The sequence below is a fragment of the Streptomyces sp. NPDC002564 genome (assembly GCF_042889645.1).
GTDB lineage: Bacteria > Actinomycetota > Actinomycetes > Streptomycetales > Streptomycetaceae > Streptomyces.
In genome coordinates, this window is the sequence record NZ_JBIARE010000004.1 from 349,102 (window position 1) to 403,926 (window position 54,825).

The following is a 54,825-nucleotide window of genomic DNA, read 5'->3' on the forward strand; positions in this document are numbered from 1 at the left end:
ACCGGCGTCGCGATCACCATCAGCGCCTTCATCCTCGGCGTGGTCACGCACACCCTGGCCCGCCAGCTCGGCGGCGACGGCGCCTGGCAGCCGACGGTCGGCCTGTCCATGCTGATCATGTCGATGACGGACGCGCCCCGCGTGATCGTCGCGATGTTCCTGGGCGGCGGCAACTCCTTCGTCCAGCTCCTCGGCTGGGCTACCTGGATCGCGGCGGGCACGCTGCTCACCCTGATGGTGAGCAAGTCCCACGACCTGCCGTGGCCGAAGGCACTGGGCGCGTCGGCGATCCAGCTCCTGGCGATCCTGTCGATCATCAAGCTGGGCACGTTCTGAGGACGTACCGAGGCCACGCAAAAACGCACTGAGCGTACTGCACGCGCACGAGAGGGCCCCGCCGGCCTGGTGAAGGATCAACCAGCCGACGGGGCCCTCTCGTCCGTGTACGTCCCGAACCCCACTCCCGAGTCCGGCGGACCCGTCAGGCGTCGAGCACCTGCCCCGCACGCCGCACGACGGGCGGCTCGACGCTCCACGGGAAGTTGATCCACTCGTCCGTGCGCTTCCACACGTACTCGCACTTGACCAGGGAGTGCGACTTCTCATAGATCACGGCGGACCGGACCTCGGCCACGTGGTCGAGGCAGAAGTCGTGCACGAGCTTCAGCGTCTTGCCGGTGTCGGCGACGTCGTCGGCGATCAGCACCTTCTTGTCGGTGAAGTCGATGACGTTCGGGACGGGCGCGAGCATGACGGGCATTTCCAGGGTGGTGCCCACCCCGGTGTAGAACTCCACGTTCACGAGGTGGATGTTCTTGCAGTCCAGGGCGTACGCGAGCCCGCCGGCGACGAAGACACCGCCGCGGGCGATGGAGATGATCACGTCGGGCAGGTAGCCGTCGTCGGCGATGGTCTGCGCGAGCTCGCGCACAGCGCCGCCGAACTTCTCGTACGTAAGGTTCTCGCGCACGTCACTCATGCTGGATGTCACACCTGGGTCCGATGGAAGTTGAGGAAGGAACGGGAGGCGGTGGGCCCGCGCTGCCCCTGGTAACGCGACCCGTACCGCTCCGACCCGTAGGGGGCCTCGGCGGGCGAGGTGAGCCGGAACATGCACAGCTGCCCGATCTTCATGCCCGGCCAGAGCTTGATCGGCAGCGTCGCGAGGTTCGAGAGCTCCAGGGTGACGTGCCCCGAGAAGCCGGGGTCGATGAACCCGGCGGTGGAGTGCGTGACCAGCCCGAGGCGGCCCAGGCTCGACTTGCCCTCCAGCCGGCTCGCGAGGTCGTCGGGCAGGCTGACGACCTCGTACGTCGACGCGAGCACGAACTCACCCGGGTGCAGGATGAACGGCTCGTCGCCCTCGGGCTCCACGAGCCGCGTCAGGTCGGCCTGCTCCACGGAGGGGTCGATGTGGGGGTAGCGGTGGTTCTCGAACACCCGGAAGTAGCGGTCCAGCCGCACGTCGATGCTCGAGGGCTGCACCATGGATTCGTCGTACGGGTCGATCCGCACCCGTCCGGAGTCGATCTCGGCCCGGATGTCCTTGTCTGAGAGAAGCACGCACCGAGGATACGCAGAGCGCGCGGGCCGTCCCCAATCGGACGGGACCCGCGCGCCTGGATGTCCGCGTTCCTTCCGCTACCGCTCTGCTACCGCTTCTGCAGCGTCACCGGCACGGCATGCCGGAGCCGGGCACACCGCGGACAGCGGATGAGCCGTCCGGGACCGAGCCGGTCCGCCTGCTGCATCGGGAACGAAGCGGTGCTGAACACGTGCCCTTCGGCACATCGGACGACGGTGCGCTCCATCAAGTCCTGAGTCCCTTCCCCAAGTCGTAGGTGGTGAGCTCCTACGCGCCCGTACACGCGCGCACTCACTCGTCTGCGCCCGCCTCCGAGCCGACGACGAAAGCCCACATTACGGTACGAAAGGGACGCCTCTCCAGGCGGCGCGACCACATTCCACGGTACGCCCCAACTCCCTCACCCCGCACGGCGCATCCGCCCCCCGGACAGCACTCGGGCCCCGCGGCGAGAGCGCCGGGGGCCCGGGATGAGGTACAGTGTGCGACGTTACGACACCGCTTCATGCGGGTCTTTCGCGGGTGTAGTTTAGTGGTAGAACATCAGCTTCCCAAGCTGAGAGTGCGAGTTCGATTCTCGTCACCCGCTCCACAGTTCTCAGCAGTTGAGGCCCAGGTCAGCGACCTGGGCCTTCTTGTTTGTCGCCGCCTGACGGCTCAGCTCGCCCGCCGCGTGCCGCATCCGTGCCAGAACCGCCCTCGCCCTCCCTCGCCTTCGCGGAGGCGGCCCGTAGCGCGCGAAGTGCCCGCTTCACGCGGTCGGCCTGCTCACAGCTCCGCTCGGCGAGGCAGTCGGGGCATCCGTCCAGGTGCGCGAGCAGCGCCTGGTAGGTGGACCACTCCGCGGCCGGGACCATCACCGCGGCTCCTCCGTCCGGCGTGCGACGGCCACAGCCACCAGCGCGGCCACCGACGTGAGGGAACAGAGGTCTCCCGGTTGCTGCGGGAGCGCCACCCAGTAGGGGCCGGGCGGCGAGGTGCGGCGCACCGCCGGGACACCCAGGTAGGTGCCCTCCCCGAGGAACGGGGCCTCACGGCCGTAGGGCCATCTCGTGCGGTCGGCGCCGCGGACCAGCACGTAGTACTGGCAGCTGAAGGCGTTGCAGAACACCGGACCGCCCAGCATCGCCGCGAGCGAGCGGCCCACGGCCTCCAGTTCATCGGTGCCCAGAACCGCGTGCACAAGGGAACCGGGGATTCTCACCGCACAGAAACGGGGCCCGCACAGGAGCAGTGCTACGCCGCCTTCCGCCCACTCGCGCCGAGCTTGTGCGGCGCCCGGCTGAGCGCGCGCGAACCAGTCGGAGATCGCTCCGTCCGCCGGGTGGAAGTCCACGGGGTTCCCCTGCCGTCATCACCGTTCAGGTCTACGACCAGGGTGGCCACAAGCGACGGCGCCAACTGTCACTCCTCGGTGACACCCGCCGCCGGGCTTCTACTGACCGAGCCAGGCGGAGAGGTGACCCAAGGCGTCAGGGGTACGACGCTGCTGGCGCACCAGGCCCTCGACGGTCGCGCGTGCCCCGGGGTGGTAGCGCGTCTGCTGCGGAGCCAGCTCACGGGCCTTCGTGAGCGACATGAGCGCCGCGTCGTGGCGGCCGGTCTCCATCTCCGAACGCCCTCGGTCGATCCACACGTGGGCCCGGCGCGACGCGGGCCACGAGGCGGGCAGCCGAATCTCCCCGGCCCGCACCACGGCCTCCCCGTACCGCCCCATTTCGGTGAGCGCGGAGAGCTCGTGCGCGGCACAGTTCGCCGGCCCGAACGACAGCCAGTGCACCTGCCCCATCTCCCCGACACGGTCGGCGATCTCCTTCGCCTCAGCGAGGTGGGTCCCCACCACGCCTTCCTTACGAGCCCGTGCCGCGATGACGGTCGCTCCCAGGTGCAACTGGCCGACCACGGCGAGAGTCTCCGGAGACTCGTCCGCCTGAAGGAGCAGACGGTGCCCGGCGCCGACCAGGCGCAGCCCGATCGTGTGCTCCCCCTCCCGGTGGTAGACCAGCCCGCGCATGTACTGGCGGACGGCCGAGAGGACGGGGTCGGAGGCCCGTTGCGCGGCCCACTCCATCCGGTCCAGGGCAATGGTGGACAGGTCGTAGAAGCCGAGCTTGATGGTGACGTCATGTGCCGTGCGGTAGGCGGACCCGAGTGCGGCCCACAGCTCGGTCGAAGGGGTGCGGTGCGCGGCCGTCGTCAGCTCGGCGACCAGCAGGGGCAGGGTGCGGGCGACCTTGTGCAGGTGCGTGGCGCGAACCTGCCGGCAGAGGGTGGCAGCCGCTTCGACGAGCTGAGCGGCCTCTCTGACGGATACGTCGGGGTCGGCGCCGAGGTCGTACAGGTCGAGCGACTCGCGAATGGGCCTGATCAGCCCGGCGAGGCGGTCCTGTCGGAGCTCGGTCATGTACGGCTGTCCTGTCAGCGCCGCGACGTCGACCCGCAGTGCTCGCGCACACGCCGCGGTGAAATCCGGGCTCGCCGCCTTGTGACCGCTCTCCACCTGGTGGAGAAGGCTGTACGAGTAGCCGGCCTTCATGGCCAAGCCTCGTTGCGTGTACCCGGCCAGCTTGCGCTGCTGCGCAATACGCGCACCGGGGTGATCGTCTCCGGGCATGCTGGGACTCCGCTCCTGGGGCGACATCTGGAACGGTACCCACGCCGAGCTCCGCCGACCGTGTTCCGCCGCCGATCCACCTGATTCAGGGGCAGTTGCACGGGGCTCACCCTGGGGGTGGGATGGGAGGCATGACCTCGAGTTCACGGAGCGCACGAACCCTGTACCTGTTCTCGTCGGCGGCCCCGCCCGCCCTGGACGTCGCGAACGTCGTCGAGAGGGCGCAGCTCGATGGCTGGGAGGTGTGTCTGGGTCTGACGCCGACCGCAGCGCGCTGGCTCGAGCCCGAACTCGACGCGCTGCAGGCCCTGACCGGGCATCCGGTCCGCAGCGAGTACAAGCTCCCCGGCCAGCCCGATTCCTGGCCTCCCGCGGACGCGCTCCTCTTCGCCCCGGTCACGTTCAACTCCCTCAACTCCTGGGCGCTGGGACTCACCTCGACCTTCGTGGTGGGCGTCGCCGCCGAGGCCATCGGCAAGCGCATCCCCACGGTGGCGGTGCCGTGCGTGAACGCCGCGTACGCGCAACACCGCCAACTCGACCGCAGCGTCGCGGAGCTGCGCGAGCAAGGGGTGACGGTCCTGTACGGAAACCCCGGCTTCACCCCCAACCAGCCCGGAACGGGGGCGCCGAAGGGGTACCCGTGGGATCTCGCGCTGACGACGGCGGCGCGGTTGACGGAGGACGCGAGCACCAACCGATAGTCGAAGGCCGTCACCTACGGAGTGCGGCGGACACACGCGGCCCGGTGGCGAGCGACCGCCCACTCGACTTAGCGTCGCGGCCCAACTCCAAGGGAAGCGAACTGCGTTACAACATCTTTGCCGCTTCAAGGCGACCCGCTCCGCTTCCCGCGCGTGGCCCGACCCCAGGCCCGGCCTGCACTCCTGTCTCCGCTCCGCTCCAACCGGCGGGCGCCCGGACCGCGCTCAAAGCATGCCGCCGCCTGATGCCACAGAAGGGGTACGTCGTGGCTGGAGCGGTCGCCGCCGGCCGAGGGTGTCACCTTCCACGGAGGCGATGATCACGACGGGCGTGAATGTGTACACCTTCAGTCTAATCACGAACCGTTCCTGCACTTTCGCCACCCAACTGGCCCTGCCAGGAGTACAGTTCCAGCCTCGACACGGCAGGGAGAAGCATGGCAGGCAGTGGAGTTCAGGGCGCCAACGTTGGCCAGTTCACTATTTCCCTAGAAGAAGCCGCTAGAGCAACAGGTCCAGCAGCCAATGAGTTCATCGAGCCAGCTGCTGGAACCCTGGCGAGGGCCACGTCGAACCGAAATCATCTGATCTTCGGTCGACGAGGATCAGGGAAAACCAGCCTGCTCCAGAAAGCAAAGAGCCAGATGATGGAAAATAGGCGACCGAACGCCTACATCGACATGGAGAAATTCAAAGGCCACGCTTACCCTGATGTGCTCATTAGCGTCTTAATCGAAACTTTTGAAAATATCGAAGGATGGCTCAGCGGTGGGGCCGTCGCCCCAGCGAATAAGAAGTCATTCTGGAAGAAACTTATCCCTCAGCGAGCACCTCTAAAACGTTCGACCGCGTCCCTCCTTTCAGCGGATATCAACAGTTACGTGAAAGAGCTAGATACGCTCCTTCACGCATACGATGACGCAGAAATTCAGCTCCTACAAAAGGACGAGCGTCAATCCGACCGAGCATCCAAGATAGACATTGGAGTACAAAAAGGCCCAATCAAGGCTGGCCTATCAGACTCGACATCGAGTCGATCCCTGTCACTCGATGAAGTCCATGAAACCATCCGACGATCAAAGATTGACTCTTTGCATCGGCGAGTTATCGCTTATCAGAAGACCCTCAGGCAAGTCGTGGAACTTGCCGGAGGGAATGGCTTCATCCTTTTGGATGACATGTACTACATCAAGCGGTCAAGCCAGCCTGAAGTCCTCGACTACTTCCATCGACTCTTTAAAGGAACGGGCCTGTGGCTTAAGGTCGGGACAATTCGCCACCGCTCCTCTTGGTACAAGAACGGAGACCCGCCGATTGGAGTGAAGCTCGGCGACGACATCGAAGAGATCGACCTAGACCTGACACTGGAGAAGTACAAGACAGCCAAGCGTTTCCTTCTCGACGTGACAGATAATGTGGCCAATCAAGCTGGCGTAGACCTTCGAGAAATCATCAATGAAGGTGCGCGCGATCGCTTGGTGCTCGCGAGCGGCGGCGTGGCTCGCGATTACCTATCGATCCTAAGAAAATCGGTAGCATTCGCGGTTGACCAAAGCGCAGAAAAAGTCGGCGTCGAGGCAGTTAACCAAGGAGCGGGAGAACACGAGAGCTCAAAGCGAGATGAGTTTCACAGGGATGTCGTCGACGGGCAATTTGAACTGGAAGAAGAACTAGAGCGAATCAAGACCTTCTGCCTGGCGACGCAGAAGAAGAATTGCTTCTTGATCGAAAAGGATCTGGCTTCGGACAGATACGAGCGAGTTAAGGAGCTTGTGGATCTAAGGCTGGTCCATTCCATTAACTCGCGCGTTACGGTACGCCACCGCCCAGGGCGTATCTATGAAGCCTATATGCTCGATATCTCGCAGTACACTGGCGAACGAAAGCGCAGAAATGTAGAAATTATCGAGTTCTGGAAGCGGGACGGGAGTGAGAAATTGCGTGGTGCCTCACTCATCTACGCCGAAGTTAAGTCCGCCCGCTGACAACGGGATTGGCATGCGGCACCTGAACGAGCCGTACCAGACTCGTGCCAGATCCTGCGGGAACTACGGGGAATACCAGGGAACGAGCCAACCGCTCACCGGGCCCCGCCACTGGTCCGCCGCAAGACAATCACTGAACAAGCCCGAGGTACCTTTAGCTTCCCCAACTGAGAGTGCGAGTTCGATTCTCGTCACCCGGTCCATGAAAAACCCCCAGGTCATTGACCCGGGGGTTCTTTGTTGCCCGGACGCCCCGACGGGTTGGCGATCCGCGCACCACAACCGCACCACTAGGGCTCCGTGACCCGCGCCTTGTGGTCCTTGTGGCTCTTCGCGCGCTGGGCCCGCACCATCGCGTCGAGCCCGCCGGCCACCTCTCGCTGACGCTCATCGTCGGAGTGCTGATAGCCGAGCGCCGCCTCCTCCGACGACTGCCCGGCGCGGACCATCGTGTCCTTGAGGGTGGCGCCGGATCGGGTCGTCAGACCTCCGGCACACGGGACACACGCTTGGCCTTCTCCGTCTACCAGTCGAGGTACCACTCCGCCTCGCGACGGAGGAACTCAGGGAGGACGACGACGCCGACGTCCAGGTTCTCCAGGTCGACGTCGCGGCGACGCGGTCCGGCTTGTGCCTCCGGGCGCATCGGCCCGGAGGCACCGAGGTAGATCACGAACCACCAGCGCGGCCCGACAGCATCGGCGAGAGCATCCACCTGCTCGACGGTGTCGATCCGGCGCTCGGCGGCAACCTCCTCGCCCGCGTCCTCGATGCGGCACGGGTTGCGGCTGATCAACTCACCGTCGACGCGTGGTGCGGTCACCTCGTCCAGGTCGAAGGGACCGGGCGTCGGGAGGATGTGGACACGGAGCAGGCGCGGTGAAGACGGCGAAGACGCGGGGGTGCGCGGGGACACGTTCCGAGGTGCCCGGGGATTCCACCCCCTGAACTCTGTCCAGGCCGAGAGGTGGTCCGGTCCTCCGCTTACGGGTCTGCGGCTCAGCTGAGGGCCTTACCGACCTCGTAGATCGTGGGCCTGTCTTCGGGCGCCGAGCTGAGCATGGCGTCGATCAGTTCGCCCAGCTCGCCCTGAGCCTTCACAGGCCGGCGTTTGCCACTCACAACGGCGCGCCTCTGGTCAGGCCGGGGCGCGTCGTCCGGGTACTCGACGGCCCGCCAGCCCGTGGCGGAGACGAGCAGGGACGCGCCGAGCGCGTACACGTCTGCTTCCTGTGTCGCCTCAGCCTCTCCGGTCGCGAGCACACTGCGCGCGATCTCCGGCGCTTCGTAGTGGACGAGGCAGCCGCGGAACGGGAAGTCGTACCACTCGGGGATGTGCCGGCCCCGGGCCAAGGCCAGGTCGATGAGGTGCGTGCGCTCCGGTCCGATGATGAAGTGCGCGGGTTGAACGTCGCCGTGGGCCCAGCCCTTGGCATGCAGTTCGGCCAGTGCCTCCACGCAGCCGAGGGCCGCGCCGGTGTGCGGTTCGGTACGAGAGTCCGGCTCACGACAGGGCTTCCAGAGTTCGTAGAGGTCGGGCCCCTCACGCCACGGCTGAACGTTCCAGGTGCCGCGCTCCCACTCGCCGTACGCGAAGTCGTCGAAGCCCATCCGATACAGCACGGCGCCCTCGCGTGCGGGGGCGAGCGCCGTCCAAGGTTGGGCGGGCCAGTCGACCGTAGCCTCGATCGGATATCCGACCTTCACGGCGTAGCGCCCTCGACGGCCCTCAACCTCCCAGACCGTGGAGCCCCGGCGATTGACGACCAGGCGCTGAGCCTTGGGCATGAGCGCATCGGCCACGACGCTCGGCAGTTCAGGGGGTGTCCCGGACAACGTCTGTTCTCCTTCCGGGCAATGCGGCCGATCTCGATTGAGGTCGACCGCACCGCTGGTGTCGTGGCACTACACCTGACCGTACGGACGGCCGCAGTCCGCGTCGCACTGTGCGAGGTTGGTGCCGTCCACGGTCCAGAGGTCGTCGAAGACTCTGAACCCGGCCGCCTTCATCGCCTGCGCGGAGGCGGCGACCATCTCCGGGTCACGCCCGCCACCGCCCGGCTTCGGGCTGTGGTGGAGGAAGCTGCCGGCGAACCGCTGGCACAGGTCGGCGTACTCCTTCGTGTGCAGGATGAGCGCGTGCAGACCGAGGTCCACGTCGTCCGACGGGACCATGGGGACGGTTGCGGTCGCGGCAGCGACCACGAAGGCCACCGCCTGGTCCGCGATCCGCTCCGCCCGGTCAGATGACTGCCCATTGTGGAGGACCACGAAGTGCGTGAGGCTCTCGAACAGCTCCTCACCAGCCACCATGCGACCGGTCTTCTGGTCGTTGGCCGTTGCCGTTGCCGTTGCCGACATGCGAATGATCCTTGATTGTCTCTGTGGTCTGGTGCTTGCGCCCGCGCCGGTCGTCGAGGCGTGGCTTTGACAGGCGGGGCCCAGAAGGCCGCCCCCGCTGTTGCCGCTCTTGATGGCAAGCCGGGCGCTCAGTTCCTCCTTTGCAGGCGGTGCCACCACGTTGTCCGGCATGGCATCCCACTCGATGCCGCCCCCAACGGGTCTCATCTGCATCCGGGCGCCGACCTCCGCCATGACGACGCCGATGCGGCCGGTGGCAATGTCCTTCGCCAGTTCACCGATGCCTGGTCCGGCCTGCTGTGTGCTCGCCACGCGAACGAGCATCCTGCCGCTCACCGGGACGTCGGAACCACCGCACAACCCCAGTTGGGGACGTCCCGCATCGGGTACAACGTCCCTGGTGCCGTCCCCAGGCCTTAGGAGAGATTGACATGCCGAACGAGAGGTTACGAGCTGCCATGGCAACCGGCGGCTGGACGTACAGCGCCCTCGCGGACAAGGTCGAAGTCGATCCCAAGTCCATCGAACGATGGGTCAACCAGGGGCGAACACCACGTCGTGCAACCGCCATGCTGGCAGCGGAAACGCTGGGAGAAGACGTGCACGCTCTATGGCCCACGCTCCGGCAGGCTCGCCCTGCCCGGGCTGTCAGTCCGGAACTTGTGGCTCTGTACGACAAGCGGGCGGATGTCCCCGTGTCCACCTTTGTGGACATGTTGGCCCAAGCCCGTAGGAACATCGACGTGTTGGTGTACGCGGCCGTCTTCCTGCATGAGGCATATCCGCGGCTCAATGACTTGCTTCGCGAGCGAGCCGCGGACGGATGTGCGGTCCGGATCGCGATTGGCGACGCGGGCAGTGCACATGTGCAACAGCGCGGCGAGGAAGAGCGGTTCGGGCACGGAATCGACTCCCGATGCCGACTTGCACTCATGCACTACCGCCCCCTTGCCGGGGTACCTGGCATCGAGGTGCGGACTCATGCGACCACGCTCTACAACTCCATCTATCGTGCGGATGACCAGGCGTTGATCAACGCCCACGTATGGGGCGTGAATGCTTTCGGCGCCCCGGTGTGGCACCTCCGCCGCAGCGAACCGGACGGCATGTTCGACACCTGCGCCGGCAGCTTCGACGCGGTGTGGGGCACCGCGACACCAGTAGGGGAAGAGTGACCGTGGCACGGACCGAGTACTACGACGATCCGGCGGCACCTGAGCCGAACAGCATGGTGGTCGCCGCGTCTGCCGTGGTCACCGACGACGACGGGCGCCTGCTCTTGCAGCGTCGGCGGGACAACGACCTCTGGGCTCTCCCGGGCGGCGGCATGGAGATGGCCGACTCACTTCCCGGCACGGCCGTCCGGGAGGTGAAGGAGGAGACGGGTCTGGACGTGGAGATCACGGGGCTCGTGGGTACGTATACCGACCCTCGCCACGTCATCGCCTACTCGGACGGTGAGGTGCGCAGACAGTTCAACGTCTGCTTCACCGCCCGGATGGTCGGCGGCCTGCTCGCGATCTCGGACGAGTCGACGGAGCTGCGGTTCGTCCCGCCGGAGGAGATCGACCGCCTGCCGATGCACCACACGCAGCGGCTCCGGGTACGCCACTTCCTGGAACACCGTGAGCGCCCCCATCTTGGGTGATCGCGCCTGCGGCACAGCGTTCGATGTTCCTACGGGTGGTGTGTCATCGACCGAGCCTCGGGTCCCCGAGCTCGTTGTCCATGGATGCTGCGGTGCGCTGCTGTTGATGGGGCATTGGCAGGGGCCCGCCCTGCCCGTACGTCCCACCAAGGCCGCCCTCCGGAGGCGTGGTGAGGCGGATGTGGTGTTGTACGTGGTGGGCGAGGACGCCGAGGAGGGCTGTTTCGCAGGCCAGCAGCAGGCGTTCCGCCAAGCCGATCAGTTCCCGGTTGCCGGGGCCCGCCGCGAGTGCCATGACCAGTGCCCCGGCGACGGCCGCTCCGGACAGCAGGCGCAGCCGGCGGACCGTTCGGAGCGCGTCGGGTGCGGGGCTGAGCCGTCGTGCCATCACGAGTCCGCTCAGCGGCAAGGCGACGAACGCGGTGATGGAGGCGTAGCGATGCACAAGGGCCGGTCCGCTCAGGTGTGTTGCCAGCGGGTCGGTGGGGATCACCGCGGCGACCACCAGGCCCAGCCCCCAGGCGGCCAGCAGCACGGTGGGCAGGCCACGAAGGGGCGGCAGCCATCTTCTCGCCACTGCCGACAGCGCGAGAGAGGTCACCCCCAGGACCGCCATGCCGGTCTCGATCGGACCGCCCCGGTCGAGCGCGGCGAAGTCGCTGATGGTCAGGGAGACGGGGCTCAGGCCGGGGTCGGTGTCCGCAGGTGCCCACATGGCCGCCCCCGCCGCCAGCACCACGGCAGCCCAGACTGCGGGAGCGGTGAAACGGCCCAGCAGGCTGTGGGTACGGGCTCCGCGAGTGGTCATGCCCTGATCGTTCCGCGCCGGGAGGGCACCGCACTATAGGGGTCACCCCCGAGATCCCCCTGGTCCTCACCCCGGGGTTCGTGCGCCCTGGGTGTCAGGGCTGAGGGAGCCTCCAGAGACGGGATTGGGCCCGGGCATCGGGTGGGGGGAGTTCTTTCACCAGGTGGTAGAGGTTCTCGAAGTACTCCTGCCAGCGGTTCGGGTCCGGCAGGTTGTTCTGCGCGCGCTTCGCTCGCTCCACGCGCACCAGGGGCTCCATCCGCTCCCAGACCGAGACGACCGATCCGCCCAGGTAGCCGGAGACCGGTTCGATGTCGACGACGCCGTGGGTGACCAGGGCGCCCAAGTTGTCGTAGAACCAGGCCAGGTCACGGATCAGGTGGCGTTCGCGCTCCGGCAGGCCCTCCATGCCGGTGGACAGGTCCCAGCCGGGGAGTTGCCGGAAGACGACCTCGCGGGCGCGGGCCAGGCGGAGACCCCGGTGCTCGCGGAAGAGGTCCACCACAACCGGCAGGGTGTTCGTGTGCTTCGTCAGCCGAATTTGCCGCAGAGAGACGAAGGCCGACGCGGCCAACGCCAGTACGGACACCACCAGCGCCGCGATCTCCATCACGCGCCCCCCATCGCTCACCGTTTGGGCGCTCATTTCCCCGCGCGCGACGCGGGCAACCGCACGGCGGCGGTCAGCCGTGGAGGGTGTGGGCGCCAGGTGCGCGGTGGGCAGCCAGCCGATCACCGGCCAGGTGGCCGTCTCCTGCCGCGCCTCGTCCCGGTCCTCGAAGTCCGTTACGTGGACGACGTCCCGTACCAGCGGCAGGCGGCCCGAGAGCGCGTCGGGCTCGCGCAGCGTGAGCGTGCCGACGGGGGCGCCGACCGTCGGGAGGAGGCGGGCGCCCTCCGTGTCCGCGGCCGGCGGCGGGAACGCCGTCGCGGGCAGGGTGACGAGCCGGTCCTCACCGAAGAGGGCGGCGAGTCCGCCACGGGTGACGTCGGAAAGCACCGGGACGGGGACTCTGTACGTACTCGGGACTCAAGGGCCGTGCACGTGTGCCCTGTTCACGTCGTGGGGGGGGCGGCCACTAGCGGGAACGGCTCCTCGTCAAAGGGGGGCACTCGCGAGAGCCGTCAGTCGAGGCAGAACTCGTTGCCCTCGACGTCCTGCATCACGATGCACGACTCGTTCTCCTCGTCGGCGTACAGCGTGTTCACGTGCGTCGCGCCGAGCGCGATCAGCCGGGCGCACTCGGCCTCCAGGGTGGCCAGGCGCTCGGCGCCCACGAGGCCGGTGCCCGTCCGCACGTCCACGTGCACACGGTTCTTGGCGACCTTGCCTTCGGGGACGCGCTGGAAGTAGAAGCGCGGGCCCGCGCCCGAGGGGTCCTTGCAGACGGCCCAGGAGCCCTGCTCCTCCGCGGGCTGCGTGCGCTTGTAGTCGTCCCACGTGGCGAATCCCTCCGGCGGCGGCGGGAGGACGTATCCCAGCACCTCGCACCAGAAGCGGGCTACGCGCTCCGGCTCCGCGCAGTCGAAGGTGATCTGGATCTGCTTGATCGTGGACATCGGCGCACCATAGCAACGGGCTCCGCGGCCGTCGACAGAAATAGATCAGGGAGAGATCAGGAAGAGATCAGGGAGAGATCAGGGAAAGGTCGGGAGATCGGGAAGAGGTCCGGGAAGGGATCAGGCTTCTGCGGCCGCTCGTTCCAGCAGGATTTCCGCCGCCGCGCGCGCGTGGCGGCCGTAGTCCGGGTCGCCCAGGACCATCGCGCGGCTGGCGGCGCCGTCCGCGAGGGTCACCAGTTGTTCGGCGAGCGCGGCGGGATCGCGGCAGCCCAGCTCCGTCACCAGGCCGGTGACCAACTCGACCATGCGCAGCTTCTGTTCACGGGCGTACGAGTGGACCGCGCTCCGCGGGTCGGGGAACTCCGCGGCCGCGTCGATGAACGGGCAGCCGCGCACCGGTTCCGTGTCCGGCGCCGGCCGGTCGAAGAGGCCGAGGAGCCGGTCCCGCGGGGGAAGGTCGTCGCGGGTCAGCACGCCCTCCAGGGTCGCGCCCGACGAGGCGAGGCCGTGGAGGTGCGCCATGACCAGGTCGTCCTTGGTCCGGAAGTGCGCGTAGAGCGTGCGCTTGGAGACCGGGGCCCGGTCGGCGACCTGTTCCATGCCGGTCGCGTTGATGCCCTGCGCGGCGAAGAGGTCGGCGGCCGCGGCCAGGATGCGCTCCCGGCCGCCCCGGCCCGGCCGCCGCGGCGCGGTCGTGGTCGTGGTCGTACCCATGACGAGAAGTATACGACTGCGTTTACTTGGGGCCGGTCCTGCTGTTAGCGTGCCCGGCGAAGTAAACGACTCCGTTTACCTTTCTCGCTTGCAGAGGAGCGGTCCATGAGCACGAGCCGTCCCGCGTTCCCCGGCCCCACCGAACTGAGCTCCGGCGCGGAGAAGTTGATACGCGGGCGGCACGCCACCCGGGCGTTCCGGCCGGAGGCCGTCCCCGCCGAGACCCTGCGCGCGGTCTTCGCCCTGGCCGGCGCGGCGCCGTCCAACTCCAACACCCAGCCGTGGCGGGTGGAGGTGGCGAGCGGGGCGGCGCGGGCCCGGCTGGCGGACGCCCTGCGGGCCGCCCACGCCGCGGGGCGGACCTCCGTCGACATCCCGTACTCCGAGGACATGTACGAGCCGCACCACCGGGAGCGGCGGGCCGCGTTCGGGGCCGGGCTGTACGGGGCGCTCGGCATCGGCCGCGACGACCACGCCGGGCGCGCGGCCTACGACGCGGAGAGCCTGGGCTTCTACGGGGCGCCGCACGCCGCGTTCCTCTTCGTCACCGGGGACGGCGGTGCCCGGCTCGCCGCGGACGTCGGGGCGTACCTGCAGACCCTGCTCCTGGCGATGACCGCGTACGGCGTGGACAGCTGCCCGCAGGGACTGCTCAGCTTCTACGCCGACACGGTCCGCACCGAACTCGGCGTCACCGAGGGCAAACTGCTCGTGGGCGTCTCCTTCGGCTACGCGGACGAGACGGCTCCGGTGAACCGGGTGATCGCGGGGCGGGCGGGACTGGCGACGACCACCGGATTCCACGCCTGACGGGGCGCTGGGCATCGGCGGGGGGCGCGGCGAGAGATTTCGGCGGGGCATCAGCAAGGGGTACTGGGCATGAATATTAGTTCTGGCTTATATAAGCAGGATGTGGCATCCTGGGACACGTGCACGCCTTCGATGTTCTGAGTGATCCTGTCCGGCGGCGGATTCTTGAGTTGCTGGCCGGTGGGGAGCGGGCCTCGGGGGACGTGACCGGGGTGATCCGGGGCGAGTTCGGGATATCCCAGCCCGCCGTCTCGCAGCATCTGCGGGTGCTGCGCGAGAGCGGGTTCACGACCGTGCGGGCCGAGGGGGCGCGGCGGCTCTACGCCGTCGACCCGGAGCCGTTGCGCGAGGTGGACGACTGGCTCGGCCGGTTCCGGGGGTTCTGGGAGCAGCGGCTCGACGCGCTCGGCACGGAGCTGGCGCGCGGCCGGCGCGAGCGGGGCGGCACGCAAGGGGGCGGAGACCGCGGGGCGCGAACGCGTTCCGCCCGTAGCGAGTACGAGGAGACCTCCGGTGACTGACTCCGGCATCGCCGACCAGATCAACGCCGTCCACCGCCAGGTGCGGGACGCCGGGACGGGCCGGGGCCCGGCCCGCAGCATCGTCATGCGGCGCACCTTCGACGCCGGCATCGACGACGTGTGGGACGCGTGCACCGACGCGGAGCGCCTCGGGCGGTGGTTCCTGCCCGTCACGGGCGAGCTGCGGCTCGGCGGGCGCTATCAGCTGGAGGGCAACGCGGGCGGCGAGGTGCTGCGCTGCGAGCCGCCCCGGCTGCTGCGCGTCAGCTGGGGCATGGGTGAGCCCGGGGCGGGCGGGTCCAGCGAGGTCGAGGTCCGGCTGGCGCCCGACGGCGACGGCCGCACCCTCTTCGAGCTGGAGCACGCCTCCGTCGTCGACCCGGAGTTCTGGGACACCTACGGCCCCGGCGCCACCGGCGTCGGCTGGGACCTGGGCCTGACCGGTCTCGGCCCGTACCTCGCCGAGGGCGCCGCGTTCGACCGCGCGGCGCACCAGGCGTGGAGCGAGTCCCCGGCGGCGCGGGACTTCCTGGTCGCCAGCAGTGCGGCCTGGGGCCGGGCCAACGAGGCCTACGGGACGCCTGCCGGGACCGCCGCCGCGATGACGTCCGCGACCACCGACTTCTACGCGCCGCCGCCCACGACGACGGGAGAGTGAACCCCCGGGTCCCGCCCGGCGCCTCCCGCGTTCCGGCGCCTCCGAGGATCCGGCGTTCCGGGGTTCCGGGGTTCCCGCGTTCCCCGCTGGGCAGGTGGCGTGGTGGGGTCGTGAAGTGTTCGGGGAGGGCGCACGCCGACGGCCGGGGGACGCGTCGTACTGGTCGTACGAGGACGCGGCCCCCGTCACGGGCGTGCGGGCGTACGGGCGTACGGGGAGAGGCGGGAGCCATGATTCGAGCGCACTTGTCCAGCGATTCCGTGCCGCCCGAGGAACGGTTCGACTGGTGGTACGGGCTGAAGTCCGCGTCGCCGATCTCGACGACGCTGCGCAGCGACTTCACCGAGGACTTCCCCGTCGCCGTCGACCACGTGGACCTGGGCGCGGTGGCGCTGACCACCATGGCGTACCCGTCCGCCGAGGTGCGCCGCACCGCCCGGCACATCCGCAAGGGCGATCCCGACAGCCTCCAGGTGTCGCTCACCCTGCAGGGGCTCAGCGGGTTCGAGCAGGCCGGCCGCAACGTACGGTTCGGCGCGGGCAACCTCCTCCTGTACGACTCCTCCTCGCCCTTCGAGGGCTGGATGCGCCGGGCCGACGACAGCGGCGCCCCGACGCGCAGCATCGTCGCCACCCTGCCCCGGCACCTGCTGCCCTTCCCGCCCGACCGCATGCACTCCCTCGTCGCCCGGCCGCTGTCCGCCCGCGAGGGATTCGGGTCGCTGCTCGCCCACTTCATGCGCCAAGTGGCCGATGACGCCGGGCAGTTCGGGAACACCGTCGCCGCCGCCGACCGGCTCGCCCACACCCTCGTCGACCTGGTCGGCCACCTCGCGGGCCAGCACCTCGACCGGGAGCGGGAGTTGCCGCCCGAGAGCCGGCGGCGCACCCTGCTGCTCCAGGTGCAGAGCCACGTCCGGCGCCATCTGCGCGATCCCGGGCTGAGCCCGGACAGCATCGCCGCCGCGCACCACATCTCCACCCGCTATCTGCACCGGCTCTTCCAGGACCAGGGCCTGACCGTCGCCGCCTGGATCCGCCGCCTCCGCCTGGAGCGCTGCCGCCGGGCGCTGGCCAGCCCGGAGCTCGCCGCCCTGCCCGTCGGGGCGATCGCGGCGCGCTGGGGCTTCACCCACCCCGCCGTGTTCACCCGCGCCTTCCGCGCCGCCTACGGGCTCACGCCGAGCGAGTTGCGCGCACGGACGCTCGCGCACCACGGGAGTGCGCTGGCGGTCAACGGGTGTGCGCTGGATGTCAACGACGCCCGATGAGGCGTACGGAAGACTCGTGCACGGCGGCGGGACCGCAAGGTTCGGGGGACGCCGCCCGTGTCCGCCACCGCGCCCCAGGACGACGGGGGAGGGCGTGGAGGCACGGACACCGGGCAGGGCGGTGTGCCGGGGGCGGGATGTCCCGGCACTCCGCCCGGCCCTGACACGTGCGGACCCGTCCCGTACGCCAGACCCGTCCCGTACGCGCGCAGACCCACCACGTACGCGTACGAACCCGTCCCGTACGCGCACAGACCCGCCCCGTACGCGCACCCGGGCGGTCACGGCCATGACGAACCCCCGCCCCGGTGTCCGCCCCGGCGACGCCGCCGCGTGTGCGTCGGCCGCTTCGCGTCTGACCGCGCGGGAAACGACCACGATAGGCTCGCAGCGTGTCGGCCGACCAGTACTCCACAGGCCCTGCCTCCGTCGTCGCTGTCGCGTCGTCCGCCGGCGGCGTCCAGGGGCTGATCGCCCTGCTCGGCGCATGGGGGCCGGAGCTCCCGGTACCGGTGCTGGTGGTCCAGCACCTCGACCCGCACCACAGGACCGTCCTCGCCGACGTCCTCTCCCGCCGCACCGAGCTCCCGGTCAAGCTCGCCGAGGACGGGGAGCGCGCGGTGCCGGGCACCGTCCACCTCGCCCCGCCCGACCGGCACCTGCTCGTCGGCCCCGGCGGCGTCCTGACGCTGACCGCCACCGAGGCCGTCCACTTCGTGCGCCCCTCCGCCGACCTGCTGTTCCGCTCCGTCGCCGACACCTACGGGCCGGGCGGCATCGCGTGCGTCCTGACCGGGACCGGCGTGGACGGCGCGGCCGGGGCGGAGGCCGTCGGGGGACGGGGCGGGACCGTGATCGCGCAGGACCCGCGGAGCGCGGATTTCCCGGGCATGCCCCAGGCGGCGGTGGACACGGGGGCCGTGGGTTTCGTGCTACCTCTTGAGCAGATCGCGGAGTTCGTCCGGGATCTTGTCGAAGCCAAGAGGCAGGGATGACGGAACCCGAGAAAGACGGATCCAGTGCGTCGGACGAGGCGCTGGAGGATCTGCTGGTCTTCATCAGGGAGGCCCGCGGCTTCGACTTCACCGGCTACAAGCGGTCCACCCTGGGGCGGCGCATCCACAAGCGGATGGCCGACGTCGGCATCGCCTCGTACGGGGACTACCAGGATCTCCTGGAGACCAGCGCGGACGAGTTCGGCGCGCTCTTCAACACGATCCTGATCAACGTCACGTCCTTCTTCCGGGACCCGGACGCCTGGACGTTCCTGCAGCGCGAGGTCGTCCCCGAACTGCTCGCGGACATCCCCTCCGACCAAGAGGTCCGGGTGTGGAGCGCCGGGTGCTCCAGCGGCGAGGAGGCGTACTCGCTGGCGATCATGTTCGCGGAGGCGCTGGGCCTCGAGGAGTGCCTGCGCCGCGTGAAGATCTACGCCACCGACGTCGACGAGGAGGCGCTGCGCGAGGCCCGTTCGGGGCTCTACCCGGCGAAGTCGCTGGAGCCGCTCTCCTCCGAGCTGCGGGAGAAGTACTTCGAGCAGAACGGCGCGCAGTTCAGCTTCCGCCCCGACCTGCGCCGCCGGGTGATCTTCGGGCGGCACGACATCACCCGCGACGCCCCGATCTCCCGGCTCGACCTGCTGATCTGCCGGAACACGCTGATGTACTTCAACGTCGAGGCCCAGACGCAGATCGTCGACCGCTTCCACTTCGCCCTGCGCCAGGGCGGCTTCCTCTTCCTCGGCAAGGCCGAGATGCTGCTGAACGACGCCGAGCGGTTCGAGGTGGCGGACATGCGGCAGCGGATCTTCCGGCGCCGCAGCGGGGAGGCGGGCCTCCCGTACCAGCCCGCGCCGCTGAAGGTCAGGACGGGCACGGGTGTGGAGCTGCACTCGGTCGCCCGCACCCGTCAGCTGCGCGACCTGGTCCTCGACGCCGGGCCGACCCCGTCCATCGCGATCGACGGCGACGGCGTCGTCGTGGTGATCAACAGCCAGGCGCGGATCCAGTTCGGCCTGACCGCGGGGGACATCGGGCGGCCCTTCCAGGACCTGGAGATCTCCTACCGGCCGGTCGAACTGCGCTCCCTGATCGACCAGTCCACGCACGAACGCAGGACCCTGCGGGTCAACCGGGTCGAGCGGCGGCTCGGGGAGGAGGTCCAGTACGTCGACATCCTCATCCAGCCGCTCACCGGGCCCAGCGGCCTGCACATCGCCACCACGATCTCCTTCACCGACGTCACCGTCGCCACCGAGCTCAAGGCCGAGGTCAAGCGCGTACGCGAGGACCTGGAGACCGCCTACGAGGAACTCCAGTCCACCAACGAGGAGTTGGAGACCACCAACGAGGAACTCCAGTCCAGCATCGAGGAACTGGAGACGACGAACGAGGAACTGCAGTCGACCAACGAAGAGTTGGAGACCACCAACGAGGAACTCCAGTCCGGGAACGAGGAACTGGAGACCATGAACGACGAAATGCGGATCCGCAGCGAGGAGTTGGACGAGACCAGGGCGTTCCTGGAGGCCGTACTGACGAGCATCGCGGCCGGCGTGGTGGTCCTCGACAGCGACCTGAAGGTCAAGAGCTGGAACCGGGGCGCCGTCGACCTGTGGGGGCTGCGCTCCGACGAGGTCCTCGACGAGTTCTTCTTCGGCCTCGACTTCGGGCTCCCCACCGACGTCCTGCAGCCCCTGGTGCGGGAGTGCCTGAAGACCCGCAAGCGGTCGGGCCCCGTCGGCGTGCAGGCGCTGAGCCGGATCGGCCGGGCCATCACCTGCGACGTGTTCTGCTCTCCGTTCGACGGGCACAACGGAGGAGTGGTCCTCATGATGGAGGAGAGCAGAACCGACACCTCCGAATGACACCTGGACGTACGCTTCGGACATGAACCCGCAGGGGCAGTCGGACAAGAACCCGCAGGGGCAGGAAGAAGCCCTTGGTCTGGCCGCGGTGGCCCGGCACCGGGCCGCCCGCGCACTCGCGCGCGCGGAGCGGGCCGAGGCGGCCGCCGAGCGGCACGAGCGTCTGGCGGTCGGCCGGGGGCGGGAGTTCCACCTCCAGCTCGCGGAGACGCACCGCAGATCCGCGGCGAGCCACCGCTCCTCGGCCGGTCTGCAGGAAGCATTCGCCCGCCGCACGGCGGAGTGGGCCGGCAGCCGGGGGGACCGGCCGCGGTTCATGACCGGGGTCGCCGAGGCGTGCGGGGTGGACAGCGCCGCGCTCACCCTGGTCGACACCGCCCAGAACCAGCTCGCCGTGGCCGTGTCCGACGAGCCCTCCCGGGCCGCCCAGGACCTGGAGTACCTGCTCGGCGAGGGCCCGGCCAGGGACGCGGCCTGCGAGCTGCGGGCGATCCACGCGACGGGGCCCGCGATCGAGCGGCGCTGGCCGGGGTACGGGCCCGCCCTCGCCTCGCTGGGCATCGCGTCGGTGGCCGCCGTGCCGCTGGAGACGCGCGGCAGCTGCATCGGGGCGCTCGCGGTCTTCGCCCCGCTGCCGGACCGCGTCATGTCCGCCGCGCTGTCCCAGGTCGCCGCCGCCCTGACCCGCATCGTGCTCCTGGGGCCGGACGCCGACCCCGAGCTGTACGGCGGGACGAACCACCGGGAAAGCGTGCAGCAGGCCGTGGGCATGCTCTCCGCGCGGCTCGACTGCGGCGTCGGGGACGCGCTGGCGCTCATCAAGGCCCGCGCGTTCGCCGAGGAGGTGCCCCCCGAGGTGATCGCCCGGCGGATCGTGAACGGCGACCTGAACCCGGACTGAACCGGACTGAACCCGGACTGGACCCGGACTGGACCCGGACTGGACCCGGACCGAACCCGGATTGAGGCGGGCGGGCGGGCCGGCCCGTACGCCCCTCCCCCCGCCGCCCGGCTCCCGCCTCCGGGAGCCCCCCCCCACGCGCGAGCCCCGCCCGCTCACGCCCGCTCACGCCTGCTCACGCCTGCTCACGCCCGTAGAAGCGTTTCTCCTCCCGCCAGGATGGCCCGCTCCGTCGGGGTCGCCGACGTGCGCCACTCCGGGGCCACGGCCGCGTACGTCGTCACGTCGTGCCAGGTGTCCTGGGTGCGGAACAGTTCCCGCAGGGTCGCCTCCGGGCGCAGGCCCGCCGCGGTCATGATGTCGCTCATGCGCGTGTGGTCCGCGCGGTGGCCGGCCCAGATCCGGTGCAGGCCGAGGGGGCCGAACCCGTAGGCCATCAGGAGCCGCCCCGCCTCGTGGCCGTGCCCGCGCACGCGCGCGTCCGGCAGCAGGACGAGCGACGTGAGCATGGCGTTGCTCCCGTACTCCTCGACCAGCAGGCCCATCGTGCCGGTCATCGTGTCGTCCCCGGGGGCGCAGACGGCGAGGGTGTGTTTGCGGCGGGGGTGGGTGTACGGCTGGGCGAGGCACTGCGCGAAGGCGTCCTGCACCTGGCGGGCGTCCATGCGGTCGACGCCGAGGTAGCGGGTGAGGACGCGGTGGGTGTGGATGCGTTCGAAGGGGGCGAGGTCGGTCGCCCGCATCTCCCTCAACCACAGGTGCTCGCCGTGCAGTTCGGGCAGATGGGTCACGGGGTGGCTCCGGCCAGGGGGTACGGCTGCGGGCGGGGGGACGGGGGGTGGGGGTGGGTGGCGGGGGCGGGGGTGTTCGGCGCGGGGTGGCCCGTGGGCGCGGGATGGTTCGTCGGCGCGGGAGTGTTCGGCGCAGGGTGGCCCGCGGGAGCGGGGGCGTCCGCCGCGGGGGCGACCGCCGTCGCCGACGCATCCGCCGCGGGGGCGACCGTCGGCGCCGGGGGCGCGGTGATCAGTTCTTCCAGGTCCACGTAGTAGCGGCCCGACGGCACCCGCTCGCCCAGCAGGACGCGGCGGGCCGTGTCGGTGACCAGGGCGCCGCCGAGCATGACGCCGCTCGCCAGCTGCGGCCAGCTCGACAGGGTGCGGCCGATCCGGCCGAGCGCGTCCGTCATCGCCGGGCTGAGCCGCGACGCGTCCACGATGCGCAGCAGGAGCGCGCGGGCCCCGGCGGTGTCCAGGTCGCGGACGTCGTCGGCGGTGAGGTCGCCGGTGCGGCCGTGGAAGAGGGGGCGGTCGGGTTCCTCGTCGAAGCGTTCCACGTCGAGCAGGCCGCGGTCGTTGGCGTCCATCAGGACGGGGACGCGGCGGGCGCGGGCGTGCTCGCGGGCGGCGACCTTCACCCAGGGGGTGTCGCACTCCTCGATGAGCAGGTCGAGGCCGGGCGGGCGCCCCTCCGGCACGGCGGCGGACGCGGCCGCGGGCGGGCCGTCGAAGAACTCCGCGATCGTCTCCTCCGTCACCCCGCCGCGGAGGATCTCGACGTCCAGATAGGGGTCGATCTCGTACAACTGGCGGGCGCACAGCACCGTCTTCTCCACGCCGAGGTCGTGGATCCCGGCGCGCAGCCGGTTGAGGTTGGACAGGCCCAGGCGATCGAAGTCCGCGAGGCGGAACGATCCTCCTACGCCCTCCATCGCGCAGGTGAGCGCCGCGCTGTTGCCCACCGACAGGCCGATCACGCCGATCCGGCGCGCCAGCAGGGCCCGTTGGCCGTCCCGGGTGATCTTGTCCCGGTTCCGGTCCGTGCGGACCAGGCGGAACTCCTCCCTCGGCAGCACGTGCACCAGGCGGCCCGACCACGGGTACCAGACCCAGGTGCCGTACCGGTCCGCCGGTACGCCGCCGCGGTGCCCGGCGACGGCCGCGGCCAGGTCCCCGGGCGTGGCCGGCGGGGCGCCCGGCCGCAGGCAGCGCACCAGTTCCGCCAGTTGGTCCCCGATGCGGTCGTGGACCTCCCGTACGCGTCCCGAGTCCCGCAGCGCGGCGAGCGCCGCCCGGCCGTCGGCGCGGGCCGGGTCCATGAGCACGGGGTGGTGCGCGTCCCGGGCCGCGGGGGGTGCTTCGGGGCCGCCGCATGCGGTCCCACCAGCGCTGATATCTGAATTGATCACGAGGCCGGAAAGTAGCAGTCCGTTTCCGGCAGAAAGCCTTTGTCACACGAGGGGGGCGCACTCGAATTCATGCACGACTCCTTCGCTCCCCCTGCGCCGTGCGCCCCGCGGGACACACGCCGTCGCGCGCCGGTGCACGACGTTCACGCCCCGCGCCTCGCCCCGCGCCTCGCCCCGCGCCTCGCCCCGCGCCTCGGCCCGCACCTCGGCCCACATCTCCGCCCGCCCATCGCCCCGCACCTCGGCCCCGCCGTCGAGCCCGTGGACTGCGCGCCGCCCCCGCGCCATCAAGAAGGCACGCGCAGGTCCCGTCCGGTTCACGTCACGCTGATGTCGTGGCCGCACCGAACACGGATCATCTGAGGAGTTCCCCATGGCCAGACCCCGTCTGTCCCGCCGCCGCCTGACCGTCGCCGCCTCCGTCGTCGCCGCCACCGCCGTGGCCGTCACCGTCACCGCGTCGGCCGGCGCCTCCGACACCGCGGACCAGGCCCGGCGCGCGGTCCAGGGCGGCAAGGCGAAGAACGTCATCCTGCTCATCGGCGACGGCATGGGCGACTCCGAGATCACCCTCGCCCGGGACTACACGGTGGGTGCCGACGGGCGCCTCGACATGGACAGGTTCCCGCTGACCGGCTCGTACACGACGTACGCCGTGCACAAGGACGGCACGCCCGACTACGTCACCGACTCCGCCGCCAGCGGTTCCGGCTGGGCCACCGGCGTGAAGACCGTCAACGGCCGCATCTCGAAGACGCCGGGCACCGACAAGGCCGTCCCGACGATCCTCGAACTCGCCCAGAAGAAGGGCTACGCGACCGGTTCGGTCACCACCGCCGAGCTGACCGACGCCACCCCCGCGGTGCTCGCCTCGCACGCCACCGACCGCAGCTGCCAGGGCCCGGCCGACATGGCCAAGTGCCCGGCGGACACGATCGCCGCGGGCGGCCCCGGCTCCATCGCCGAGCAGAGCGTCAACCACAAGGTCGACGTCCTTCTCGGCGGCGGCAAGCAGCGCTTCGACCAGAAGGTCACCGACGGCAAGTACAAGGGCCTGACGGTGACCGAGCAGGCGAAGAAGCTGGGCTACCAGGTCGTCACGAACGACCGCGACCTGAAGAAGGTCAAGTCCGTCCGCAAGGGCAAGCCCGTGCTCGGCCTCTTCGCGCCCGGCAACGTGCCCGTCGAGTGGACCGGCAAGGCCGCGGCGAAGGGCGGCACGGACCCGCAGCGCTGCACCACCGCCAACCCGGCCCGCCCGGACGGCACGCCCGCGCTGCAGGACCAGGCGAGCAAGGCCATCAAGCTCCTGGAGGCCAAGCAGAAGGGCGCCAAGAGCAAGCAGGGCTTCTTCCTGCAGATCGAGGGCGCCTCGATCGACAAGCAGGACCACGCCGCCGACCCGTGCGGCCAGATCGGCGAGACGGCCGCCTTCGACCGCGCGGTGAAGGTCGCCCGCGACTACGCGGCCAAGCACCCCGACACGCTGGTCGTCACCACCGCCGACCACGCGCACACCAGCCAGATCGTGCCCCTGGAGGCGCAGCCGCCGGGCCTCTCCTCGACGCTCGTCACCGACGAGGGCCAGCAGCTGAAGGTCAACTACTCGACCAACACGCCGGGCGCCTCGCAGGAGCACACCGGCACGCAGGTCCGGATCGCGGCGCAGGGCCCGCAGGCGTACCGCGTCCTCGGCGTCACCAACCAGACGGACCTGTTCACGACGGTGCGTGAGGCGCTGCGCCTGCGCTGAGCGGAACCGGAAGCGGAACCGTACGCCGAAGGCGTGCGCCGCGTCCCACGATCCTCCCGCCACCCCGAAGGGCGCCGACCAACTGTCGGCGCCCTTCGCCGACTTGCGACGCCCGACCGCGACGCCCTGCCCGCGTCGCGCGACTTGCCGAAGGTCCTGCGCGGAGCGGCGGCCGGAGCCTAATCTGAGGCCCGGGCAGCGCGGGAACGGCCGGGGGCGGCGGATGTACGTCACGTTGGTGGACAGCGGATCCTCCCGTCCCGGAGCCGGGGCGGGCGGCGGCATCGCGTCGCTCGGCCGCTGGCTCGACGCGGATCCGGGGCTCGCGGGAGCGGTCCGGCGCGACCACACGGCCGGCGGCGGCGGTGACGGAGGTGGTGGTGACGGCACCGGTCACGGCGACGGCAGCCGTCACGGCGACGGACGCATGGGCGGTGCCGTCGAGATCATCGACCTCGTCGTCTCGAACTCGCTGGCCCTCGCCTCCCTGCTGACCTCGGTGCTCAGCTGGCGCAACTCCCGCCCCTCGGCCCCGGAGATCCTGGTGGTGCTGGCCGACGGGCGGACGCTGACGGCCGACCGCGAGACGATCGAGCGCCTGCGGAACGGTGCCTCGGTCGACGGCTCACCCACCGGCTCCCCCACCGGCACGCCCGACGACAGGGACAGCGGGGACGGAAACAGCGGAAACAGCGGGGACAGCGGGGACGGGAACAGCGGGGGCGAGCCCCGATGAGCACGCCCCCCGACTCGTTCTCGGACCCCGACAAGTCCCGGATCGTGCTGGTCGGCGTCCACACCTACACCCACCACGACGACCTGCCGTCCGTGGCCCGGAACCTGCAAGCCCTGTCGGAGCTCTTCGCCGACCCGCGGATCTGGGGCGTGCCCGCCGCGCGGTGCACGCTCGTCGAGCAGCCCGCCGACCCCGTGGTCGTCCTGGACGCGCTGGAGGACGCGGCCGCCCTCGCCGAGGACACCCTGGTCTTCTACTACGCGGGCCACGGCCTGGTGGACCCGTACACCGAGGAGCTCTACCTCTCCCTGCCCGACTCGCGGCAGGGACGCGGCGACACCGCGCTGCGCTACGAATACGTCCGCCGGATCGTGGCGTCCCATTCCTTCCCGGCCCGGCGCAAGCTGATCGTCCTGGACTGCTGCTGGAGCGGCCGCGCGCTCATCGGGACCATGGGCGGCCGGTCCAGGATCGCCGACCAGGTCGTGGTGGAGGGCACCTGCCTGCTGACCGCCTCCTCGGAGACGGCGGAGGCCCTCGCGCCGCCGGACGAGCCGTACACGGCCTTCACCGGCGAACTGGTCTCCGTGCTGCGCGACGGTGTGGCGGGCGCCCCCGAATTCCTCGCCATGGACGCGCTCTACGGGGAGGTGCGCACCCGGCTCGTCGTCAAGTCACGACCGCTGCCGCAACTGCGCAACCGCAACACCGCGGGCCGGATCAGCATCGCCCGCAACCGCGCGCACCCGGCGTCCGGGCCGCCCGTCGAGGACATGCGGCCCGGGGAGCGCGCGGAGCTCGCGGACCTCGTGCGCGGCGCCGACGAGGCGGCCGCGCGGGGCCGGGAGGGGGACCCGGCAGGCGCGACGCGCGCGTACGCCGCGCTCGTCGCGGACTCCGCGGCCCGGCTCGGCACCGCACACCCCTACACGCTGCGGCTGCGCCAGTGCTACGCCGACTGGACGGGGATCGGCGGCGACCCCGCGAGCGCGGAACGGCTCTACGGGGTCATCGTGCACGACTGCGGCCGTCTGCTCGCCCCGGACCACCCGACCGCCGGGGCCGCGCGGCGCGGCGCCCTGCACTGGGCAAGGACGGCCCGCACGGCACCGCGCGTCTGGCCCGACCGCGCCCCGCCCACCGGCAGCCCCCTGGACTGGCCCGAACTGCCCGCGCTCCCCGCCTCGATGACCGCCGAACTCCGCTCGGTGAGCGCCGACGAGAGCACCCACCTGCACATCTCCAACGCCTCCCCGCGGACCCTGCACCTCTACTGGCTCGACTACCAGGGCCAGCCCCAGCTCTACCGCGTCCTCGCCCCGCAGGAGTCCTACCTCCAGCAGACGTTCGTGAGCCACCCCTGGATAGCGGTGGACCCGGCGGGCACCATCCACAGCGCCCACCTCCCGTCCGCGTCCCCGGCACGGGTGGTACTGCGGTGAGAGGGCGGCCGGTTCAGACCGGTGCGGCCACGGGTGGCTCCGCCGGGGTCGTCCCTCCTCAGCCGTCGACCAGCTTGCGGACGTGGTCGATGGTGCCGCAGGACGCGTCCAGTTGTTCGTCGCGGGCGCGGAGGAACGCCTCGCCGAGTTCCTCGCGGCGGGGCATCGCGACGTTCTCGCGGGCGCCGTTGAGGATCGTGCGCTCCTCCTCGTCGGTGTGGTGGGCCACCGCTTCGACCAGTCGTTCCAGCTTCTCGTCCCAGGCGTCCGTGCCCACTCCGGTGCCGTCGCCCGCCTCTTCGAGGAGCGCGAGCAGCGCCCTGTTGCCGTCGTCGTGCTCCTCCTCGCCGTGTTCGAGCTCGTCGTTCTCGATGTGCTTGTAGCGCTTGAGGGCCGGGTAGACCTCCGCCTCCTCCGCCACCGCGTGGGCGACGAGGAGCGCCGCGAACTCCCGCAGCGCGGCGGCCCTGTCCGCCTCCACGCTGCGCATCTCGCGGAAGAGGTCCTCCATGCGGCGGTGGTCGGTGAGGATCAGGTCGACCACGTCGCGGGTGCTGCTGTGGGGTGCTGCTGCGGTCATGGCGGCTCTCGTCCTTTCGTACGTGCCGGGCAGACAGGTCGTACGTGCCGGGCAGACAGGACGGATACCCCTGCGCGGGTCCGTGAACCGGGCCGCCCGGGGGACGCGGGCGGGCCCCCGACCCGCGCGGCGGGGGCGGCAGCGGGACGTGAGCGGGGCGGCAGCGGAACGTGAGCGGGCGCGGGCAGAGTGGGGCTGGTCAGCAGGTCAGGCGCTGGTCGTCCCGGAACGGACGGCCGTCGCGCCCTCACTTCCGGGGGACATCCCATGCGTACGTTCCGCAGCCGCTCCACCGTTCTCGCCGCCGCGGGCGCGGCCGTCGCCGCGCTCTGCCTCACGGCCTGCGGCGGGGGCGGCGCCGACGCGCGGGCCGCCGCCGGGCCCGAGGCCGGCGGGACGCACGCCGCCGGCGTCCACTCGCGGTCCATCGGTCCCGGCACGGACGGCCCGGCGGCCGGAGAGGCCCCCGCCGCCAAGGGGACCGCCGCAAAGGGGACCGCGGCAAAGGGGGCCGCCGCCCGGGGACCGGTACGCAGGCACTCCTCCGGCGACGCCTCCGCCGCGCGGTCCTCCGCCGGGCGCGCGCAGCGGGCCGCCCCCGCCTGCACCACCGAGGACGTCGTCATCGGCGCCGCGCGCCAGGGCGGCCCGCCCTCCACCCACCTCGTCCTGACCGCGAAGAACACCTCGGGCCACAGCTGCACGCTGACGGGCTACCCGCTCATCCAGTTCCTGGAGAGCCACAAGGCGGACGTGCCCGTGGTCACCAGGACCAGGCCCGCCGCCCCCGTCGTGCTGCGGCCCGGCGCGCCCGCCTACGCCCCGGTGAAGCTGTCCGACGGAGGCGTCGACGAGCCGAACGAGCCCGTCTCGGCCTTCTCCGTCACGCTCCAGGGCAGCGGCGGCACCACGTCGGTGCGGGCCCCGGGCCGGGGCGGCGTCGCCGTCGACCCGGCGAAGGCGCTCACCGGCTACTGGACGTACGAACTCCGCGACGGCGTCGACGACTTCTGATCCGGCACCCCCGGCGGTGGGGCTAATCGCCGCCGCTGCTGCCCGAGTTGCGGTTGCGCCCGCTGCCGTTCTTCTTGGCGGCCGAGGCGACGATCTCCGCGGAGACCACCGTCACCTTCGCGACCCCGCGCACCCAGCGCGGGCCGCCGCGGGCCGCCCAGACGACCGCCCCCAGGCCCGCCGCCGCCGTCAACACCGCGATGCCGAGCAGGACGATCATCATCGGCCTTCCCCTTCCTCGTACGGAAGGCGAGTTTCTCAGACCGGATTTCGTGGGCCAACTGTGCGTCGGACACGTGTACGTCGACCGGCGTACGTCGACAACAGGTGTACGTCCACCGGGGTTCTGCCACCCGTGGGCGCTCCCGGGCGTTCAGGACCGGCCGGGGAATCCGTGCCTGCGGGCCGCGAGGACCACCAGCAGGACCGGCACCAGGAGCAGCAGGATCGTCCAGGGGAAGGACGACGTGCCGACCAGGCCGAGCAGGACGCCGCCGAAGACCCCGCCGCCCGCCATCGCGACGTTCCACAGGGTGACCAGCATGGCCTGGGCGGCGTCCGCCGCGTCGCCGCCCGCGTCGCCCGCCGCGGTCTGCAGGAGGGTGGGGGCGCCGCCCCAGCCCAGGCCCCACAGCACGACGGCGGCGTACACGAGCGCGTGGTGGTCGGAGAAGACGGCGAGGACGGCGGCGGCGACGCCCACCAGGAGCACGCTCGCGAGCGTCAGCGCGCGCAGCCTGCGGTGGATCAGCGCGCCCACCGCCCAGATGCTCACCAGCGAGGCGGCGCCGAAGACGAGCAGGACGAGGTCGGTCGAGTCGCCCATGCCGAGTTCGTCGAGGAACGTGGCGATGTACGTGTACAGGACGGTGTGCGCGAGGACGAAGACCAGGGTGACGAGGAGGACCGGGGTCACGCCGGGCACGCGCAGGGTGCCGAGCACCGGGGTCTTCGCGCCGCGCGCCGTGCCGGGCCGGTCGGGGACCGCCGCGGCGATCCAGGCGAGCAGGCCCACGGTCAGCCCGGTCATCGCGAGGAACGCCACCTGCCAGCCGACCACCTTGCCGAGGAACGTGCCGGCGGGGACGCCGAGCGACAGCGCGACCGGGATGCCCGCCATGGCGACGGCGATCGCCTTGCCCTGGAGGTGCGGGGGCGCCATGCGGCGGGCGTACCCGGCGAGCAGCGCCCAGGCGAGCCCGGCGGCGAGCCCGGCGGCGACCCCGGCGACGAAACGGGCCGTCATGGTCAGCAGGTAGTCGCCGGACAGCGCGGTGACGGTGTTGGCGGCGGCGAAGCCGGCCATGGCCGCCAGGAGCAGCCGCTTGCGCCGCCAGGCCGCGGTGGCGGCGGTCAGCGGTATGGCGGTGAGGGCGGTGCCGACGGCGTAGACGGTGACGGTCTGCCCGGTCGCGGACTCGCCGACGCCGAGGTCGGCGCCCATCGCGGGCAGCAGGCCCGCCGGGAGCGTCTCGGTGAGGCTGGTGATGAAGACGGCGGTGGCCAGCGCGAGGAGGGCGAGCAGCGGAAGCCTCTGCCGGTCCGACTGCCCGGCCCGGTCCTGGTTCTGGTCCTGGTTCTGGTTCTGGTCCTGGTCCTGGTCCTGGTTCTGGGCGGTGGCGGTGACCTCTTCGGTGCGCATGACGGTCAGGTCCTTTCGGTACGTGTGCGGGTACGTCTGCGGGTGCGGGGAGCGGTGGCCACTGGACCCGCTGGGCCCGGCGACCCCACCGTCGTCACGGAGGGGACGGAGGAGGTCGGATGCGACTCTGCTCGCGGGCGCTTCGGGGTCGCTGACGGTCCGCTGACGGACGTCGGCGGAGGTCGGCGGAGGTCGGCGGACCGTCGGCGGAGGTTCCGCCGGGGACACGCTGTGTACGGTGAGCCGCATGCGGTTCGGGGTGCTGGGTCCACTGGCGGTGTGGGACGGCGAGGGGGAACCGGTACGGGTCCCCGAGGCGAAGGTCAGGGCGCTGCTCGCCGATCTCCTGGTGCACGAGGGGCGGCCGGTCTCCGCCGACCGGCTCATCGACGACCTGTGGGGCGCGTCGCCCCCGGGCCGGCCGGCCAACGCGCTGCAGTCCAAGGTCTCCCAGCTGCGCCGGGCGCTCGGCCGCGACCGTGTCGTGCACCAGGCGCCCGGGTACCGGCTGCGTGTCGATCCGGCGGCGGGCGACGAGGTGGACGCGGACCGGTTCCGCGCGCTCGTGGCCGAGGCCGGGGACCGGCCGGACCCCCGCGTGCGGGCCCACCTCCTCACCTCCGCGCTGGAGTTGTGGCGGGGCGCGCCCTACGCCGACCTGGCGGACGAGGAGTTCGTGCGCGCCGCCGCGGACCGGCTGGCGGAACAGCGGCTGGCGGTGCTGGAGGAGCAGGCCGAGGCACGCCTCGCGGCGGGCGACCACATGCTGCTCACGGGCGAGCTCGCGGACCTCGTGGCGCGGCATCCGCTCCGGGAACGGCTGCGGGCCGTGCAGGTGCGCGCGCTGTACCTCGCGGGGCGGCAGAGCGAGGCGCTCGCCTCGTACGGGGTGTTGCGGCGGCGCCTTGCGGACGAGCTGGGCCTGGACCCCGGCCCGGAACTGACCGCCCTCCACGAGGCGATCCTCCGCCAGGACCCGTCCCTGGCCCTGCCGCTGCCGGGCCCGACGACCTGGCCCCCGCCGACGGCCCCCGTACCGCTCCGGACACCCCCTGCGGACTCGTCACCCCCGGCGGACTCACCACCTCCTGCGGACTCGTCACCCCCGGCGGACTCGTCACCCCCGGCGAGCTCGGCGCACCCGACGGCCGGAGTGACCCTCACCGGGCGGGGGAACGAGACGGACGGTTCGGCTCGGGCGCATCCGACGGGCCCGCCGATCCCGGCACCCCACGCGGACCAGAGCGCCCCGGACAGCCCGGGCGGTCCAGGCGGTCCCGGCGGTCCAGGCAGTCCCGGCGGTCCAGGCGGTCCCGGCAGTCCGGGCAGTCCAGGCAGTCCCGGCGGTCCAGGCAGTCCGGGCGGTCCCGTCGGCCCAAGCAGCCCAAGCAGCCCAAGCAGCCCACGCGGCCCAAGCAGCCCAAGCAGCCCACGCGGTCCAAGCGGCCCAAGCAGCCCACGCGGTCCAAGCGGCCCAAGCGGTGAGGTCCACCCGTCCGGTCCGGCCGCCCCGGCCATCGTCCCGGCCGCCGTCCCGAGACCGGGCGCCGTCCCGCCCGGTCTCGTTCCTCCTCCCCGCACCAACCTGCCCGCCCAGCTCACCCCGCTCGTCGGCCGAGGGCATGCCGTCGGGGAGGTCGGGCGGCTGCTCGGCGGGGCGCGGCTCGTGACGCTCACCGGGCCCGGTGGCGTCGGGAAGACGCGGCTCGCCCTGGAGGCGGCGAGCCGTCGGCAGGCCTGCGCCGGCCTCCCCGAGTCGCCCCGCTTCCCCGACGGCGTCTGGCTCGTCGAGTTCGCCGGGCACCGGGGGGACACCGGCCGGAACGGACCGGCGCCCGTCGGCGGCGAGCACGGCCGTACCAGCCCCGACGATCTCGCCCAGACCGTCGCCGCCGTCCTCGGCCTCCGCGACGACACGCCCTCCGGGGCCCCGGGGCGGTCCCCCGGCCCCGCGGGGCCCTCCCCGGTCCACCGGCTCGCCGCCGCCCTCCGCGACCGCCGTCTCCTCCTCGTCCTCGACAACTGCGAGCAGGTCGTCGCGCAGGCGGCCGAGCTCGCCGACGTCCTGCTCCGCGCCGCGCCCGGCCTCCGCGTGCTGGCCACCAGCCAGGAGCCCCTGGCGCTCACGGGCGAGGCCGTGTTCCTGGTGGAGCCGCTCGCGGACGCCGACGCCGTCAGCCTGTTCGCGGCCCGCGCCGCCGCGTCCGGCTTCCCGCTCGCCGACCGGGGCGAGGACGCCGACGCCGTGGCCGAGATCTGCCGCAGGCTCGACGGCATCCCGCTCGCCCTCGAACTGGCCGCCACCCGCGTGCGCGCCCTCGGCGTACGGAAGTTGGCCGAGCGGCTCGGCGACCGCTTCCGCCTGCTCACCTCCGGGCGGCGGGGCGCCCCCGCCCGCCAGCAGACCCTGCGCGCGGTCATCGACTGGAGCTGGGAACTGCTCGGCGGCCCCGAACGCACCGTGCTGCGCCGCCTTGCCGTGCACCGCGACGGCTGCACGCTCGACGCCGCCGAGGCGGTCTGCGCGGGCGACGGGGTGGCCCGCGACGAGGTCCTCGACCTGGTGACCCGGCTCGTGGACCGTTCCCTGGTCGTCATGGTGCCGGGGCCCGCCGGGACCGCGCCGCGCTACCGGCTCCTGGAGTCCGTGGCCGCGTACGCCATGGAGCGGCTGCACGAGAAGGAGGATCCGACCCGCGGACGCGAACGCCACCTGCGGCACTATCTCGACCTGGCGGAACGGGCCGAGCCGCGGCTGCGGGACGCCGGGCAGCGGGCGTGGCTCGGCGTGCTCGACGCCGAGGCGGGGAACCTCCGCGCGGCCCTCGACCGGGCGACCCGGCACGACCCGGCGGGCGACGCGGTACGGCTGGCCGCCGCGCTGGCCTGGTGGTGGCTGCTGCGGGGACGCCTGACCGAGGCCCGGCGCGCCCTCGCGGCGGTGCTCGACGCCCTCGCCGCGTCCGGCACCGGGATCGCCCCGCACCGCCTGCGCGAACTCAGGCTCCTCCACGAGGCGTTCACCCTCCTGACCGGCACCGCCCCCTCCCCCGAAGCCCACGCCGCCCCCGGCACCGGCACCCACCCAGCCCCCGGCACCCACCCAGTCACCGACACCGCCACCGCACCCACCCCCCACCCCGTCCGCGCCCTCTGGCTCCTCGCTCACGGGCTTTTCGCCGCGGGGGATCCGCTTGCCAGTGAGGAGCTCAACGCGCACGTGCTCGGGCTCGCCACCGCCTCCGGCGACCCGTGGGCCACCGCCGCCGCCCTCGGGCTGCGCGCGATGCACGCGCTGATCCGCGGGGACCTCGGCACCATCGGCCGCGACGGGCAGCGCGCGGCCGGGCTCTTCGCGGAACTCGGCGACGAGTGGGGGGAGTTGCAGACCGTCACCCCGCTCGCCGTCCTCGCCGAGATCAAGGGCGACTACGACGGGGCCACCCGCCGCCAGCACGAGGGCCTGCGCATCGCCCGTGAGCTCGGCCTCGCGGCGGAGGTCTCGGCACGGCTCTCCGGTCTTGGTCGCCTCGCGCTGCTCACGCGGGACTGGCGGCGCGCGGACGAACTGCACGAGCAGGCGCGGGCGTTGGCCGTCGAGCAGGGCTACCGGTACGGGGAGATCCACGCGGAGATGGGGCTCGCGCTCGGCGCCCGCCGCGCGGGCGACCCCGCCGCCGCGGAGGCCCGCCTGCTCCGCATCCGTGACCGGCACGCCGACGTGTCCTCGCCCGCGGGCGACCACCTGCTCCACGCGGAACTGGGCTTCGCCGCCGAGCTGCGCGGCGACCGGGGGGACGCCGAGGCCCACCACCTGCGTTCCCTGGCCATCGCCCGCACCCTCGGGGAGCCCCGCGCCCTCGCGCTCTCCCTGGAGGGCCTGGCGGGCGCGGCGGCCCTGGCCGCGGCCGGCCCCGGCGCCGAGCACGCCGCGCTCCTCCTCGGCGCGGCGGACGCGGCCCGCAGGAGCGTGGGCGCCCCGCTGCCGCCCGCCGAACGCGGCGACGTCGACCGGATCACGGCGGCGGCGCGGGCCGCGCTGGGCGGGGCCGGCTTCGCGGCGGCGTTCGAGCGCGGCACGAGGCTGCGCCCCGAGGACCTGCCGTCGACCCCGCCGCCCAAACACGTTTCGGACAGCCCCCGTTAGGATTCGTACGAAATTCGACATTCGAAACTCATCCAGTGGGGGGCCACATGGCACTGTTCGGAAACGCGCACACCGTCGACCCGGCGAAGGCGCAGGGCGAGTACGCGCGCCTGCTCGGTCACGGGGAGCAGGTGCACGCCGCGTACACGCTGATACGCGACACCATGCTGTTCACCGACCGCCGCCTGATCATGATCGACAAGCAGGGGATCACCGGCAAGAAGGTCGAGTACCACTCGATCCCGTACCGCAGCATCACGCACTTCGCGGTGGAGACGGCCGGGCACTTCGACCTCGACGCGGAGCTGAAGATCTGGATCTCCAGCAATCCGACGCCGCTGCAGAAGACGTTCACGAAGGGCGTCGACATCTACGAGGTGCAGGCGATCCTCACCCAGTTCGTCGCGCGCTAGGGGCCTCTCCCGCCTCGACTTCCGTCGCCGGTCCGTAGACCGAAGACCGATGGGCGGGCGGCCCCGTCTCACGAAGCTGGTGCTCCGCGACGGCGGCACGTCCGTCGCGGGACATCGGCCACGGGAGGCGCCATGCGGTACGACGGCATCAGCAGGGGACGGTTCCTGGCGGGAGCGGGGGCCGGGGCCCTCGGCGCCGCCGCGGCGGGCGCGGGGCTGCTCACCGCGTCCGGGGCGGCCGCCGCCGACGCGACGGTCCGCCCCGGACCGGGGCGGACCCCCGCCGCCGGTCCGGGGGTCCGGCGGGGGCTCACCCACCGCGGGGTCTGTTACGAGGTCGGCGACGGGGAGTCCGCGGCGACCGCGTGGAACGCCGCGCGGATGCGCCGGGACATCCGGGCCGTCCGCCGGGACCTGCACGCGAGCTCCGTCTCCGTCTTCGGGACCGGCGTCGAGCGCCTCGCCGCCACCGCGTCCGAGGCCGCCGAGCACGGCCTGCACGTCTGGCTGCAGCCGCGCCTGGGCGACGTCCCGGAGCGGGACATCCTCGACCACCTCGCGGAGACCGGCCGCCGGGCCGAACGGCTGCGCCGGCAGGGCGCGGCCGTGTACCTGAGCGTGGGCTGCGAGTTCGTGCTGTTCGTGCCCGGGATCGTGCCCGGCGCCGACGCCGTCGAGCGGGTCGAGAACCTCCTCAAAGGCGCCTACGACCCGGTGCACATGGCCCGCGCACTGCGCCGGGTCGTCGGGCGGGCCGCCCGCACCGGCCGTTCCGTCTTCCGCGGCCCGCTGACCTACGGGGCCGCGCACGACGAGGAGGTCGACTGGTCCCTCTTCGACGTCGTCAGCGCCAACTACTACGGCTACCACCGCACCCGGGCCGGCCACGTCGGGGAACTGGCGCCGCTGAAGCGGTGGGGCAGGCCGGTGGCGATCACCGAGTGCGGGTCCTGCACGTACGAGGGAGCGCCGCGGGACGGCGGGATGGGCTGGCGCGAGGCCGTCGACTACACGAAGGAGCCCCCGGAGACGGCGCCGGGACTCCGGCGCAGCGAGCGCACGCAGGCCGCGTACCTGCTCGACGTCTTCGACGTGTTCGACTCCATGGGCCTGCACGCGGCGCTCGTCTACAACTTCGTCAGCCCCGAGCTCCCGCACCGCGCCGACGACCCCCGGCACGACCTCGACATGGCCAGCTACGGCCTCACCAAGGCGGTCAGGGAGCGCCCCGACGACCCGGAGTCCCCCTGGCACCGGGAGCCGAAGGAGTCCTTCCGCGCGTTGGCCCGCCGTTTCGAGCGGGCGGCCCACCGGTGACGGCCGGGGAGTTGGCGGGCGGATGCCTTCCCTCCCTCTCGCCCGTGTGTTTGCCTGAGGGCCATTTCGGCTGTCTGGGGCGGGAGTTGCCGCATGCGAAGGCTGTGGAGCGCGGGCGTGCTGGTCGGCGCGCTGCTGTTGGGCGCGTGCGGGGACCCCGGGTCCGCGGACGGCGCGCCCGCGCCCGTCCCGGACGCGCCGCGCGGGTCGGCCGCCGCCGGCAAGGAGGCGGGTACGGAGGCGGACGCGGACGCCGGCGGGCGGCAGAGCGCCGGCCCCTCCGCGCCCGCCCGGCGGCGCGCCGCCGCGCAGCCGCGCACACGGACCCGCGCCCACGCCCCGAAGGTCCTCTATCTCGGGGACTCCCTGGCCATGGAGAACCAGGACGCCCTCGGCGGGCAGCTGAGGGACACGCTCGGCGCCCGCTACCGCAGCGCGCCCTACTCCGGCACCACCCTCTGCGACTACCTCGAAGGCACCGGCAAGGACTCCCTGGTCCCCGACGAGGACAAGGCCGCCGCCCTCGTGCGGGCCGAGCGGCCGGACTACGTGGTGCTGCAGTTCTGGGGCAACGCGTGGGGCTACACGCCGTGCATGGACGGCATCACCTACGACAAGCAGCGCGCGCGGTACTTCGCCCGGTACGAGGCCGACGCGCGCCGCCTCGCCGCGCAGATCCGGTCCGCCGGGGGCGGCAGGACGCGCCTCGTGTGGGTGCTGCAGGGCCCCGACCCGATCACGCCGGACCGCGTGCGGCGGGTCAACGGGATCTACGCGAGCCGGGCCGGGGACGCCGGCGGCCTGGTCGCCGACGCGGGCCGGGCCGTCAGCCCCGCGTCGGCGCGGTACACCTGGGCGGAGAAACTGCCCTGCACGGCCTACGAGACGAAGAACCCGGCGTACTGCACGGACCGCGCCAACAGCCGCACGGCGCTCCACCGGGGCGACGACTACCTGCACTTCTGCCTGGCCCCGACGACATCGAAGTCCCGCCCCTGCCCGGTCCGTTCCCCGGGCATCCGCCGGATGACGGCGGAGATCACCCGGACCGTGGCGGAGGCGTCCTAGCGAAGTGCTCCTGTCCGCGGATCGCGGAGTACGTCCGGGGCGTCAGCCTCGCGGCCCGTCGGCACCTCGGCGGTCGCCGACCGCCCCGGCGAGCTCACGGACACCGCTGACCCGGGGGTGCCGCTCGGCGAGATCGCCGACGATCGAACGGATGGCCGGCCGGTCCCGAACCTCGCCCGGTGATACGCGAAGTGCCGCGAGGAGTTCCTGGGCGGTCTGCTCGGGCTTGCCCCACTGCCACCACGCGCGCCCGAGGTCGGTGTGCATCCGGCCCCTGCGCTCGGCCGTGGCGAACTGGCCCGCACGCAGCGTGCGACCCGCTCGGAGCGCCGCTCCGGCGTCCCCGAGCGCCCAGTGCACACCGACCTCGTACAGCGTCACGGCGGCAGGGGTGAGGGCGAACAGCCGACCGGCCGGTGCCTGGTGCGGAAGGCCGCGCGAGGCCTGTGCGGCCTCACGGATCATGGCCTGTGCCTGGTCCCGGTCACCGGCTCGCGCGGCCGTGTACGACGTGGTGCAGAGCATCTGCGCGTAGGCCGCCGCCTGGGCCTGATTCCTCAGCCCGGTCGCTTCGATGCCGGCCACGGCGTCGAGGATCACCCGCTGGGCGGTGGCGGCCTGTGCCTGGTGGCGGAGGACGATGCTCAGCTCACGGGCCGCGGCCGCGGCGACCAACGCGGAGCCGGAGAGGCCGGCGTAGACGGTGGCGCGGTCCGCGGTGAGTCGCGCGCGCTCGTACCGCCCGATCTTCACCAGCACCTGCGATGCAAGGCTGTAGCAGGCCGAGAGGCGCGCGTGCGACAGGTCGCTGCGGGACCGCACGGCGTCGTGGCCGTCCGCCAGCAGCCCCGGCAGCACCTCCAGCAGTTCGCCGTGCTTGCCCACGTCGAAGAGGGACCGTGCCCGGGCGAGCCTGGTGTCGAAGGGGACGGCGGAGCCCGTCGGCGGCGGCGTGACGGCGAGCGCGTCGTCCACGCCGACGAGCAGCTGCGCGGGGGCCGCGAGCCCGGCAGCGGCGAGCAGTGAGCGGCGGCGCATGGGGTCCTCCTCGGCGCGACATGGACCATCGGCCGCAACTCTAGTGGGAGCGAGGCCGCCCAATCCGAGTGCCGCACCCAGCACATGCACGGGCATTCCGACCTCCCGCGCTGCCGAGCGCAGCAGTCCCAGGTCGGCCGGACGGTCGCCGCGCTGCTCCATTCGGGAGACAGTGGAGGCGTCACGGCCGAGCCGCGCCCCCAGATCCGCCTGCCGCCAGCCTCTGCCGATACGCCCCAGGCGGACCAGCCCGCCGGGATCCCGCCGCTCGACGAGAGTGCGGACCTGGGCGGAGCTCCACAATGGGTCGATGGTGCGCATGGCGCCTCCCCCTAACCCCGCTCTGGGGTGCACCAGGCCGGGAAGGCCCCACCGCGAGGGCCGGATCCACTCACGGTAGCGACCGGTGGGACAGGCGTCGATGCCGTGTGCAGCGCGCATATCGCTTGCAGAAAACTCCAGTTGAATACGTCGAACGCTGCGCCGGTGCTGTCGTACGAGAAGAGGCCGGCCCGAGGGGGTCCGGCCCAGCGACACGTGGAGGGCGCCATGCCGCCGACAGTCGTACGTCAGGTCCGCGACCCCAGGGACTACGTGAGGCCCGAGGTGTGGGACCGCGAGATCCTGCTTCTCATGCGGGATCATCCCGTCGACGAGGTGATGGCCGACCGCCTCTTCGGCGCAGCCGTCTCGTACCTGATCACGGCCATGGAGAAGTGGGGACAGGGGCTGGAGCTGTGCTGTGGCCGCTTGGTGGATCTGGCGGTCCACGTCTTCATCCTGGACACGAAGAACTACCGCGACTTCTGTGCCGAGCACTTCGGCGGACGCTTCCTGGAACACATCCCGGAGATCGATTTCAAGCACGACGGCTCGGTCGAGCGCACCGCGCAAGTCATCGCGGAGGCCGGTTTCGACGTGGACCGGAAACTCTGGGAGCGGGACTACGGCAAGTGCGGGCCGTGCAGGCCGGGGGCCGACTGCCACTGAGGCGGCACGGGCAGAGCCGGGGTGCGCCGGGCGCCCCGGCTCCGTCGTGCCCCCGTCCGGATGACGGCATGTCGATCGTCCGCGCGCCGCGTGAAGCGCCGATACGGTTTCCAGCCCCATGGACACCGATCGTCCTGCTTCCCGAGGAGCCGTATGCCCCACGCGCCGACGACGCGGGCCGAGTACTGGGATCTGTACAAGCCGTTCCGGGGCGAGGGCAGACAACCCCGCCCCCGGGCCGACCGGTTCGAGTGGACCCAGTTTCCCGGCCACGGTCCCGGCGCGGAACTGCTCGGGCAGCCGCGCCAGGCCCTGGAACTGGGCCCCGCGGAGGGCGCGGAGGCCGTCTTCCTCGCCCGCCGGGGCGTGCAGGTGACCGCCGTCGACTTCTCCGCCTTCCAGGTCGGCCGTGCGCGGACCTGGTGGCGGGACGTCACCGGGCTCACGTTCCTGCACGCCGAGGCATGCGGCTTCCTGACCGCCACCACCACCGCGTACGACGCCGTCTACTCGGTCTGGGGCGCCGTGTGGTTCACCGACCCGGATACGCTGCTCCCGCTCGTCGCCGCGCGGCTCGACCCCGAGGGCGTCTTCGCCTTCTCCCAGGCCGAGGCCGTCACCGACGTGTACGGCCCTCAGCCGATGGGCGGGAAATGGCTTGCGGGCCGGGAACGCGAACTGACCGTCCTTCGCTGGCAGTACACCCCGGCGATGTGGGCGGACATCCTTACGCGTCACGGGTTCCGCGACATCGACGCGCATGTCCTCGCGGCACCGGAGGCCGGGGCCACGGGGACGCTGATGGTACGGGCCCGCGGGCCGCTCCCGTCAGACGCGGTGGGCCGCCGCTGATCTCACGAAGGCGGTGAACGCGGCGGCGTCGACGGTGAGGGTGGGACCTTCGGGACGCTTGCTGTCCCGTATCAGGACGGCGGCGTTGCACTGGGCTTGGGCGTATTCGAGGCAGTCACCGCCATTGCTTCCGCTGTGGGACGACTTTTGCCACGTCGTGCCGTGGAGGGGGGCGCATTCGATGCATTCACCGCCGCTGCTTCCGCTGTACGACGACTTACGCCACGTGATGCCGGTGAGCTGTCGCCTTGTCCCCATATCGTTCCTCCATCACGCGAGCGATCAGCGTGGCTGAAGCCTCTCGGGAGAGGGCCGCGCCTTGCAGGCGAGCGTATCCGAGTGAACGCTCCCTGATCACTTGCGGGTTGGCAGTCATGCGACCGGAGTCGTAACTCTCCGAGTAGAACAAGTCAGGGTCGTCGCCGAACCTGATCAGGGTGAAGGAACCCATCACCGCGGCATGTTGCCCGACCGTGAAGGGCAGGACCTGTAGGTGCAACCAGGGACTGTTCCGAAACTCCAGCAACCGTGACAGTTGCTCCCGCATCACGTCCGGCCCGCCGACCTCCCGATGCAGCACCGCCTCGTCGAGGATGACGAGCATCGCGGGCGGCGTTTCACGGCGCAGGATTCGCTGCCGTTCCAGGCGTGCCCCCACCAGTTCGTCGAGGTGCTCCTGGTGTTCCACGCCGAGCACCGCACGCGCGTAGCGCTCGGTCTGCAACAGCCCGTAGACCAACTGGCACTGGTACGTGGAGATGAACGTCGCCCGCGCCTCCATCTCGGCGTAGGCCTGGAACCAATGGGGCAACTGGCTGCGCAGCACCAGGCCCACCAGGCGGGAGAAGACGCCGTCCGTGCCGAGTGCCGCGTCCACCCGTTCGGAGAAGTCTCTCGTGGGGACCTTCTTCGCCGTCTCGATCTGGCCCACCAGGGACGCCGTGACGAAGATGCAGCCGCCGAGCTGGGCCTGTTTGAGGCCGGCCGCCTCGCGCAGGCGGCGGAGTTCGGAGCCGTAGTAGTCCAGGGGGGACGCGCTGGGGTCGAGGTCGCGTGCGGTGACCATGTCGCCCAGAGTAACGACGCGGTCGCGTACGGGTGGGTGGAATCGGGGAAGACGGGGTGGCCGGGAGGGTCACCCGTTCGGCCCCGGCCCGGTCGCCGCGGCCCCGGGGGCGGCCCACGCTGTGAGTCCCTGACCGCACGATCAAAGGGGTGGCCATGAGCGGTGCGACAGCACCCGGCACCGGGCCCGGCACCGCGCCGCACGAGGCGCACCACAAGAACACCGCGGGCGACTCCGCCTGGGCCGCCGGCGGGACGATGTTCGCCGGTGTCCTGATGATGGTGAACGGCATCCTCGGCATCTTCGAGGGCATCGCGGGCATCGCGAAGGACGACGTCTACGAGCGCATCGGCGACTACGTCTACAAGTTCAACCTCACCACGTGGGGCTGGATCCACCTGGTCCTCGGCATCCTGGTCGCCGTGGTCGGCTGGGGCATCCTCAAGGGCGCGGGCTGGGCGAAGGCCAGCGGCGTCGCGCTGGCGGCGCTCGCCATCGTGGCGCAGTTCCTGTGGCTGCCGTACACGCCGGTCTGGGCGCTCATCTCGATCGCGATCGGCGTCTTCGTCATCTGGGCGCTGTGCAACGACCGCTCCGACGTCGCCGGGCCCTGACCCGTCCCATGGCGGCCACCGCGCGGATCACGGCCCTGCCGCCGCAGGCCCGCGCGCTGGCGCCGTTGGTCGTCCCGGCCCTGCTCGTCGGGGCCGGGGCGAGCTTTCTGCTGCTGGCGATGAGCTGGGTCGCCGAGCGGCTGCAGGTGGTCCTGTGGGAGCGGCTGCCCGACGCGCTGGGCGTATCGGGGACGTCGGCGGGGTGGATCTTCGGCATGCTCACCGTGGTGGGCCTGGCCGTGGGGCTCGTGGTGTGGAAGGTGCCGGGGCACGCGGGTCCCGACCCGGCGACGACGGGTCTGGTGGATCCGCCGCTGCCGGTGCGGCTGCTGCCCGGCATCGCGGTGGCCGTGGTCATCGGTCTCGCGGGCGGCGTGAGCCTCGGCCCGGAGAATCCGATCACCGCCATCAACATCGCGCTGGCGTACGCCCTGGGCATGAAGGCGATGCCGCGTTCGCGGGCGGCCGACTGGGTCGCGCTCGCGGCGGCCGGGACCGTCGGCGCGCTGTTCGGCACGCCGGTCGCGGCGGCGCTGATCCTCTCCGAGATCGTCATGGGCGACGACCCGCGGCCCCTGTGGGACCGGCTGTTCGCGCCGCTGGTGGCGGCCGGGGCGGGGGCGCTGACCACGGTCCTCGTGGCGCATCCGACGTTCCGTATCGACGTGCCGCCCTATCCGGGGGCACGGCTGGTCGACGTGGTCTCCGCGATGGTGATCAGCTCGGCCGCCGCGCTGGCGGGGCTGGTCGCGGTGTACGCGTTCCCGCTGTTCCACCGGGTGTTCCGGCAGCTCGGGCACCCCGTGGTGATGCTGACCGTCGGCGGCCTCGTGCTGGGGGCGCTGGGGGCGCTCGGCGGGCATCTGACGCTGTTCAAGGGCCTGGACGAGATGAAGGAGCTGACCGCGCACCCCGAGGGGCACGGCGCGGGCAACCTGCTGCTGCTCGCTGTGGTGAAGCTGGTCGCCCTCGTCGTGGCGGGGACCTGCGGGTTCCGGGGCGGACGGATCTTCCCTGCGGTCTTCGTGGGCGTCGCCCTCGGCATGCTCGCGCACGCGCTCGTCGACGCCGTGCCGCTCTCGCTGGCCATCACCTGCGCCGTGCTCGGCATCCTCCTTGCCACCACCCGGCAGGGCTGGCTGAGCCTGTTCACGGCCGCCGTCGTCGTGATGGACCTGGCGCTGCTGCCGGTGCTGTGCGTGGCGGTGCTGCCCGCGTGGCTGCTGGTCACGGGGCGCCCCGAGATGCTGATCCACGAGGAGCGCCCGGCGGGCTGAGGCAGCGGCGCCCGGCGCCCCGGACCGCCGCGTCAGTGGCCCAGGCGCTCCACCGGTACCCCCAGGGCGACGAGGCCGTCGAGGACCAGGTCGACGCCGACCGCGGCGAGCAGGAGTCCGAGGAGGCGGCCCAGGAGTTCGATCGTGGCGTGGTGGGTGCGGCGCAGGACGCGGGCCAGGACCACCACGCAGAGCAGGTCGACGACGATCACGGCGACGTACGCGCCGACGACGGTGGAGCGCCACGACCAGGAGTCGCGGGCCGCCGCCTCGATCAGTACGGCGGTCATCGCCAGGGGGCTCACGACGTACGGCATGAGCAGTTGCCGTACCCCGCTGACCAGGTCGGGGGCGTCGTCGCCGGGGCCCTCGGTGCCGAGGTGGATGCCGAGGACGAGGCCGACGGCGTAGATGAAGAAGATGATGCCGCCCGCGAGCTGCAGCGCGGGCGTGGAGATGTGGAAGAGGTCGAGCAGCCAGGGCGCGGCGATGCCGGTGGCCAGGCCGACGAGGACGGCGGCCGCCGACGAGATGAGCGCGATGCGGCGCAGCTCGGACGTCGGGTGGTTCTGCGCGAGCCCGGCGAAGGCGAGCAGCACCTTGGGCGGCCCGACGACGGAGAAGAACGTGATGAATGCGGCGGAATAGCTGAGAGCGGTCACCCGGGCATCCTGCCGGGATCCCTGCCGGATCGGGCCCAGGCGCCTCGGCCGGAGGGGGGCGGTCCCTGGCCGAGGGGGCCGGGGCCCCGGGCGGGGTGCGGGCCGTCCCGCCGCTCCCCCAGTACGCCGCCGGCCTCCGTTCAGTACGCCGCAGGCCCCCCGTTCGCCCCGACCGCGGCCGTGACCGCGCGGACGAACTCCTCGGCGCGCGCGGTCAGGGCGCCCGTGCGGTGGACCAGGGCCACGTCGGCGGACGGCACGTCCCGCAGGGGGACGAAGGCGACGCCGGGGCGCGCGTAGTACTTCTCCACGGAGGCGACCACCGGCGAGATGCCCTGGCCCGCGCCGACCAGCGTGATCAGTTCCTGGAAGGTCGCGACGGCCCGGCCCCGGCGGATCTCGCGGCCCGAGGGCGTGCGGGGCGGCACGTGGAAGTCCCACCAGTACGCGGGCGCCCCGTTCACGACGCCGAAGAACGTCTCGCCCGCCAGCTCCTCCAGGGACACGGACGTGCGCCCGGCGAGCGGGTGGCGGTCCGGCATGGCGAGCAGCCGCGGTTCGTTGATGACGACCGGGCCGACCGTCAGGTCGGGCTCCTGGACGGGCAGGCAGGTGAAGAGCACGTCGACCTCGCCCTCGCGCAGCGCGCCCAGCGGATCGCTGAACTGAACCTCCCGCATCCGCACCTCGACCCCGGGGCAGCGCTCCCGGTACGCGGCGAGGATCGGGCCCGTCAGGGTGCCCGCGCCCGCGCCGAGGAAGCCGACGTTCACCTCGCCCTCGACGCCCCGCGCCGCGTCCCTGGCGCGGGCCAGTGCCGCCTCCATCCCGGCGTGCAGCGGCGCGAGGTCCTCGTACAACCGGCGGCCCAGCGGCGAGATCCGCACGACGCGGCTGGTGCGCTCGAAGAGCGGGGCGCCGATCCTGCGCTCCAGCTTCTTCAGGGTCTGGCTGACCCGGGCCTGGGAGAGGACGAGCCGCTCGGCGGTCCGCCCGAAATGCAGCTCCTCCGCCAGCGCCAGAAAGGTCTCCAGCTCCTGCCGTTCCATCCCCGTACCCCCTGTGACCTGCATCGATAAGCCTGATCGCGGTGATCGTTGCACGGATCGCCGTTGATGCCCCGGTGTGCCCGGAGGATCTTTGAGGAGTCGGGGCGGCGAGCGCCGCACCGGACGCCTTCTCCGTACTCACCCCCTCAACCACCGGGAGACCGTGATGATTTCGCGTGCCCGCACGACCCTCGCCGCCGCCGCCACCGCCCTCGCCCTGACCGCGGGCCTCGCCGTGACCGGCGCGCAGGCCTCCTCGCCCGCCCGCCACGAGCAGCGGACAGGGGCCGCCTGGACCGCCGCCTGGGCGGCCGCGCCGCAGCGCCCCAGCGCCGGGTTCGGGCCGAACTGGTCGGAGGCCGGGTTCGACGGCCAGACCCTGCGCCAGGTGGTCCGCGTCACCGAGGGCGGCGACCGGGCCCGCATCCGGCTCTCCAACGCGTACGGCACCTCGCCGCTGCGGATCGAGGGCGCCACCCTGGCCCGCACGGCGAAGGGCGCGGCGGTCCGGAAGGGCTCGGTGCGGCGGCTCAGCTTCGGCGGGAAACGGTCCGTCACCGTTCCGGCGCACGGCCGGCTCTCCAGCGACGCGGCCGGACTGGACCTGAAGGCCTTCGAGTCCGTGACCGTCACCCTGCACCTGGCGGGCACCACCGGACCCGCCACCTTCCACGCCCAGGCCTTCGCCACCGGCTACCGCGCCCGGGGCGACCGCACCACCGCCACCGGCGCCGCCGGGTTCGGCGAGCGGACGCAGTCCTGGTACTACCTCTCGGGCGTCGACGTCGGCAGCGGCCGTAAGACAGCCGCGCGGGACGGCATCGCCCTGTTCGGCGACTCGATCACCGACGGCTTCGGCTCCACCGCCGACCGCGACCGCCGCTGGTCCGACGCGCTCGCCGAGCGGCTGTCCGCGTCCGGCGACCCGCGCCCGGTCCTCAACGCGGGCATCGGCGGCAACCTCGTCCTCAACGACTCGGCCTGGTACGGCGAGAAGAGCGCGCACCGCTTCTCCCGCGACGCCCTCGACCTGCCCGGCGTCGGCACGGTGGTCGTCCTCGAAGGCGTCAACGACATCGGCTTCAGCGAGACCGACCAGCCCACCTACAAGCCCGCGCCGACCGTCTCCGCCCGCGAACTCATCGACGGCCACCGGGCGTTGATCCGCGCGGCCCGCGCCAAGGGCGTCAGGGTCGTCGGCGCCACCCTGCTGCCGTTCGGCGGCTCCGACCACGACGGCACGCACGCGGCCGCGGTCAGCGACGCCTTCAACCACTGGGTGCGCACGTCCGGCGCGTACGACGCGTACGTCGACTTCGACAAGGCCCTCGCCGACCCGAAGGACCCCGAGCGCATCGCGCCGCGCTACGACAGCGGCGACCACCTGCACCCCAATGACGCCGGTTACCGGGCCATGGCCCGCGCGGTGGACCTGGAGACCCTGTGACGGCCACCCTCGGCACGGGCACGCGCGGGGCGGCCACCGCCCGGACGACGCCCCGCCAGAAGCTCCTCCTGACCCTGCTCCTCGGCTCCCAGTTCATGATCGCCGTGGACTTCTCCATCCTGAACGTCGCGCTGCCCGTGGTCGGCGAGGGGCTCGGCTTCCCGCTCGCCCGCCTCCAGTGGATCGCCACCGCGTTCGCGCTCACCGCGGCCGGGTTCACCCTCCTGCTCGGCCGGATCGGCGACCTGTTCGGACGCAAGCGGCTGTTCATCGGCGGGATGGCGCTGCTCGGCCTCTCCTCCGCCCTCGGCGGGCTCGCCACCGGCCCCGAGGTCCTGCTCGCCGCGCGGGTCCTCCAGGGCCTGGCGACCGCGGCGGTCACCCCGGCCGGGCTCGCCCTGCTCACCACCGCCTTCCGCGAAGGACCGCTGCGGGACCGGGCGCTCGGCCTCAACGGCGCGCTGATGTCGGCGGGCTTCACCACCGGCGCCGTCCTCGGCGGGCTGCTCACCGAACTGCTCTCCTGGCGCTGGGCGTTCCTCATCAACGTGCCGGTCGCCGCCGTGGTCGTCGCCCTCGCCCCCGCCCTGCTCACCGACTCGCGGATCGTGTGCCGCCACCGCCTGGACGTGCCGGGCGCGGTCACCGTCACCGGCGGGCTGCTCGCCCTGGTCCACGGCCTGACCCGGGCCGGCGAGAGCGGCTGGACCGACCCGGGCGCCGTCGCCGGCCTGCTCGCGGGGGCCGCCCTGCTCGTCGCCTTCGGGTACATCGAGCGGCGCTCGCCCGCGCCCCTCGTCCCGGTGCGCATCATGCGGCGCCGCACGGTCGTGTGGGGCAACGCGGCGGGCCTGATCGCCTTCGCCACGGAGACCTCGCTGGTCTTCCTCCTGACGCTCTACCTCCAGGAGGTCCTCGGCCACTCGGCGCTCGCCACCGGCCTCGCCCTCGGCGTCCTCGGCATCGGCACCGTCGTCGGCGGCACCCTCGGCGGGCGCGTGGTGAGCCGGCACGGCAGCCGCGCCGCCCTCCTCGCCGGGGGCACGGTGCAGGCCCTGGCCACGCTCTCGCTGGTGGCCCTCGGCACCTCCGGCGGCTGGCTGTACCTGCTGCTCGCGGCCACGTTCGTCGGCGGCGTCGGCAACATGGTGCTCATCGTCGGCTTCATGGTGACCGCGACGTCCGGCCTGCCCGACTCCGAACAGGGCCTGGCCACCGGGCTCGCCACGATGACCCAGCAGGTCGGCATCGCCCTGGGCATCCCGGTGATGAGCGCGGTCGCCGCGGCCCGCACGGGCACGGCGACGACGGCCGACACGGTCCTGTCCGGCGTGACGGCCGCCGTCCTGGTCAACGCGCTCCTGGTGCTGGCCGGTTCCCTGCTGGCGGCCCGGGCGCTGCGCCCCGGGCGGGCTCACTCGCTCGTGTAGGCCCGGTAGAAGACGGCAACGAACACCGCGGCCGTCAGCGCCAGGGCCATGCCCACCGACCGCAGCACGCTGGCGTCGGAGAGGCTGTACAGGAACCCGAACGCGATCCCCGCGAACGCCGCCCACGTCAGGGCGCGCAGTTCGCGGGGCAGCGTCGGTGCCAGCCGGTGCAGGGCGGCGAAGACGGCCCCGGCGACCAGTCCGGCGACGACCCCGAACAGGACGTTGCCGGTGGTGATCGGGCCGCCGTCGCGCCGGATGGCGCAGGCCCACAGGCCGTAGACGACGGCGAGGAGCACGGGGCCCGCCCAGCGGGCGGTCGCGCCGGCCCGGGCGGCGGGCACGGAGTAGACGGGTGCGGCGTGTGCCATGACGGTTCCTTCCGTGGGGGACACGAGGGACACAGCGGTACGTCAGCGGGTCGGTGGATGCGGGGGCGCGGCGGGGCGCGTCCGCGGGGTCAGTGGTGGTTCGGGTCGCCGCACGGGTCCTGGTGGCAGTCGCGGTCGCGCCACTGCGGGCACGGGTCCGCCGTCGCGCAGCCCGGCACGTGCCGCCCGCCGGTGTCGACGTAGACCGCGCTCACCCAGCCGCGCACGCCCACCAGCCAGTACCAGGACGGATTGCCGAACACCGGGCTGCCGTGGGCGGCGCACTCGATGCGGTCCTTGCTGCCGTACGGCAGTTTCGCCACGATCGCGGCCCCGGTGCTCGGCGCGTCCCTGACCTTGAGGTCGGGGCCGGAGACGACGGTGGCCCAGATGACGTCGTCGTGGTGTGCGGGGGCTGCCGCTGTCGCGGCGGCGGCGTTTCCCGCGGTCAGCACGGCCGCGGCGGCCACCGCCCCCAGGCTCAGAGCGATTCGCATGATCGGCCTCCTCGCCCCCTCATCCAGGAAACACCCGTTGGGCCCAGCGCTCCACCGGAGCGGGATCCGGACGGGATCCAGACGGGATCCGGACGGGATCCGGACGGGAATCGCGATGAGATTTCGTGTCGGGCGGGGTCTGCCCTCGTGACGGGATTCCCCGGAAAATTCCCCGGAATCCGCCCGCGCAGGGCGGACGGAGAGGGCGGACGGACATGAGCGACAGGGCCATCGAGACCGCGGGTCTGGTCAAGACCTTCGGCGACAACCGCGCGGTCGACGGCATCGACCTCGTCGTCCCGGCCGGCACGGTCTACGGCGTGCTGGGACCGAACGGCGCGGGCAAGACCACCGCCGTCAAGATGCTCGCCACGCTGCTGCGCCCCGACGGCGGCGAGGCCCACGTCTTCGGCCACGACGTGGTGCGCGAGGCGGACGCGGTCCGCGGCCGGGTCAGCCTCACCGGGCAGTACGCGTCCGTCGACGAGGACCTGACCGGCACGGAGAACCTGGTGCTGCTCGGCCGCCTCACCGGCCACGGCAGGAAGGCGGCGCGCGAGCGCGCGGGCCAGCTCCTGGAGGCCTTCGGCCTGACGGAGGCGGCCGGGCGGCAGGTGAAGAACTACTCGGGCGGCATGCGGCGCCGCATCGACATCGCCGCGTCCATCCTCAACACCCCCGACCTGCTCTTCCTGGACGAGCCGACGACGGGCCTGGACCCGCGCAGCCGCAACCAGGTCTGGGACATCGTGCGCGCGGTCGTCGGCCACGGCACGACGGTCCTGCTCACCACCCAGTACCTGGACGAGGCCGACCAGTTGGCGGCCCGGATCGCCGTCATCGACCGGGGCAAGGTCATCGCCGAGGGCACCAAGGGCGAGCTGAAGGCGTCCGTCGGCGCGGGCTCGGTGCACGTACGGCTGCGGGACGCGGCCCGGCGCGAGGAGGCCGCGCGGCTGCTCGGCACGGTGCTCGACGCCGAGGTGCAGCCCGACCCGGACCCGGTGGCGCTGACCGCCCGGGTCGACGGCCACGGCGGGCGGGGTGCCGCCGAGCAGGCCTCGCGGGCCCTGGCCGAACTGGCCCGCGCCGGCATCACCGTCGACAACTTCGCGCTCGGCCAGCCCAGCCTCGACGAGGTCTTCCTCGCCCTGACCGGCACGGACGCCGCCCACCGCGCCCCCGACACCGACCTCGGCGACGCCCGCAAGGAAGAGGCCACGGCATGAGCACCGTCACCGCCCCCGAGACCCAGGACCTGGCGCCCGTGCGGGCCGAGTCCCTCGCCGAGCTCCTCGTCGCCACCGAGCGCCCGCCCCGGCCGACCGCGCTCTCCGCCTGCCTCACCTTCGGCTGGCGCGCCATCCTCAAGATCAAGCACGTGCCGGAGCAGCTCTTCGACGTCACGGCGTTCCCGATCATGATGGTGCTGATGTACACGTACCTGTTCGGCGGGGCGCTCGCCGGATCGCCGCGCGAGTACATCCAGTACCTGCTGCCGGGCATCCTCGTGATGTCCGTCGTCATGATCACGATGTACACCGGCGTCTCGGTCAACACCGACATCGAGAAGGGCGTCTTCGACCGGTTCCGCACGCTGCCCATCTGGCGGCCCTCGACGATGGTCGGCTATCTCCTGGGCGACGCGCTGCGCTACGCCATCGCCTCCGTGGTGATCCTGGCCGTCGGCCTGATCATGGGCTACCGCCCGCACGGCGGGCCGCTGGGCGTCATCGCCGGGATCGCGGTGCTGCTCGTCTTCTCCTTCGCCTTCTCCTGGATCTGGACGATGTTCGGGCTGCTGCTGCGCACCGAGAAGTCGGTGATGGGCGTCAGCATGATGGTGATCTTCCCGCTGACGTTCCTCAGCGACATCTTCGTGAAGCCCGAGACGATGCCGGGCTGGCTGCAGGCCTTCGTCAACAACAACCCCATCACCCACGTCTCCTCGGCGGTCCGCGCCCTGATGGACGGCACCTCGCCCGCGTCGGCGCTGCTGTGGACGTTCGGCTGGGTGCTGCTCCTGCTGGCGGTGTTCGGTCCGGTGACGATGCGTCTGTACAACCGCAAGTAGCCCGGCGCGGCGGCGGACGCCGTTGCCCCATATGCAGTCGCCCCGGTCGCGCGCCGCGCGGGCGGGGCCTTGCCTTGGAGGCGTGCCGAAAAGCGTCCGCCGTGAAGCCGGGGCCTCCCGCGCCCGGTCCGTCCTGTCCGCCGTGCTGCTCGTCCTCACCTGCCTCCTGGTCCCGCTCGGCACGCTCGCGATCTGGGCGAAGTACGAGATCGGGGACCGGGACAGCTACGTCGCGACGATGGCCCCGCTGGCCGCCGACCCCGCGGTGCGCTCGGCGGTCGCCGACGCGGTGACCGACTCCGTGATGAAGGAGATCGACGTGGGCCCGCTGCAGGGCACCGTCGAGTCGTTCGTCCGCGACGCGGTCCGCTCGTTCACCGAGACCGGCGCGTACAAGACGGCCTGGAAGGCGGCGAACCGGGCGACGCACGACGCCGTGCAGTCCGCCCTGGACGAGGGCGGGGACAGCGAGGTCACCATCGACCTCGCGCCCATCACCGAGCAGATCAAGCAGCAACTGACCGACGACGGCGTGCCGTTCGCCTCCAGGATCCCCGTCAAGCACACCGAGATCACCATCCTGGACTCCAAGGACCTCGGCGTGCTGGCCAAGAGCTTCCACGCGCTGCAGGTCGCCGGGGTCTGGCCCGCGGTGGCGGCCGCCGTGTGCGCCGTCGGGGGCGTCCTGCTCGCCGTCCGCCGCCGCCGGGCGGCGCTCGCCTGCGCGCTCGGGGTGGCGCTCGGCGCCGGGGTCCTCGCGGTCCTGGTCGCGATCGGCCGCTCGCTGACCCTCGACGACCTGCCCGCCGACATCTCCGCCGACGCGGTGGGCGCGGTGTACGACGCGCTGACCGAGACCCTGCGGGTGACGGCGTGGATCCTGATCGGCGCGGGCCTGCTGGTCGCCCTCGCCCTCTGGCTGGGCCCCCGCCTGCGCCGGAGCCGGCCCCCGGCCCGGTCCGCGGGGTAGCCGCGGGCAACCCCCGTCCGGCGCGTCCCGTCCTTGGGGGAGGATGCGGACAGCGGGACGGGAGAGCCCGTCGACGACGGGAGGCACGGACCGTGAACGGCGCCGACAGCGCGGACCGGGTGGCCTTCGCCGCCGCCGAGGACGACGGGGACGGGCCGGCACCGCGGCGGGCGGGGCGCGCCGCCGCGTGGGGGGCCGGGCTGCTGCTCGCCGGGGTCAGCACCGTCCTCGGCTTCCGCGTGGCCGACTCCGACGGCCGCACGCCCGTCCCGCAGCTGCTCGCCTTCCTGCCGTGGCTGCTCGTGCCCGCCGCCGCGGGCCTGCTGATGGCGCTGCTCGGGCGCTGGCGCCTCGGCATGCTGTGGGGCGTCCTCGTCCTGGGCCTGATCGCCTGGTACGTCCAGCCGTACGGCACCACGGACGCGCCGCGCGGCCCCGCGGTCGCCGAGCTGCGCGTCCTCACGTCCAACGTCGAGTTCGGGCAGGGCACCCGGGGCCTGCTCGACGCGGTCCGCGCGGAGCGGCCCGACCTGCTGTTCGTCGAGGAGTGCGACCACGGCTGCGCCGCGCTGCTGCGCGCGGAGCTGCCGCGCGCCGACTACCCCTACCGCGCGGCGTTCGACGCGACCGGCGCCGAGGGGTCCGTCATCCTCGCCAAGGTCCCGCTGAAGAGCGCGCCCGGCATCGACGCCACGCTCGGCATGCCCGGCGCGGTGGCCGACGTGCGGGGCCGCCCCGTGCGCGTCCAACTCGCCCACCCCATGCCGCCGATGCCCCGCGAGGTCGGCCTGTGGCGTTCCGAGCTGCGGAGCATCCGGGACTACGCGGCCGCGGGCGACGGGCGGCCCACGATCGTCGCCGGGGACTTCAACGCCACCCAGGACCACGCCGCGTTCCGCTCGGTCCTGGACACCGGGCTGCGCGACGCGGCCAGGCTCGCCGGGTCCTCGCGCGCGCCGAGCTGGCCCGCCGCCGCGCCCGCCCCGCTCGGCGCGCAGATCGACCACGTCCTCGCCACCCCGGACTTCTCGGCCCGCGACGCCCGCTTCCTGGACATCGGCGACACCGACCACCGGGCCCTCGCCGTCACCCTGACCCTGCACGAACCTGTCACGGAGCGTTGATCCGGCGACCCGGGCGCGTCATACAAAGCGCCGATAATGGGCGTATGCCCCGAGAGACCCGTCCCGCCCGTCCGGCCCCGCAGATCCCGCTGGCCCCGCCCGACTGGCTGGTCAGGTCCCTCAAACCGCAGTCCGCCCCCGTCCCGTGGGCGGCCGCGGCCCGCGCGTCCCTGGCGATGTCGCTGCCGCTGGCCGTCGGCATCCTCGCGGACCGGCCCGCGTACGGCGCGCTCGCCGCGATGGGCGCCCTGTCCGGCGTCATCGGCGACACCGCCGACGCCTACCGCATGCGGATCCTCAACATCGCGGTGCCGCAGCTCTTCGGCGCCCTCGGCGTCACCCTCGGCACGCTCGTCTTCGGCCACGGCTGGGTGGCCGTCGGCGCGGTCACCCTCGTCGCGCTGGTCTCCGGGATGATGTCGACGATCGGCGCCGTCGCCTCCGTGTCCGGGCTGCTCCTGCTGCTGAACTGCGTGGTCGGCGCCGGACTCCCGATGCCCGGCCAGTGGTGGCTGGCCCCGCTCCTGATGACCGGCGGCGGACTCCTCGTCCTCGCGCTCGGGCTGCTCGCCTGGCCGCTGCGCTCCGGCGTCCCCGAACGCGCCGCGGTCGCCGCCTCCTACCGCTCGGTGGCCGCGCTCCTGGACGCGGCGGGCACCGACGGCTACGACGAGGCCCGCACCGCCGTGACCGCCTCCCTCAACCAGAGCTACGACCTGGTCCTCGCCCGGCGCACCCGCGACCACGGCCGCAATCCGGAACTGGTCCGCCTGGTGGCCCAGTTGAACGCGCTCACCCCCGTCGTCGAGGCCGCCCCGGCCGCCGACCAGGCCGCCCGGCACGCGTGCGTGCGCCTGCCCGGCGAGGTGCCCGACGCGGTCCGCGCGCTCGCCGACGCGGTGGAGCGCGGCGCGACCGCCCACCACGGCGGCGACGCCCCCGCCGCGCGCGCCGCCTCCCGCATCCCCGAACCCCAGGACCACGCCGCCCGCGCCCTGGACCACGCCGTGCTGCACGCGGCGGAGACGCTGGCCGACCCCGACCCGCTCGGCGTCATCGACACCGACGACCGGCTCGGCCGCCCCGCCGCCCTGCGCGTGCGGGTGCGCCGCGCCGCGCGCAACGTCGTCCTGTCCGGCGCCTCCTGGCGCTACGGCCTGCGCCTGGCCCTGTGCATCGGCATCGCCCAGGCCCTGGTGTCGCTGGTCGACGTGCCCCGCTCCTACTGGGTGGCGCTGACCGTCACCTTCGTCCTCAAGCCCGACTTCGGCTCGGTCTTCTCCCGCGCCGTGCTGCGCGCCATCGGCACCGCCGCGGGCCTGGTCGTCGCGGCCGCGGTGCTCACCGAGGTGCCGCACGGCTGGTGGGACGTGCCGGTGATGATGCTGCTCGCCCCGCTCATCCCGGCGCTCACCACCCGCGGCTACGGCTACCAGACGGCGGCCATCACCCCGGTGATCCTGCTCCTGTCCGACCTGCTCAACCACCAGGGGCTCGGCCTCGTCGTGCCGCGCCTGGTCGACAGCCTGATCGGCTGCGGGATCGCGCTGGTGGCCGGCTATCTGCTCTGGCCGGAGAGCTGGGGCACCCGGATCGGCGACCGGCTCGCCGACGCGGTCGCGGACACGGCGCGGTACGTGGAGTGCGCGTTCGGCGCCGACGGCGATCCCGCGGCCCGCGCGCGGATGCGCCGCGGGCTCTACCGCGACCTGTCGGTCATCCGCTCGGAGTTCCAGCGGGCCCTGACCGAGCCGCCGCCCACCGGCACGCGCGCCGCCGCCTGGTGGCCGCTGGTCGTCGCCGTCGAACGCATCCTGGACGCCACGACGGCCGCCCGGGTCCGCATCCGGCACGGAGCGGACGCCCCCGCCCCGGCCGAGGTGGCCGAAGTGGCCCACGAACTCGCGGAGTTGTCCCAGGGCCTGCGCGCCTCCGACACCCTGGAGGAGGTCCGCACGACGTTCACCCCGCCCGCCGGGAACAGTGTCCTGGAACCCCTCCGCCAGGAGGTCGCGGCCGCACGGGCGATCGCCTCCCCCGCCCCGGCGAGGGGCGCGG

Annotated in this window: 55 protein-coding genes, 1 tRNA gene and 1 pseudogene (2 of these 57 cut by a window edge); 32 read left to right on the plus strand and 25 right to left on the minus strand. The window is 72.4% G+C overall.

The window, feature by feature from the left end; genetic code table 11:
- A protein-coding gene (locus tag ACFYXE_RS16820) for a Yip1 family protein (protein WP_389313065.1) crosses the window boundary here: on the plus strand, positions 1-336 show its final stretch. It extends 672 nt beyond the left edge of the window; the window shows 336 of its 1,008 coding nt (coding positions 673-1,008); its start codon lies off the left edge, out of view; it ends in the stop codon at positions 334-336.
- Between the two features lie 145 nt (positions 337-481).
- On the opposite strand, the gene ACFYXE_RS16825 is transcribed toward ACFYXE_RS16820, so the two are convergent.
- Both ACFYXE_RS16825 and dcd read right to left on the minus strand, forming a co-directional pair.
- Entirely contained in the window at positions 482-979 is a 498-nt protein-coding gene (locus ACFYXE_RS16825) for a phosphoribosyltransferase (protein ID WP_389313067.1), read from the minus strand.
- An 8-nt stretch (positions 980-987) separates the two neighbouring features.
- Positions 988-1,563, minus strand: coding sequence for a dCTP deaminase (gene dcd, locus ACFYXE_RS16830; RefSeq protein ID WP_361179430.1), 576 nt, complete (start codon positions 1,561-1,563; stop codon positions 988-990).
- A 540-nt stretch (positions 1,564-2,103) separates the two neighbouring features.
- On the opposite strand from dcd, the gene ACFYXE_RS16835 reads away from it, so the two are divergent.
- Positions 2,104-2,177 (plus strand) — tRNA-Gly (locus ACFYXE_RS16835).
- 264 nt (positions 2,178-2,441) lie between these two features.
- Here ACFYXE_RS16835 and ACFYXE_RS16840 read toward each other — a convergent pair.
- Positions 2,442-2,768 (minus strand): hypothetical protein, encoded by a 327-nt coding sequence (locus ACFYXE_RS16840; protein ID WP_389313070.1) that lies wholly within the window; start codon positions 2,766-2,768, stop codon positions 2,442-2,444.
- Positions 2,769-3,020: 252 nt separating this feature from the next.
- Positions 3,021-4,199, minus strand: a complete 1,179-nt coding sequence (locus ACFYXE_RS16845; RefSeq protein WP_389313072.1) for a helix-turn-helix domain-containing protein — start codon at positions 4,197-4,199, stop codon at positions 3,021-3,023.
- 131 nt (positions 4,200-4,330) lie between these two features.
- On the opposite strand from ACFYXE_RS16845, the gene ACFYXE_RS16850 reads away from it, so the two are divergent.
- Together ACFYXE_RS16850 and ACFYXE_RS16855 are read left to right on the plus strand one after the other, a co-directional pair.
- Positions 4,331-4,903, plus strand: a complete 573-nt coding sequence (locus tag ACFYXE_RS16850; protein ID WP_389313075.1) for a flavoprotein — start codon at positions 4,331-4,333, stop codon at positions 4,901-4,903.
- Positions 4,904-5,340: 437 nt separating this feature from the next.
- The gene (locus tag ACFYXE_RS16855; protein ID WP_389313077.1) at positions 5,341-6,888 is read left to right on the plus strand and encodes a hypothetical protein; all 1,548 of its coding nucleotides are present in this window, start codon (positions 5,341-5,343) and stop codon (positions 6,886-6,888) included.
- A gap of 290 nt (positions 6,889-7,178) precedes the next feature.
- Here the strand turns inward: ACFYXE_RS16855 and ACFYXE_RS16860 are convergent, their stop codons facing one another.
- From ACFYXE_RS16860 to ACFYXE_RS16880, 5 genes and pseudogenes are all read right to left on the minus strand, one after another.
- On the minus strand, positions 7,179-7,337 hold the full coding sequence (locus ACFYXE_RS16860; RefSeq protein ID WP_389313079.1) for a hypothetical protein: 159 nt from the start codon (positions 7,335-7,337) through the stop codon (positions 7,179-7,181).
- Between the two features lie 74 nt (positions 7,338-7,411).
- Complete coding sequence (locus ACFYXE_RS16865) at positions 7,412-7,711, minus strand: hypothetical protein (protein WP_389313081.1); 300 nt, start codon at positions 7,709-7,711, stop codon at positions 7,412-7,414.
- A 176-nt stretch (positions 7,712-7,887) separates the two neighbouring features.
- Positions 7,888-8,724 (minus strand): protein kinase, encoded by an 837-nt coding sequence (locus tag ACFYXE_RS16870; protein WP_389313083.1) that lies wholly within the window; start codon positions 8,722-8,724, stop codon positions 7,888-7,890.
- Positions 8,725-8,793: 69 nt separating this feature from the next.
- The gene (locus ACFYXE_RS16875) at positions 8,794-9,249 is read right to left on the minus strand and encodes a hypothetical protein (protein ID WP_389313648.1); all 456 of its coding nucleotides are present in this window, start codon (positions 9,247-9,249) and stop codon (positions 8,794-8,796) included.
- Positions 9,250-9,333: 84 nt separating this feature from the next.
- A pseudogene (locus tag ACFYXE_RS16880) lies at positions 9,334-9,573 on the minus strand (hypothetical protein); the annotation flags it as partial.
- Between the two features lie 107 nt (positions 9,574-9,680).
- Here ACFYXE_RS16880 and ACFYXE_RS16885 point away from each other — a divergent pair.
- Both ACFYXE_RS16885 and ACFYXE_RS16890 read left to right on the plus strand, forming a co-directional pair.
- Complete coding sequence (locus tag ACFYXE_RS16885) at positions 9,681-10,424, plus strand: helix-turn-helix domain-containing protein (RefSeq protein ID WP_389313085.1); 744 nt, start codon at positions 9,681-9,683, stop codon at positions 10,422-10,424.
- A 2-nt stretch (positions 10,425-10,426) separates the two neighbouring features.
- Entirely contained in the window at positions 10,427-10,897 is a 471-nt protein-coding gene (locus ACFYXE_RS16890) for an NUDIX domain-containing protein (RefSeq protein WP_389313087.1), read from the plus strand.
- Between the two features lie 43 nt (positions 10,898-10,940).
- On the opposite strand, the gene ACFYXE_RS16895 is transcribed toward ACFYXE_RS16890, so the two are convergent.
- The 4 genes from ACFYXE_RS16895 to ACFYXE_RS16910 form a co-directional block, all read right to left on the minus strand.
- A complete protein-coding gene (locus ACFYXE_RS16895; RefSeq protein ID WP_389313089.1) occupies positions 10,941-11,705 on the minus strand; it encodes a DUF998 domain-containing protein in 765 nt (254 codons plus the stop codon).
- Positions 11,706-11,799: 94 nt separating this feature from the next.
- Positions 11,800-12,705, minus strand: coding sequence for an SUKH-4 family immunity protein (locus tag ACFYXE_RS16900; RefSeq protein WP_389313091.1), 906 nt, complete (start codon positions 12,703-12,705; stop codon positions 11,800-11,802).
- Positions 12,706-12,830: 125 nt separating this feature from the next.
- The gene (locus ACFYXE_RS16905; RefSeq protein ID WP_389313093.1) at positions 12,831-13,265 is read right to left on the minus strand and encodes a VOC family protein; all 435 of its coding nucleotides are present in this window, start codon (positions 13,263-13,265) and stop codon (positions 12,831-12,833) included.
- Positions 13,266-13,385: 120 nt separating this feature from the next.
- Entirely contained in the window at positions 13,386-13,982 is a 597-nt protein-coding gene (locus tag ACFYXE_RS16910; protein ID WP_389313095.1) for a TetR/AcrR family transcriptional regulator, read from the minus strand.
- 105 nt (positions 13,983-14,087) lie between these two features.
- Between ACFYXE_RS16910 and ACFYXE_RS16915 the strand changes: the two genes are divergently transcribed.
- The 7 genes from ACFYXE_RS16915 to ACFYXE_RS16945 all read left to right on the plus strand — a co-directional run bounded on the left by ACFYXE_RS16915 (position 14,088) and on the right by ACFYXE_RS16945 (position 21,009).
- Positions 14,088-14,792 (plus strand): nitroreductase, encoded by a 705-nt coding sequence (locus ACFYXE_RS16915; RefSeq protein ID WP_389313097.1) that lies wholly within the window; start codon positions 14,088-14,090, stop codon positions 14,790-14,792.
- Between the two features lie 110 nt (positions 14,793-14,902).
- Positions 14,903-15,313 carry an ArsR/SmtB family transcription factor gene (locus ACFYXE_RS16920; protein WP_389313650.1) on the plus strand — a complete coding sequence of 137 codons (411 nt, stop codon included), beginning with the start codon at positions 14,903-14,905 and terminating at the stop codon, positions 15,311-15,313.
- Positions 15,306-15,971, plus strand: a complete 666-nt coding sequence (locus ACFYXE_RS16925; RefSeq protein WP_389313099.1) for an SRPBCC family protein — start codon at positions 15,306-15,308, stop codon at positions 15,969-15,971. Before ACFYXE_RS16920 ends, ACFYXE_RS16925 begins: the two co-directional genes overlap by 8 nt.
- 245 nt (positions 15,972-16,216) lie before the next feature.
- Positions 16,217-17,242 (plus strand): helix-turn-helix domain-containing protein, encoded by a 1,026-nt coding sequence (locus ACFYXE_RS16930; protein WP_389313101.1) that lies wholly within the window; start codon positions 16,217-16,219, stop codon positions 17,240-17,242.
- 392 nt (positions 17,243-17,634) lie between these two features.
- Entirely contained in the window at positions 17,635-18,237 is a 603-nt protein-coding gene (locus ACFYXE_RS16935) for a chemotaxis protein CheB (RefSeq protein WP_389313103.1), read from the plus strand.
- Positions 18,234-20,108, plus strand: coding sequence for a CheR family methyltransferase (locus tag ACFYXE_RS16940; protein WP_389313105.1), 1,875 nt, complete (start codon positions 18,234-18,236; stop codon positions 20,106-20,108). Before ACFYXE_RS16935 ends, ACFYXE_RS16940 begins: the two co-directional genes overlap by 4 nt.
- A 22-nt stretch (positions 20,109-20,130) precedes the next feature.
- Positions 20,131-21,009, plus strand: a complete 879-nt coding sequence (locus ACFYXE_RS16945) for a GAF and ANTAR domain-containing protein (RefSeq protein WP_389313107.1) — start codon at positions 20,131-20,133, stop codon at positions 21,007-21,009.
- 185 nt (positions 21,010-21,194) lie between these two features.
- On the opposite strand, the gene ACFYXE_RS16950 is transcribed toward ACFYXE_RS16945, so the two are convergent.
- Both ACFYXE_RS16950 and ACFYXE_RS16955 read right to left on the minus strand, forming a co-directional pair.
- The gene (locus ACFYXE_RS16950) at positions 21,195-21,800 is read right to left on the minus strand and encodes a GNAT family N-acetyltransferase (RefSeq protein WP_389313109.1); all 606 of its coding nucleotides are present in this window, start codon (positions 21,798-21,800) and stop codon (positions 21,195-21,197) included.
- A complete protein-coding gene (locus ACFYXE_RS16955; protein ID WP_389313111.1) occupies positions 21,797-23,194 on the minus strand; it encodes a ThiF family adenylyltransferase in 1,398 nt (465 codons plus the stop codon). Before ACFYXE_RS16955 ends, ACFYXE_RS16950 begins: the two co-directional genes overlap by 4 nt.
- Positions 23,195-23,567: 373 nt before the next feature.
- Here ACFYXE_RS16955 and phoA point away from each other — a divergent pair, with 373 nt between their 5' ends.
- From phoA to ACFYXE_RS16970, 3 genes are all read left to right on the plus strand, one after another.
- Complete coding sequence (gene phoA, locus ACFYXE_RS16960) at positions 23,568-24,947, plus strand: alkaline phosphatase (RefSeq protein WP_389313113.1); 1,380 nt, start codon at positions 23,568-23,570, stop codon at positions 24,945-24,947.
- 223 nt (positions 24,948-25,170) lie between these two features.
- On the plus strand, positions 25,171-25,683 hold the full coding sequence (locus ACFYXE_RS16965; protein WP_389313115.1) for a hypothetical protein: 513 nt from the start codon (positions 25,171-25,173) through the stop codon (positions 25,681-25,683).
- Complete coding sequence (locus ACFYXE_RS16970; RefSeq protein WP_389313117.1) at positions 25,680-27,125, plus strand: caspase family protein; 1,446 nt, start codon at positions 25,680-25,682, stop codon at positions 27,123-27,125. Before ACFYXE_RS16965 ends, ACFYXE_RS16970 begins: the two co-directional genes overlap by 4 nt.
- Before the next feature lie 58 nt (positions 27,126-27,183).
- Here ACFYXE_RS16970 and ACFYXE_RS16975 read toward each other — a convergent pair whose 3' ends face one another.
- Positions 27,184-27,705, minus strand: a complete 522-nt coding sequence (locus tag ACFYXE_RS16975) for a hemerythrin domain-containing protein (RefSeq protein ID WP_361178551.1) — start codon at positions 27,703-27,705, stop codon at positions 27,184-27,186.
- A gap of 267 nt (positions 27,706-27,972) precedes the next feature.
- On the opposite strand from ACFYXE_RS16975, the gene ACFYXE_RS16980 reads away from it, so the two are divergent.
- Positions 27,973-28,719, plus strand: coding sequence for a DUF4232 domain-containing protein (locus ACFYXE_RS16980; RefSeq protein WP_389313120.1), 747 nt, complete (start codon positions 27,973-27,975; stop codon positions 28,717-28,719).
- 22 nt (positions 28,720-28,741) lie between these two features.
- On the opposite strand, the gene ACFYXE_RS16985 is transcribed toward ACFYXE_RS16980, so the two are convergent.
- Positions 28,742-28,942 carry a hypothetical protein gene (locus ACFYXE_RS16985; protein ID WP_361178555.1) on the minus strand — a complete coding sequence of 67 codons (201 nt, stop codon included), beginning with the start codon at positions 28,940-28,942 and terminating at the stop codon, positions 28,742-28,744.
- A gap of 150 nt (positions 28,943-29,092) precedes the next feature.
- The gene (locus tag ACFYXE_RS16990) at positions 29,093-30,361 is read right to left on the minus strand and encodes an MFS transporter (protein WP_389313122.1); all 1,269 of its coding nucleotides are present in this window, start codon (positions 30,359-30,361) and stop codon (positions 29,093-29,095) included.
- A 247-nt stretch (positions 30,362-30,608) separates the two neighbouring features.
- Here ACFYXE_RS16990 and ACFYXE_RS16995 point away from each other — a divergent pair, with 247 nt between their 5' ends.
- The 4 genes from ACFYXE_RS16995 to ACFYXE_RS17010 all read left to right on the plus strand — a co-directional run bounded on the left by ACFYXE_RS16995 (position 30,609) and on the right by ACFYXE_RS17010 (position 37,306).
- Positions 30,609-34,508 (plus strand): BTAD domain-containing putative transcriptional regulator, encoded by a 3,900-nt coding sequence (locus ACFYXE_RS16995; protein ID WP_389313124.1) that lies wholly within the window; start codon positions 30,609-30,611, stop codon positions 34,506-34,508.
- A 47-nt stretch (positions 34,509-34,555) separates the two neighbouring features.
- On the plus strand, positions 34,556-34,921 hold the full coding sequence (locus ACFYXE_RS17000) for a PH domain-containing protein (RefSeq protein WP_389313126.1): 366 nt from the start codon (positions 34,556-34,558) through the stop codon (positions 34,919-34,921).
- Positions 34,922-35,053: 132 nt separating this feature from the next.
- Positions 35,054-36,238: an abortive phage infection protein gene (locus ACFYXE_RS17005; RefSeq protein ID WP_389313128.1), complete on the plus strand. Its 1,185-nt coding sequence runs from the start codon at positions 35,054-35,056 to the stop codon at positions 36,236-36,238.
- A gap of 93 nt (positions 36,239-36,331) precedes the next feature.
- Positions 36,332-37,306, plus strand: a complete 975-nt coding sequence (locus ACFYXE_RS17010) for an SGNH/GDSL hydrolase family protein (protein WP_389313130.1) — start codon at positions 36,332-36,334, stop codon at positions 37,304-37,306.
- A 42-nt stretch (positions 37,307-37,348) separates the two neighbouring features.
- Here the strand turns inward: ACFYXE_RS17010 and ACFYXE_RS17015 are convergent, their stop codons facing one another.
- Positions 37,349-38,665, minus strand: coding sequence for a multiprotein-bridging factor 1 family protein (locus ACFYXE_RS17015; protein ID WP_389313132.1), 1,317 nt, complete (start codon positions 38,663-38,665; stop codon positions 37,349-37,351).
- Positions 38,666-38,893: 228 nt separating this feature from the next.
- On the opposite strand from ACFYXE_RS17015, the gene ACFYXE_RS17020 reads away from it, so the two are divergent.
- Both ACFYXE_RS17020 and ACFYXE_RS17025 read left to right on the plus strand, forming a co-directional pair.
- The gene (locus ACFYXE_RS17020) at positions 38,894-39,334 is read left to right on the plus strand and encodes a hypothetical protein (protein WP_389313134.1); all 441 of its coding nucleotides are present in this window, start codon (positions 38,894-38,896) and stop codon (positions 39,332-39,334) included.
- Positions 39,335-39,487: 153 nt separating this feature from the next.
- Positions 39,488-40,186: a class I SAM-dependent methyltransferase gene (locus ACFYXE_RS17025; RefSeq protein ID WP_389313136.1), complete on the plus strand. Its 699-nt coding sequence runs from the start codon at positions 39,488-39,490 to the stop codon at positions 40,184-40,186.
- On the opposite strand, the gene ACFYXE_RS17030 is transcribed toward ACFYXE_RS17025, so the two are convergent.
- Entirely contained in the window at positions 40,163-40,444 is a 282-nt protein-coding gene (locus ACFYXE_RS17030) for a DUF397 domain-containing protein (protein ID WP_389313138.1), read from the minus strand. The genes ACFYXE_RS17025 and ACFYXE_RS17030 overlap by 24 nt on opposite strands.
- Entirely contained in the window at positions 40,404-41,252 is an 849-nt protein-coding gene (locus tag ACFYXE_RS17035) for a Scr1 family TA system antitoxin-like transcriptional regulator (protein ID WP_389313140.1), read from the minus strand. The genes ACFYXE_RS17030 and ACFYXE_RS17035 overlap by 41 nt, the downstream gene beginning before the upstream one ends.
- Positions 41,253-41,407: 155 nt before the next feature.
- Here ACFYXE_RS17035 and ACFYXE_RS17040 point away from each other — a divergent pair, with 155 nt between their 5' ends.
- Complete coding sequence (locus tag ACFYXE_RS17040; protein WP_389313142.1) at positions 41,408-41,866, plus strand: hypothetical protein; 459 nt, start codon at positions 41,408-41,410, stop codon at positions 41,864-41,866.
- Positions 41,867-41,874: 8 nt separating this feature from the next.
- Complete coding sequence (locus tag ACFYXE_RS17045; protein WP_389313144.1) at positions 41,875-43,143, plus strand: ion channel protein; 1,269 nt, start codon at positions 41,875-41,877, stop codon at positions 43,141-43,143.
- A 32-nt stretch (positions 43,144-43,175) separates the two neighbouring features.
- On the opposite strand, the gene ACFYXE_RS17050 is transcribed toward ACFYXE_RS17045, so the two are convergent.
- Together ACFYXE_RS17050 and ACFYXE_RS17055 are read right to left on the minus strand one after the other, a co-directional pair.
- A complete protein-coding gene (locus ACFYXE_RS17050) occupies positions 43,176-43,805 on the minus strand; it encodes a MarC family protein (protein ID WP_361178570.1) in 630 nt (209 codons plus the stop codon).
- 140 nt (positions 43,806-43,945) lie between these two features.
- On the minus strand, positions 43,946-44,854 hold the full coding sequence (locus tag ACFYXE_RS17055; protein ID WP_389313146.1) for a LysR family transcriptional regulator: 909 nt from the start codon (positions 44,852-44,854) through the stop codon (positions 43,946-43,948).
- A 166-nt stretch (positions 44,855-45,020) separates the two neighbouring features.
- Between ACFYXE_RS17055 and ACFYXE_RS17060 the strand changes: the two genes are divergently transcribed.
- The gene (locus tag ACFYXE_RS17060; protein WP_389313148.1) at positions 45,021-46,301 is read left to right on the plus strand and encodes an SGNH/GDSL hydrolase family protein; all 1,281 of its coding nucleotides are present in this window, start codon (positions 45,021-45,023) and stop codon (positions 46,299-46,301) included.
- Positions 46,298-47,731 (plus strand): MFS transporter, encoded by a 1,434-nt coding sequence (locus ACFYXE_RS17065; protein WP_389313150.1) that lies wholly within the window; start codon positions 46,298-46,300, stop codon positions 47,729-47,731. The genes ACFYXE_RS17060 and ACFYXE_RS17065 overlap by 4 nt, the downstream gene beginning before the upstream one ends.
- Here the strand turns inward: ACFYXE_RS17065 and ACFYXE_RS17070 are convergent.
- Complete coding sequence (locus tag ACFYXE_RS17070) at positions 47,716-48,102, minus strand: hypothetical protein (protein WP_389313152.1); 387 nt, start codon at positions 48,100-48,102, stop codon at positions 47,716-47,718. The two genes, ACFYXE_RS17065 and ACFYXE_RS17070, sit on opposite strands and share 16 nt — an antisense overlap.
- 89 nt (positions 48,103-48,191) lie before the next feature.
- Positions 48,192-48,599 (minus strand): SH3 domain-containing protein, encoded by a 408-nt coding sequence (locus ACFYXE_RS17075; protein ID WP_389313154.1) that lies wholly within the window; start codon positions 48,597-48,599, stop codon positions 48,192-48,194.
- Between the two features lie 215 nt (positions 48,600-48,814).
- Between ACFYXE_RS17075 and ACFYXE_RS17080 the strand changes: the two genes are divergently transcribed.
- From ACFYXE_RS17080 to ACFYXE_RS17100, 5 genes are all read left to right on the plus strand, one after another.
- The gene (locus ACFYXE_RS17080) at positions 48,815-49,828 is read left to right on the plus strand and encodes an ATP-binding cassette domain-containing protein (RefSeq protein ID WP_389313156.1); all 1,014 of its coding nucleotides are present in this window, start codon (positions 48,815-48,817) and stop codon (positions 49,826-49,828) included.
- Positions 49,825-50,673: an ABC transporter permease gene (locus ACFYXE_RS17085; protein ID WP_389313158.1), complete on the plus strand. Its 849-nt coding sequence runs from the start codon at positions 49,825-49,827 to the stop codon at positions 50,671-50,673. Before ACFYXE_RS17080 ends, ACFYXE_RS17085 begins: the two co-directional genes overlap by 4 nt.
- 82 nt (positions 50,674-50,755) lie before the next feature.
- The gene (locus ACFYXE_RS17090; RefSeq protein WP_389313160.1) at positions 50,756-51,643 is read left to right on the plus strand and encodes a hypothetical protein; all 888 of its coding nucleotides are present in this window, start codon (positions 50,756-50,758) and stop codon (positions 51,641-51,643) included.
- Positions 51,644-51,762: 119 nt separating this feature from the next.
- Positions 51,763-52,767, plus strand: a complete 1,005-nt coding sequence (locus ACFYXE_RS17095) for an endonuclease/exonuclease/phosphatase family protein (protein WP_389313652.1) — start codon at positions 51,763-51,765, stop codon at positions 52,765-52,767.
- Positions 52,768-52,811: 44 nt separating this feature from the next.
- Positions 52,812-54,825, plus strand: the 5' portion of a protein-coding gene (locus ACFYXE_RS17100) for an FUSC family protein (protein ID WP_389313162.1). 14 nt of this gene lie beyond the right edge of the window; 2,014 of the gene's 2,028 nt are visible here — the first part of the coding sequence; its start codon is at positions 52,812-52,814; its stop codon lies off the right edge, out of view.

Excerpts from the sequence above, each read along its gene's own strand:
- ACFYXE_RS16825 (WP_389313067.1), bottom strand. The coding sequence starts at position 979 with ATGAGTGACGTGCGCGAGAACCTTACGTACGAGAAGTTCGGCGGCGCT.
- ACFYXE_RS16845 (WP_389313072.1), bottom strand. The coding sequence starts at position 4,199 with ATGCCCGGAGACGATCACCCCGGTGCGCGTATTGCGCAGCAGCGCAAG.
- ACFYXE_RS16850 (WP_389313075.1), top strand. The coding sequence starts at position 4,331 with ATGACCTCGAGTTCACGGAGCGCACGAACCCTGTACCTGTTCTCGTCG.
- ACFYXE_RS16855 (WP_389313077.1), top strand. The coding sequence starts at position 5,341 with ATGGCAGGCAGTGGAGTTCAGGGCGCCAACGTTGGCCAGTTCACTATT.
- ACFYXE_RS16860 (WP_389313079.1), bottom strand. The coding sequence starts at position 7,337 with ATGGTCCGCGCCGGGCAGTCGTCGGAGGAGGCGGCGCTCGGCTATCAG.
- ACFYXE_RS16875 (WP_389313648.1), bottom strand. The coding sequence starts at position 9,249 with ATGTCGGCAACGGCAACGGCAACGGCCAACGACCAGAAGACCGGTCGC.
- ACFYXE_RS16885 (WP_389313085.1), top strand. The coding sequence starts at position 9,681 with ATGCCGAACGAGAGGTTACGAGCTGCCATGGCAACCGGCGGCTGGACG.
- ACFYXE_RS16895 (WP_389313089.1), bottom strand. The coding sequence starts at position 11,705 with ATGACCACTCGCGGAGCCCGTACCCACAGCCTGCTGGGCCGTTTCACC.
- ACFYXE_RS16905 (WP_389313093.1), bottom strand. The coding sequence starts at position 13,265 with ATGTCCACGATCAAGCAGATCCAGATCACCTTCGACTGCGCGGAGCCG.
- ACFYXE_RS16910 (WP_389313095.1), bottom strand. The coding sequence starts at position 13,982 with ATGGGTACGACCACGACCACGACCGCGCCGCGGCGGCCGGGCCGGGGC.
- ACFYXE_RS16915 (WP_389313097.1), top strand. The coding sequence starts at position 14,088 with ATGAGCACGAGCCGTCCCGCGTTCCCCGGCCCCACCGAACTGAGCTCC.
- ACFYXE_RS16940 (WP_389313105.1), top strand. The coding sequence starts at position 18,234 with ATGACGGAACCCGAGAAAGACGGATCCAGTGCGTCGGACGAGGCGCTG.
- ACFYXE_RS16945 (WP_389313107.1), top strand. The coding sequence starts at position 20,131 with ATGAACCCGCAGGGGCAGTCGGACAAGAACCCGCAGGGGCAGGAAGAA.
- phoA (WP_389313113.1), top strand. The coding sequence starts at position 23,568 with ATGGCCAGACCCCGTCTGTCCCGCCGCCGCCTGACCGTCGCCGCCTCC.
- ACFYXE_RS16965 (WP_389313115.1), top strand. The coding sequence starts at position 25,171 with ATGTACGTCACGTTGGTGGACAGCGGATCCTCCCGTCCCGGAGCCGGG.
- ACFYXE_RS16970 (WP_389313117.1), top strand. The coding sequence starts at position 25,680 with ATGAGCACGCCCCCCGACTCGTTCTCGGACCCCGACAAGTCCCGGATC.
- ACFYXE_RS16975 (WP_361178551.1), bottom strand. The coding sequence starts at position 27,705 with ATGACCGCAGCAGCACCCCACAGCAGCACCCGCGACGTGGTCGACCTG.
- ACFYXE_RS16980 (WP_389313120.1), top strand. The coding sequence starts at position 27,973 with ATGCGTACGTTCCGCAGCCGCTCCACCGTTCTCGCCGCCGCGGGCGCG.
- ACFYXE_RS16985 (WP_361178555.1), bottom strand. The coding sequence starts at position 28,942 with ATGATGATCGTCCTGCTCGGCATCGCGGTGTTGACGGCGGCGGCGGGC.
- ACFYXE_RS16990 (WP_389313122.1), bottom strand. The coding sequence starts at position 30,361 with ATGCGCACCGAAGAGGTCACCGCCACCGCCCAGAACCAGGACCAGGAC.
- ACFYXE_RS16995 (WP_389313124.1), top strand. The coding sequence starts at position 30,609 with ATGCGGTTCGGGGTGCTGGGTCCACTGGCGGTGTGGGACGGCGAGGGG.
- ACFYXE_RS17000 (WP_389313126.1), top strand. The coding sequence starts at position 34,556 with ATGGCACTGTTCGGAAACGCGCACACCGTCGACCCGGCGAAGGCGCAG.
- ACFYXE_RS17005 (WP_389313128.1), top strand. The coding sequence starts at position 35,054 with ATGCGGTACGACGGCATCAGCAGGGGACGGTTCCTGGCGGGAGCGGGG.
- ACFYXE_RS17010 (WP_389313130.1), top strand. The coding sequence starts at position 36,332 with ATGCGAAGGCTGTGGAGCGCGGGCGTGCTGGTCGGCGCGCTGCTGTTG.
- ACFYXE_RS17015 (WP_389313132.1), bottom strand. The coding sequence starts at position 38,665 with ATGCGCACCATCGACCCATTGTGGAGCTCCGCCCAGGTCCGCACTCTC.
- ACFYXE_RS17020 (WP_389313134.1), top strand. The coding sequence starts at position 38,894 with ATGCCGCCGACAGTCGTACGTCAGGTCCGCGACCCCAGGGACTACGTG.
- ACFYXE_RS17025 (WP_389313136.1), top strand. The coding sequence starts at position 39,488 with ATGCCCCACGCGCCGACGACGCGGGCCGAGTACTGGGATCTGTACAAG.
- ACFYXE_RS17030 (WP_389313138.1), bottom strand. The coding sequence starts at position 40,444 with ATGGGGACAAGGCGACAGCTCACCGGCATCACGTGGCGTAAGTCGTCG.
- ACFYXE_RS17035 (WP_389313140.1), bottom strand. The coding sequence starts at position 41,252 with ATGGTCACCGCACGCGACCTCGACCCCAGCGCGTCCCCCCTGGACTAC.
- ACFYXE_RS17040 (WP_389313142.1), top strand. The coding sequence starts at position 41,408 with ATGAGCGGTGCGACAGCACCCGGCACCGGGCCCGGCACCGCGCCGCAC.
- ACFYXE_RS17045 (WP_389313144.1), top strand. The coding sequence starts at position 41,875 with ATGGCGGCCACCGCGCGGATCACGGCCCTGCCGCCGCAGGCCCGCGCG.
- ACFYXE_RS17055 (WP_389313146.1), bottom strand. The coding sequence starts at position 44,854 with ATGGAACGGCAGGAGCTGGAGACCTTTCTGGCGCTGGCGGAGGAGCTG.
- ACFYXE_RS17060 (WP_389313148.1), top strand. The coding sequence starts at position 45,021 with ATGATTTCGCGTGCCCGCACGACCCTCGCCGCCGCCGCCACCGCCCTC.
- ACFYXE_RS17070 (WP_389313152.1), bottom strand. The coding sequence starts at position 48,102 with ATGGCACACGCCGCACCCGTCTACTCCGTGCCCGCCGCCCGGGCCGGC.
- ACFYXE_RS17075 (WP_389313154.1), bottom strand. The coding sequence starts at position 48,599 with ATGCGAATCGCTCTGAGCCTGGGGGCGGTGGCCGCCGCGGCCGTGCTG.
- ACFYXE_RS17080 (WP_389313156.1), top strand. The coding sequence starts at position 48,815 with ATGAGCGACAGGGCCATCGAGACCGCGGGTCTGGTCAAGACCTTCGGC.
- ACFYXE_RS17085 (WP_389313158.1), top strand. The coding sequence starts at position 49,825 with ATGAGCACCGTCACCGCCCCCGAGACCCAGGACCTGGCGCCCGTGCGG.